This is a genomic window from Streptomyces sp. ISL-96, assembly GCF_018614035.1.
In the GTDB taxonomy this organism is placed as follows: Bacteria; Actinomycetota; Actinomycetes; order Streptomycetales; family Streptomycetaceae; genus Streptomyces.
Genome location: NZ_JAGGPA010000059.1, coordinates 55,451 through 96,586, shown reverse-complemented (window position 1 = coordinate 96,586; position 41,136 = coordinate 55,451). Strand labels below are relative to the sequence as shown.

Annotated in this window: 40 protein-coding genes, 1 tRNA gene and 1 pseudogene (1 of these 42 running past the window's edge); 25 read left to right on the top strand and 17 right to left on the bottom strand. The window is 68.1% G+C overall.

Features of this window, described 5'->3' with window-relative positions:
- Both J7E96_RS30405 and J7E96_RS30400 read left to right on the top strand, forming a co-directional pair.
- Nucleotides 1-713: aminotransferase class I/II-fold pyridoxal phosphate-dependent enzyme (locus J7E96_RS30405; protein WP_215135970.1), on the top strand; the 713-nt coding region annotated here is incomplete at its 5' end.
- Nucleotides 714-831: 118 nt separating this feature from the next.
- Nucleotides 832-2,025, top strand: a complete 1,194-nt coding sequence (locus tag J7E96_RS30400) for a glycosyltransferase family 39 protein (RefSeq protein ID WP_215135968.1) — start codon at nucleotides 832-834, stop codon at nucleotides 2,023-2,025.
- Between the two features lie 10 nt (nucleotides 2,026-2,035).
- On the opposite strand, the gene J7E96_RS30395 is transcribed toward J7E96_RS30400, so the two are convergent.
- Nucleotides 2,036-2,584, bottom strand: coding sequence for a YbjN domain-containing protein (locus J7E96_RS30395; RefSeq protein WP_215135966.1), 549 nt, complete (start codon nucleotides 2,582-2,584; stop codon nucleotides 2,036-2,038).
- Between the two features lie 104 nt (nucleotides 2,585-2,688).
- On the bottom strand, nucleotides 2,689-5,274 hold the full coding sequence (gene clpB, locus J7E96_RS30390) for an ATP-dependent chaperone ClpB (RefSeq protein WP_215135964.1): 2,586 nt from the start codon (nucleotides 5,272-5,274) through the stop codon (nucleotides 2,689-2,691).
- Between the two features lie 128 nt (nucleotides 5,275-5,402).
- Here clpB and J7E96_RS30385 point away from each other — a divergent pair, with 128 nt between their 5' ends.
- Nucleotides 5,403-5,825, top strand: a complete 423-nt coding sequence (locus tag J7E96_RS30385; RefSeq protein ID WP_215135962.1) for a pyridoxamine 5'-phosphate oxidase family protein — start codon at nucleotides 5,403-5,405, stop codon at nucleotides 5,823-5,825.
- Nucleotides 5,826-5,934: 109 nt separating this feature from the next.
- Here the strand turns inward: J7E96_RS30385 and J7E96_RS30380 are convergent, their stop codons facing one another.
- The gene (locus J7E96_RS30380) at nucleotides 5,935-6,255 is read right to left on the bottom strand and encodes a (2Fe-2S)-binding protein (RefSeq protein ID WP_215135961.1); all 321 of its coding nucleotides are present in this window, start codon (nucleotides 6,253-6,255) and stop codon (nucleotides 5,935-5,937) included.
- 342 nt (nucleotides 6,256-6,597) lie between these two features.
- On the opposite strand from J7E96_RS30380, the gene J7E96_RS30375 reads away from it, so the two are divergent.
- Entirely contained in the window at nucleotides 6,598-7,596 is a 999-nt protein-coding gene (locus tag J7E96_RS30375; RefSeq protein WP_374196732.1) for a helix-turn-helix transcriptional regulator, read from the top strand.
- Between the two features lie 1,285 nt (nucleotides 7,597-8,881).
- On the opposite strand, the gene J7E96_RS30370 is transcribed toward J7E96_RS30375, so the two are convergent.
- From J7E96_RS30370 to dnaK, 4 genes are read right to left on the bottom strand one after another with little or no spacing between them, the layout of a single operon-like run.
- Nucleotides 8,882-9,337, bottom strand: coding sequence for a heat shock protein transcriptional repressor HspR (locus tag J7E96_RS30370; RefSeq protein ID WP_215135958.1), 456 nt, complete (start codon nucleotides 9,335-9,337; stop codon nucleotides 8,882-8,884).
- Between the two features lies 1 nt (nucleotide 9,338).
- Entirely contained in the window at nucleotides 9,339-10,544 is a 1,206-nt protein-coding gene (dnaJ, locus tag J7E96_RS30365; RefSeq protein WP_215135956.1) for a molecular chaperone DnaJ, read from the bottom strand.
- Nucleotides 10,545-10,580: 36 nt separating this feature from the next.
- Complete coding sequence (gene grpE / locus J7E96_RS30360) at nucleotides 10,581-11,279, bottom strand: nucleotide exchange factor GrpE (protein ID WP_215135954.1); 699 nt, start codon at nucleotides 11,277-11,279, stop codon at nucleotides 10,581-10,583.
- The gene (gene dnaK / locus J7E96_RS30355; protein ID WP_215135952.1) at nucleotides 11,276-13,141 is read right to left on the bottom strand and encodes a molecular chaperone DnaK; all 1,866 of its coding nucleotides are present in this window, start codon (nucleotides 13,139-13,141) and stop codon (nucleotides 11,276-11,278) included. The genes grpE and dnaK overlap by 4 nt, the downstream gene beginning before the upstream one ends.
- Nucleotides 13,142-13,365: 224 nt before the next feature.
- Between dnaK and J7E96_RS30350 the strand changes: the two genes are divergently transcribed.
- The 4 genes from J7E96_RS30350 to J7E96_RS30335 all read left to right on the top strand — a co-directional run bounded on the left by J7E96_RS30350 (nucleotide 13,366) and on the right by J7E96_RS30335 (nucleotide 18,588).
- Nucleotides 13,366-13,857 (top strand): sugar transferase, encoded by a 492-nt coding sequence (locus tag J7E96_RS30350; RefSeq protein ID WP_215135950.1) that lies wholly within the window; start codon nucleotides 13,366-13,368, stop codon nucleotides 13,855-13,857.
- A 140-nt stretch (nucleotides 13,858-13,997) separates the two neighbouring features.
- Nucleotides 13,998-16,265, top strand: coding sequence for a (Fe-S)-binding protein (locus J7E96_RS30345; protein WP_215135948.1), 2,268 nt, complete (start codon nucleotides 13,998-14,000; stop codon nucleotides 16,263-16,265).
- Nucleotides 16,266-16,393: 128 nt separating this feature from the next.
- Entirely contained in the window at nucleotides 16,394-17,539 is a 1,146-nt protein-coding gene (locus J7E96_RS30340; RefSeq protein WP_215135946.1) for a VCBS repeat-containing protein, read from the top strand.
- A gap of 92 nt (nucleotides 17,540-17,631) precedes the next feature.
- Nucleotides 17,632-18,588 (top strand): Yip1 family protein, encoded by a 957-nt coding sequence (locus tag J7E96_RS30335; protein WP_215135944.1) that lies wholly within the window; start codon nucleotides 17,632-17,634, stop codon nucleotides 18,586-18,588.
- 90 nt (nucleotides 18,589-18,678) lie between these two features.
- Here J7E96_RS30335 and J7E96_RS30330 read toward each other — a convergent pair whose 3' ends face one another.
- Entirely contained in the window at nucleotides 18,679-19,176 is a 498-nt protein-coding gene (locus tag J7E96_RS30330; RefSeq protein ID WP_215135942.1) for a phosphoribosyltransferase, read from the bottom strand.
- Nucleotides 19,173-19,748: a dCTP deaminase gene (gene dcd, locus J7E96_RS30325; RefSeq protein WP_214970457.1), complete on the bottom strand. Its 576-nt coding sequence runs from the start codon at nucleotides 19,746-19,748 to the stop codon at nucleotides 19,173-19,175. Before dcd ends, J7E96_RS30330 begins: the two co-directional genes overlap by 4 nt.
- Before the next feature lie 400 nt (nucleotides 19,749-20,148).
- On the opposite strand from dcd, the gene J7E96_RS30320 reads away from it, so the two are divergent.
- Nucleotides 20,149-20,222 (top strand) — tRNA-Gly (locus J7E96_RS30320).
- 111 nt (nucleotides 20,223-20,333) lie between these two features.
- On the opposite strand, the gene J7E96_RS30315 is transcribed toward J7E96_RS30320, so the two are convergent.
- Nucleotides 20,334-20,903, bottom strand: coding sequence for a PIN domain-containing protein (locus tag J7E96_RS30315; RefSeq protein ID WP_215135940.1), 570 nt, complete (start codon nucleotides 20,901-20,903; stop codon nucleotides 20,334-20,336).
- Between the two features lie 42 nt (nucleotides 20,904-20,945).
- A complete protein-coding gene (locus J7E96_RS30310; protein WP_215135938.1) occupies nucleotides 20,946-21,395 on the bottom strand; it encodes a helix-turn-helix domain-containing protein in 450 nt (149 codons plus the stop codon).
- Between the two features lie 766 nt (nucleotides 21,396-22,161).
- Between J7E96_RS30310 and J7E96_RS30305 the strand changes: the two genes are divergently transcribed.
- From J7E96_RS30305 to J7E96_RS30275, 7 genes are all read left to right on the top strand, one after another.
- Nucleotides 22,162-22,434 carry a hypothetical protein gene (locus J7E96_RS30305; RefSeq protein WP_108150560.1) on the top strand — a complete coding sequence of 91 codons (273 nt, stop codon included), beginning with the start codon at nucleotides 22,162-22,164 and terminating at the stop codon, nucleotides 22,432-22,434.
- Nucleotides 22,435-22,907: 473 nt separating this feature from the next.
- Nucleotides 22,908-23,291 carry a PRC-barrel domain containing protein gene (locus tag J7E96_RS30300; protein WP_215135936.1) on the top strand — a complete coding sequence of 128 codons (384 nt, stop codon included), beginning with the start codon at nucleotides 22,908-22,910 and terminating at the stop codon, nucleotides 23,289-23,291.
- A gap of 45 nt (nucleotides 23,292-23,336) precedes the next feature.
- Nucleotides 23,337-23,507: a hypothetical protein gene (locus tag J7E96_RS30295; RefSeq protein ID WP_215135934.1), complete on the top strand. Its 171-nt coding sequence runs from the start codon at nucleotides 23,337-23,339 to the stop codon at nucleotides 23,505-23,507.
- 173 nt (nucleotides 23,508-23,680) lie between these two features.
- Nucleotides 23,681-24,277, top strand: coding sequence for a DUF5994 family protein (locus J7E96_RS30290; protein ID WP_215135932.1), 597 nt, complete (start codon nucleotides 23,681-23,683; stop codon nucleotides 24,275-24,277).
- A 5-nt stretch (nucleotides 24,278-24,282) separates the two neighbouring features.
- Nucleotides 24,283-24,543: a hypothetical protein gene (locus J7E96_RS30285; RefSeq protein WP_215135992.1), complete on the top strand. Its 261-nt coding sequence runs from the start codon at nucleotides 24,283-24,285 to the stop codon at nucleotides 24,541-24,543.
- A gap of 53 nt (nucleotides 24,544-24,596) precedes the next feature.
- The gene (locus tag J7E96_RS30280) at nucleotides 24,597-25,064 is read left to right on the top strand and encodes a DUF5994 family protein (protein WP_215135930.1); all 468 of its coding nucleotides are present in this window, start codon (nucleotides 24,597-24,599) and stop codon (nucleotides 25,062-25,064) included.
- Nucleotides 25,065-25,309: 245 nt separating this feature from the next.
- Nucleotides 25,310-25,690: a hypothetical protein gene (locus J7E96_RS30275; protein ID WP_215135928.1), complete on the top strand. Its 381-nt coding sequence runs from the start codon at nucleotides 25,310-25,312 to the stop codon at nucleotides 25,688-25,690.
- A gap of 58 nt (nucleotides 25,691-25,748) precedes the next feature.
- Here J7E96_RS30275 and J7E96_RS30270 read toward each other — a convergent pair whose 3' ends face one another.
- The 3 genes and pseudogenes from J7E96_RS30270 to J7E96_RS38920 form a co-directional block, all read right to left on the bottom strand.
- Complete coding sequence (locus J7E96_RS30270) at nucleotides 25,749-26,279, bottom strand: histidine phosphatase family protein (RefSeq protein WP_215135926.1); 531 nt, start codon at nucleotides 26,277-26,279, stop codon at nucleotides 25,749-25,751.
- On the bottom strand, nucleotides 26,276-27,106 hold the full coding sequence (locus J7E96_RS30265) for a hypothetical protein (RefSeq protein WP_215135924.1): 831 nt from the start codon (nucleotides 27,104-27,106) through the stop codon (nucleotides 26,276-26,278). The genes J7E96_RS30270 and J7E96_RS30265 overlap by 4 nt, the downstream gene beginning before the upstream one ends.
- Nucleotides 27,107-27,328: 222 nt before the next feature.
- Nucleotides 27,329-29,739, bottom strand: a pseudogene (locus J7E96_RS38920) (PA14 domain-containing protein).
- Between the two features lie 1,107 nt (nucleotides 29,740-30,846).
- Here J7E96_RS38920 and J7E96_RS30255 point away from each other — a divergent pair.
- Both J7E96_RS30255 and J7E96_RS30250 read left to right on the top strand, forming a co-directional pair.
- Nucleotides 30,847-31,503 carry a hypothetical protein gene (locus J7E96_RS30255; protein ID WP_215135923.1) on the top strand — a complete coding sequence of 219 codons (657 nt, stop codon included), beginning with the start codon at nucleotides 30,847-30,849 and terminating at the stop codon, nucleotides 31,501-31,503.
- Nucleotides 31,504-31,650: 147 nt separating this feature from the next.
- On the top strand, nucleotides 31,651-31,842 hold the full coding sequence (locus J7E96_RS30250; RefSeq protein WP_374196731.1) for a hypothetical protein: 192 nt from the start codon (nucleotides 31,651-31,653) through the stop codon (nucleotides 31,840-31,842).
- Nucleotides 31,843-32,496: 654 nt separating this feature from the next.
- On the opposite strand, the gene J7E96_RS30245 is transcribed toward J7E96_RS30250, so the two are convergent.
- Entirely contained in the window at nucleotides 32,497-32,841 is a 345-nt protein-coding gene (locus tag J7E96_RS30245; RefSeq protein ID WP_215135921.1) for a hypothetical protein, read from the bottom strand.
- A 243-nt stretch (nucleotides 32,842-33,084) separates the two neighbouring features.
- On the opposite strand from J7E96_RS30245, the gene J7E96_RS37830 reads away from it, so the two are divergent.
- The 3 genes from J7E96_RS37830 to J7E96_RS30230 all read left to right on the top strand — a co-directional run bounded on the left by J7E96_RS37830 (nucleotide 33,085) and on the right by J7E96_RS30230 (nucleotide 35,502).
- Entirely contained in the window at nucleotides 33,085-33,489 is a 405-nt protein-coding gene (locus J7E96_RS37830; RefSeq protein WP_308296200.1) for a DUF6507 family protein, read from the top strand.
- Nucleotides 33,490-33,674: 185 nt separating this feature from the next.
- On the top strand, nucleotides 33,675-34,085 hold the full coding sequence (locus tag J7E96_RS30235) for a hypothetical protein (protein WP_215135918.1): 411 nt from the start codon (nucleotides 33,675-33,677) through the stop codon (nucleotides 34,083-34,085).
- A 37-nt stretch (nucleotides 34,086-34,122) separates the two neighbouring features.
- Nucleotides 34,123-35,502: an IS1380 family transposase gene (locus tag J7E96_RS30230; protein WP_215135916.1), complete on the top strand. Its 1,380-nt coding sequence runs from the start codon at nucleotides 34,123-34,125 to the stop codon at nucleotides 35,500-35,502.
- A gap of 193 nt (nucleotides 35,503-35,695) precedes the next feature.
- On the opposite strand, the gene J7E96_RS30225 is transcribed toward J7E96_RS30230, so the two are convergent.
- Together J7E96_RS30225 and J7E96_RS30220 are read right to left on the bottom strand one after the other, a co-directional pair.
- Nucleotides 35,696-36,547, bottom strand: a complete 852-nt coding sequence (locus tag J7E96_RS30225) for an IS5 family transposase (RefSeq protein WP_215135914.1) — start codon at nucleotides 36,545-36,547, stop codon at nucleotides 35,696-35,698.
- 104 nt (nucleotides 36,548-36,651) lie between these two features.
- Complete coding sequence (locus J7E96_RS30220) at nucleotides 36,652-37,818, bottom strand: serine hydrolase domain-containing protein (protein WP_308296199.1); 1,167 nt, start codon at nucleotides 37,816-37,818, stop codon at nucleotides 36,652-36,654.
- A 313-nt stretch (nucleotides 37,819-38,131) separates the two neighbouring features.
- On the opposite strand from J7E96_RS30220, the gene J7E96_RS30215 reads away from it, so the two are divergent.
- From J7E96_RS30215 to J7E96_RS30200, 4 genes are all read left to right on the top strand, one after another.
- Complete coding sequence (locus J7E96_RS30215) at nucleotides 38,132-39,349, top strand: hypothetical protein (protein WP_215135912.1); 1,218 nt, start codon at nucleotides 38,132-38,134, stop codon at nucleotides 39,347-39,349.
- 8 nt (nucleotides 39,350-39,357) lie between these two features.
- The gene (locus J7E96_RS30210) at nucleotides 39,358-39,939 is read left to right on the top strand and encodes a hypothetical protein (RefSeq protein ID WP_215135910.1); all 582 of its coding nucleotides are present in this window, start codon (nucleotides 39,358-39,360) and stop codon (nucleotides 39,937-39,939) included.
- Entirely contained in the window at nucleotides 39,936-40,949 is a 1,014-nt protein-coding gene (locus J7E96_RS30205) for a hypothetical protein (RefSeq protein WP_215135908.1), read from the top strand. Before J7E96_RS30210 ends, J7E96_RS30205 begins: the two co-directional genes overlap by 4 nt.
- A gap of 162 nt (nucleotides 40,950-41,111) precedes the next feature.
- Nucleotides 41,112-41,136, top strand: partial view of a DUF6177 family protein gene (locus J7E96_RS30200; RefSeq protein ID WP_215135906.1) — the 5' end (the start) only. Its footprint extends 1,388 nt past the window's final position; only the first 25 of its 1,413 coding nucleotides appear in the window; the start codon lies at nucleotides 41,112-41,114; the stop codon falls past the right edge of the window.

Sequence of the window (41,136 nt, the reverse complement as noted above, 5' to 3'; positions counted from 1 at the left end):
TCGACGAACTGCGCGCCGCCGTCACCCCCCGCACCCGCCTCATCCTCCTCAACACCCCGCACAACCCCACGGGCACCGTCCTGACCCGCGAGGAGCTGGCGGAGATCGCCGCGCTCGCCGTCGAGCGTGACCTGCTCGTCGTCACCGACGAGGTCTACGAACACCTCGTCTTCGACGGCGAGCACATCCCGCTGGCGTCGTTCCCCGGCATGCGAGAGCGCACGGTCACCATCTCCTCGGCGGGCAAGACGTTTTCCTTCACGGGGTGGAAGGTCGGCTGGGTGACCGCGTCGCCCGCCCTCGTGACGGCCGTCAGGTCGGCCAAGCAGTTCCTGACGTACGTGTCGGCCGGGCCCTTCCAGTACGCCGTCGCGGAGGCGCTGCGGCTGCCGGACGCGTACTTCACCGGCCTGCGCGACGACTTGCGCGCGAAGCGGGATCTGCTGTGCGCGGGGCTCGCGGACGCTGGCTTCGAGGTCTACCGCCCCGCCGGAACGTACTTCGTCACCACCGACATCCGCCCCCTCGGCGAGACCGACGGCTTCGCCTTCTGCCGCGCTCTGCCGGAGCGGTGCGGGGTGGTCGCGATCCCGAACGCGGTCTTCTACGACCACCGGGAGGAGGGCGCCCCGTTCGTGCGATTCGCCTTCTGCAAGCGGACGGACGTACTCCAGGACGCGGTCGCCCGCCTGAAGGGCCTTGCAGCCGGCTAGAACAAGCCCCGCGCAGCGGTAGGCGCACCCTAGGCCGGTCGGGCGAGCAGCGGTCGCGGCGCGGCGGCGGGACGCTCATCGTCGGGGTCAACGACTCGCGCGCGCCCGGAGGTAGACCGTGTCCGTCGACGCAGCGGAGAGGGCCGCCGTACGGCCCGTACGCACATCCGCACCCGCCAGACGCGCCCTGCGCCGCGCAGCCCCCGCCCTCGCCCTCTTCGCCGCCGCCCGCCTCACCGGCGTACTCGCAGTCGCCCTCTGCTCCTGGTACGTCGGCAAGAACCCCCTCGCCCGCCTCGGCGACACCTGGGACTCCCTGTGGTACACGGGCATAGCCGCCCACGGCTACGGACACCGCACCCTCACCTTCCCCGACGGCGTGACCCAGAGCGACCTCGCCTTCTTCCCCCTCTACCCGGCCCTCATCAAAGCGGTCACCACCGTCGCCCCCCTCTCCGGCGGAGCAGCCGGGCTGCTCATCGCCTGGACCGCCGCCGCGGCCGCCGCCTGCGGCATCTACCTGATCGCCGACCGCCTCTACGGCCGCCGCACCGCCACCGCGCTCGTCGTCCTCTGGGCGCTGCTGCCGCACTCCGTCGTCCTGACCATGGCGTACACCGAGCCGGTGCTCATCGCCTTCGCCGCCTGGTCGCTGTACGCCGTCTTCGGCGGCCGGTGGCTCTGGGCCGGCGCCCTGGCCGCGCTCGCGGGGCTGGCCAGGCCCAACGGGATCGCGGTCGCCGCGGCGGTGGGCGCGGCAGCGGCGTACGCACTGTGGACCCACCGGAAACACAGCGCCCGCCTGCCCTGGCGGATCTGGGCGGGGGCCGCCCTCGCGCCGCTCGGCTGGGCCGGCTTCGTGCTGTGGGTGGGGGCCAGGGAGGGCGATCTGCTGGGCGGGTACTTCGCGGTGCAGGACCGGTGGAGTTCACGCTTCGACTTCGGCGCCGGGACCCTGCGCTTCACCAGGCACCTGCTCCTCGCACCCGAGGTCCTGCCGTTCCCCATGGTGCTGGTGATCGTCGCGGCGGCGCTCGTGCTCTTCGCCCTGCTGCTCCTGGACGACCGCGTCCGGCCGCCGCTGCCGCTGCTCGTCTACACGACCGTACTCGTCCTCATCACGGTCGGCGGCTCCGGCTTCTTCGAGTCCAAGGCCCGCTTCCTGCTCCCCGCCTTCCCGCTCCTCCTCCCCCTCGCGCACGCCATGACGAAAGCCCGGCCGAGGTCCGCGATCGTGGTGACCGCCGCCCTCGCCGGGCTCTCGCTGAGCTATGGGACGTATCTGGTGACGATTGGCCCGGTCCCGCTGTGAAGCGCGGTGCTCAGGCCTCGCCGGAGCCGTCGCCGGAGCCGTCGCCGTCGCCGTCGGCGGAATCGACGTCCTTCTCCAGGCCCAGCTGCTCGACGAGCCACTTGTCGAATTCGATCGAGGCGCGCACCCAGCCGACCGTCGACGACACGAAGTGCTCAAGGCTGACGCCGGTGCCGATCAGCATCTGCGCCTCACCGATGAGACGGACGGCGCCGTCGTCGTGGGTGTGGCTGTAGACCTTCGGCCACAGCGTGCGGCGGTTCCAGTCGTCGATCAGCTCAAGGAGCTGGATCTTCTCCTCGATCTGGTGCGGCCGGTCGTAGAAGGTCCGTACCGAGAAGACCTGCTGGTCGTCCTCGCCACGGAACATGAAGTACGTGCGGAATTCCTCCCACGGCGCGGCGAGGTCGCCCTCGTCGTCGACGACGTACTTCAGCTCCATCTGCTCCAGCAGCTGCTTGACGAGGTCCTGGTCCGGGACGACCGGGCCTGCGGGACCTTCGGGCTGCGGTTCGGGCTGGCCCCCGAAGTTCGGGATCGAGGACGGGTCGATAGACATGTTCAATACTCCTGGGGTCTCGCGTGTGGGGTCTTCGCGTGGCTGCCTGACATCGACCCTAGTCGCGAAAGCGGGCGAGGGTCCTTCGCCCTGGGCTGAAACCCCTACCGCGCCGGGCCCACCGTCAGGCCGTCCCCGACCCGGTCCACCCGTACCGTGTCGCCGTCGGTGATCTCGCCCGCGAGGATCTCCTTCGCGAGCCGGTCACCGATCGCCGTCTGGATGAGGCGGCGCAGCGGCCGGGCCCCGTAGGCAGGGTCGTTGCCCTCTTCCGCCAGCCAGGCCAGGGCGGCGGGGGTGACGTCGAGGGTGAGGCGGCGGTCGGCGAGGCGCTTGGCGAGGCGGCCGATCTGGAGCTCGGCGATGTGCGCCAGCTCGTCCCCGGACAGGGCGGAGAAGACCACCAGGTCGTCGAGCCGGTTGAGGAACTCCGGCTTGAAGGTGGCCCGTACGATCTCCAGGACCTGCTGCTTCTTCTCTTCGTCGCTGGTCAGCGGCTCGACGAGGTACTGGCTGCCGAGGTTCGACGTCAGCACGAGGATGGTGTTGCGGAAGTCGACCGTCCGCCCCTGCCCGTCGGTAAGCCGCCCGTCGTCGAGGACCTGCAACAGGATGTCGAAGACCTCCGGGTGCGCCTTCTCGACCTCGTCGAGGAGTACGACGCTGTACGGCCGTCGGCGCACCGCCTCCGTGAGCTGGCCGCCCTCCTCGTAGCCGACGTAACCGGGCGGCGCGCCCACCAGCCGCGCGACGCTGTGCTTCTCGCCGTACTCGCTCATGTCGATGCGGACCATGGCCCGCTCGTCGTCGAACAGGAAGTCCGCGAGCGCCTTGGCCAGCTCGGTCTTGCCGACACCGGTCGGGCCGAGGAAGAGGAACGATCCGGTCGGCCGGTCGGGGTCGGCGATGCCGGCACGGGTGCGGCGTACCGCGTCCGAGACCGCCCGCACCCCCTCGTGCTGGCCGATCAGCCGCTTGCCGAGCTCGTCCTCCATGCGCAGCAGCTTCTGCGTCTCGCCCTCCAGCAGGCGGCCGGCGGGGATGCCGGTCCAGGAACCCACCACATCGGCGATGTCGTCGGGTCCGACCTCCTCCTTGACCATGGTGTCGGTACGGACCTCCGCCTCGGCGGCCGCGGCCTCCTCGAGCTCGCGCTCCAGGCCGGGGATCTCGCCGTACAGCAGCTTGGAAGCGGTGTCGAAGTCGCCGTCGCGCTGGGCGCGTTCGGCCTGGCCGCGCAGGTCGTCGAGCTTCTCCTTCAGCTCACCGACCCGGTTGAGGCCCTGCTTCTCCTTCTCCCAGCGGGCGTTGAGGCCGCGCAGCTCCTCCTCCTTGTCGGCGAGGTCGCGCCGGAGCTTCTCCAGGCGCTGCTTGCTCGCCGGGTCGGACTCGTTCTTGAGCGCGAGCTCCTCCATCTTCAGCCGGTCGACGGCGCGCTGGAGTTCGTCGATCTCCAGCGGCGAGGAGTCGATCTCCATGCGCAGGCGCGAGGCGGCCTCGTCGACGAGGTCGATGGCCTTGTCGGGGAGGAACCGTGAGGTGATGTACCGGTCGGAGAGGGTCGCGGCCGCGACCAGCGCGGAGTCCGCGATCTGCACCTTGTGGTGCGCCTCGTACCGGCCCTTCAGCCCGCGCAGGATCGCGATGGTGTCCTCGACGCTCGGCTCGGCGACCAGCACCTGCTGGAAGCGGCGCTCCAGGGCGGGATCCTTCTCGATCCGCTCCCGGTACTCGTCGAGGGTCGTCGCACCGACCATGCGCAGCTCGCCACGGGCCAGCATCGGCTTGAGCATGTTGCCCGCGTCCATGGCGGAGTCGCCGCCGGCGCCGGTGCCGACGACGGTGTGCAGCTCGTCGATGAAGGTGATGATCTGGCCGTCGCTCTCCTTGATCTCGGAGAGGACGCTCTTCAGCCGCTCCTCGAACTCACCGCGGTACTTCGCCCCGGCGACCATCGCGCCCAGATCCAGTGCGACCAGCCGCTTGTTCTTGAGCGACTCGGGTACGTCGCCCTTGACGATGCGCTGGGCCAGTCCCTCCACGACGGCGGTCTTGCCCACGCCCGGCTCACCGATGAGCACGGGGTTGTTCTTCGTACGCCGCGACAGGACCTGCACGACGCGCCGGATCTCCTGGTCCCGCCCGATGACGGGGTCGAGCTTGCCTTCGCGCGCGGCCGCCGTGAAGTCGGTGCCGAACTTCTCCAGGGCCTTGTACTGGCCCTCCGGGTCGGGAGTGGTCACCCGGCGCCCTCCCCTGATCTTCTCGAACGTGTCCAGCAGCTTCTTGGCGCTCGCGCCCTCCTGGGACAGTACGTCCCCCGCCTTGCCGCCCTTGGCCGCGATGCCGATGAGCAGGTGCTCGGTGGAGAGGTAGTCGTCGCCCAGCTCCTTGGCCTGCTGCCCGGCCTCGGCGATGACCGCGAGCATCTCGCGGCTGGGCTGGGGCGGGGCGACGGTGGCCCCGGTCACGCTGGGCAGCGCGGCGAGCAGGCGCTCGGTTCCTGCCCGTACGGCCGCCTGGTCCACGTCGACGGTGGCCAGCAGGTCGATGATGTTCGCGTTGTCCTCACCCGCGAGCAGGGCCAGCAGCAGATGCGCGGGGGTGAGGTCCGCGTGTCCGTCCTGGACGGCGCGATTGCTCGCCGCCTGGATGGCGTCCCGGCTCTTGTTGGTCAGCTCTGCGTCCACTGCGCTCTTTCCTCCTCGGCGGGCGGTATCACCTGGCCGGCGGCTGCCAGCTATGACATCTCAAGGATACGCAAAGTTGAGTCTATTCCACTCAAGGCGGGGAAAGGCAGCCGACTACTCTTGGCGCCATGGCCAACGACCTCGACGTACGCAATCCCAGCCCCGAGTACCTCGCGTTCTGGCGCGAGTACCACCTGTGCACCCTGACAACCCTGCGCCCGGACGGTTCACCGCACGTAGTGCCGGTCGGCGTGACGTACGACCCCGACGCGGGGATCGCCCGCGTCATCACCAACAAGAGCAGCACGAAGGTGGCCAACGTGCTGGCCGCGGGACCGGCGGGCGCGCGGGTCGCCGTCTGCCAGGTGAAGGGCGGCCACTGGGCGACGCTGGAAGGGCGCGCGGTCGTCCGTACGGAACCGGACCTGATCGCGGATGCGGTACGCCGCTACGCCGAGCGGTACGAGCGCACGCCGGGGCCGAACCCCGACCGGGTACTGATCGAGATCACCCTGGACCGCGCGATGGGCCGCGCCCCGAGCACGGCCTGAGCGAATCAACCGTCCGGGCACAGCACAGCGGCGCCATCGTGTTCAGGTCCACGATGACGCCGCTGTGTGGGGGAGCGCCTGGGCGATTGTTGACGACGGGGGAATCGCTTCAGGCGCTGCGGGGGGTGGCGGTGCTGGTTACGGGCTCGATCAGCTGGTGGTCACGCTGGTCGAGGTTGACGAACACCATGCCGTACCGCACGGCACAGCGAACGGGTTGCGGAGCCCCCCGGGGCTTGCGAAGGCACCGGTAGGCACGGACGTCCTCATCCTCTTCACGCGCGACCAGGATCGGCTCACCGAAGAGGGTGACCATCAGCGAGTCGCCACGGTGGGGAATGGCCGTGACCAGGTCGATGAAGTGCCAGCCCGAGCGGTAGGCCGTGGCCATTTCACGTCTGAAGGTGCGGTCGTCCGGTGGAACGGTCATGCCTCTGTCTTGGCCGGCGTACTGGTCCAGCCCGAGTCTGGGGGTCCGGCCTGGACGCTGGTCCAGCCCGAGTCCGGGGGCCCGGCCTGAACGCGGGTCCAGCCCGAGTCCGCCGACAGCTCAGTCCCGGCATGGCCAGAACCGAGACCCGCGCCACTGATAGCCCCGAAGACAACAGCCGCGGAGAAAACAGTGGCAAGCACCGAGCGAAGCATTCTCTTGTACATAGTCGGCTTCGTCCTCACTTGATGGATTCCTCTCCCCCGCGTCACAAGACGATGGCTCATTCGGGCACGTCAAGGCCACAGGAACGATGCATCATGTTCCTGCACGTTCAGGACCCTGGGGGGTGGAGATTTGCCAGCAATAGAGTCAAAACCGGGCCATACCCATGCCGTCACTGAACTGTGTGACGAGGGGGCGAGACTTTACGCCAGCGCGCTGGGAACCGGTCGCATCCCACGCACGGAGGTGGATTCCGCTACCTGCCTCCTGGAGTTCGGGCTGCTGCACCCCGATCCGGACGACGCGAACTGGCTACGCCCAGTTCCGCCCTCCGCCGTACTGGCCCAGCGTCTCCACCCCCTGGAACGCGAGATTCAGGACCGCAGGCGTCTTTCCGTCGAACTGGCCGACGCTTTCGAGCCGTTCATGGCGCTCAGCGCCCAGAGCCCGGCGCCCACGCACGCCATCACCGTGCTGGAAGGGTTCGACCGCATCAACGCCGCCCTCGACCTGGCGAACGCCGAGTGCCGCAACGAGATGCTCACGGTCCAGCCCGGCGGCGGCCGCCCCGTGGACGCGCTCACCCAGGCCCTGGAACGCGACAGGCCCCTGATCGAACGCGGCGTAAGCATCCGCACCCTCTACCAGCACACCGTCCGGCACAGCCCGGGCACTCTCGCCTACGCGGAGCGCCTGGCCGACGGCAAGCTGGAGATACGCACACTCGAGGAGCTGTTCGGCCGACTGATCATCTTCGATCGTACGGTCGCGTTCATCCCCGCGAGCGAAGACCGTCGAGTCGCCCTGGAACTGCGCCACCCCGGCCTCGTCGAGTACCTCTCCGGCGTCTTCGAGCAGTTCTGGCAGCGAGCCGTCCCCCTCCAGGAACAGGTCTCCTACGAGCACACCCCCGACGGCATATCCGGCGTCCAGCGATCCATAGCCAAGCTGCTCGTCGAGGGGTACGTCGACGAGGCCATCGCCCGCCGGCTCGGCATGAACGTACGGACCGCCCGGGCGCACATAGCCAAGCTGGCCACCACGCTCGGCAGCGGCAGCCGCGCCCAACTCGGCTACCTGATCGCCCAGTCCGGCATCCTGGATCAGGATCACTGATCACGGCCAACACCGCGCCGGTGGCTACGATTTCGCCACCGTCATCACACGGGAGATCCACGAACGCGTACGGCTTACGACGGCGCTGACCGACTCCCTGGCACCACTGACAACCATCGCCAGCGAGGACCCGAACCTCGCCATCACGGTGCTCGAAGGAATGCCACTGATCGACTCCCCTCTCGCCCATGCCACCAGCAGCGCCACGAAGGAGTTTTCGGGCCGCTGGGTCTGCTGATCGGCGGGCGAAGTAAATGCCGGGGTTGTTGCCCTGCGATGAACCCAGCACATGACGCATACGGATCCCTTCCCAATGCACCAAAGCAGGGCAAATAGGCTGCCCACGTTCGTCTTCTACTGGGTTAGTCCCATCCCGCCCGACTGAGAGCCGGGAACGCCCCGCCAACTCCTGGACGCCCTTCCCCCCACCCACACCAGCAACCTGCTTGCGGCCCAACCGACCACCGGCCGGGGCGGACGCCACACCCACCCGAGTCACCCCATTCAACTGCCGCGCCCCACCCGCGCCGACACGAGTCCGCACGTCGACCCCGCAGACCATCCGGCCACCGGCGGGGGTGCTCGCGTGCGTGGGAACGTGGGAATGGGGATGTCGCACCAACGACCGTCCCCGCACCCGCCGAGCCAGGGGCCGCGCCGCCCCCTAAACAGACCGCGCCCCACCCACTCACCCGACAGCCACCAAACCGACCCGCGCTACTCCCCGAGCCCCCGTGCAGGGCGTTTTTCTTTGGGCCGTCCCCCTACAAGCGTTAGCGGTGGGCCGGGGTGGCGGGTCAAGGGTGGGCCGAAGGCACATCGCGCAGCGACGCGACGCAGGAGCGCCCTTGACGCGCCGCCCCGGCCCACCGACACTCGAGCTCCCGGGACGGCCCGAAACCCCCAGAAGCGATCTGTAGTTACCACCCCCGCCAGCGAGGCCGGAGCATGGCCGAACGCCTTGCCCCGCCGCCTGGGGCTGGCTGACGGACTGGCTGCGCAGTCTCTGCGCGGCATATGGATGCGAACGCGGAAGCCGCGCGGCACATGCGGTTCGGTGGCTCCGCTGTCCTTCGCAACCAGCTTCTGCGTCGGATCGACCCTGCCCGGCTGCCCAACGTGCACAGCCGAGGCGTACGCCGCGCGGCGGCCGGCAGGCAACTGCCTCTCCCGTGAGGCCACGCCCCAGAAAGGCCCGTCACTCCACAGACTCAGACTCGACTCTGGAGTGACGGGCCTCTCCCCGCAAAACTTGAACCGCGAACCGCGAACCGCGACCGCGAACCTACTCCGCCGGTCTCTTCGGCTTCGGCCGCCACACCACCAGTGCGCTCGCCTGCTGCACGTCCTCGTACCGGACAAGATCGCGCCGGTACGACGCGTGCACCTGCGCCTCGCGCTGCTGCAACGCCGCCGCCGCGCCGTCCACCGCCGCGGAGAGTTCGGCGACGCGCTGCTGGAGCGCGGCCACCTGGTTCTCCAGCTCGATGATGCGCTTGATGCCGGCCAGGTTGATGCCCTCGTCCTGTGACAGCTGCTGCACCTGCCGGAGCAGCTCGATGTCGCGGGCCGAGTAGCGCCGGCCGCGCCCGGCCGTGCGGTCGGGGGAGACCAGGCCGAGGCGGTCGTACTGCCGCAGCGTCTGCGGGTGCAGGCCGGAGAGCTGTGCCGCGACCGAGATGACGTACACCGGTGTCTCGTCGGTCAGCTGGTATGGATTACGTCGTATGCGCGGGTCCATCTCACGCTCCCTTCGCGGCCTGGAACAGCTCCGCCCGCGGGTCCTCCCCGGCGGTCGCCTCACGGTAGGACTCCAGTGCCTCACGGGCCTTGTCGTCAAGGTCCTTCGGCACTTCGACCTCCACGGTGACCAGCAGGTCGCCGCGGGTGCCGTCCTTGCGGACCGCGCCCTTGCCGCGAGCGCGCATCGTACGGCCGTTCGGCGTGCCGGGCGGCAGCTTGAGCGTGACCGGCGGTCCGCCCAGCGTCGGCACCTTCACCTCGCCGCCGAGCGCCGCCTCCACGAAGGTGACGGGCACGGTGACGGTGAGGTTGTCGCCCTTGCGGCCGAAGACCGGGTGGGCGTCCACGTGGACCAGCACATACAAATCGCCCGCCGGGCCGCCCCGTTCACCGGGACTGCCCTTGCCGCGCAGCCGGATCCGCTGGCCGTCGGAGACGCCCGCCGGAATACGGACCTGCATGGTCCGGGACGACTTGGCGCGCCCACTGCCCTTGCACACCTCGCAGGGGTCCTGGGCGATGAGCCCGCGGCCCCGGCAGTCGACGCACGGGTCGGTGAGCGAGAAGCCGCCACCGCCGCCGCGCGACACCTGTCCCGTACCGACGCAGGTCGGGCACACGCGCGGCGTGCCGTTCTTGTCGCCCGTACCCGAACAGGCCTTGCACGGTGCCTGGCTGGACATCCGCAGCGGGACCGTGGCCCCGTCAACCGCCTCGGTGAAGCTGAGCGTCACCTCGGACTCGATGTCCTGGCCTCGGCGCGGCTGCGTACCCGTACGCGCACCCGGACCGGCACCCCGGTTGAACAGGCCGCCGAACACGTCCCCGAGCCCGCCGCCGAACCCGCCGGCACCGCCGGTCTGCGCCCCGCCCGGGGCGCCTCCGAAGAGGTCGCCCAGGTCGAAGTTGAAAGAGCCGCCACCGGCGCCCGGGCCCGGACGACCCTGCCTGTTGAACAGGGCACCGTTCCCGAACAGAGCACGCGCTTCGTCGTACTCCTTGCGCCGCTTGGGGTCGCCGAGGACGTCGTTCGCCTCGGAGATCTCCTTGAAGCGGTCCTCCGCCTTGGCGTCGCCCTTGTTGGCGTCCGGGTGGAACTCGCGGGCGAGCTTCCGGTACGCCTTCTTGATCTCGGCCTCGGTGGCGTCCTTCGGGACGCCGAGAACCTTGTAGTAGTCCTTCTCGACGAAGTCCTTCGTGCTCATCCCCGACGTCCCTCCTTCCTGCTTTTCCCAGTCACGTCAGCCCTCGTCCGGGCCACCGCTCTCCTCGTCCGGAGCCTTCGCTTCCGGCTCGTCCGCCTTGGCGGCGGGCGTGGCGCCCGGCTGGGGCTCCGCGACCGCGACGCGCGCCGGGCGGATGGTCCGCTCGCCGATCCGGTAGCCGGGCTGCAGGATCGCGACGCACGTCGTCTCTTCGACATCCGGTGCGTACGAGTGCATCAGGGCCTCGTGGATCGTCGGGTCGAAGGGCTCGCCCTCCTTGCCGAACTGCTGCAGGCCCATCTTGGCGGCGACCGTCTCCAGCGATTCGGCAACCGACTTGAACCCGCCCACCAGCTCGCCGTGTTCACGCGCGCGGCCGATGTCGTCGAGGGTCGGGAGGAGCTCGGTCAGGAGGCTCGCGACAGCGATCTCCTTGACCGTGACCCGGTCCCGCTCCACCCGGCGACGGTAGTTCTGGTACTCAGCCTGCAGCCGCTGGAGGTCCGCAGTGCGCTCACTGAGCGCCATACGCACCTGGTCCAGCTGTGCGGTCAGAGCGACGTCCTGCAGATCTTGTACATCGTGTACGTCCCCGGCCGGGGCTGCCGGGCCCGACTCCTCGACGGAGTCGGTCCCTGCCGTTTCGGGCGCGGCAGCCTGCGGTTCGGCGTCTTCGGGAATGGCGCCGGAAGGGACGTCGGGCTTCTCCTCGAAGCCCGGAGTCTCCTCCGTCATGCGGCGCCTCCCTGACGTCCGGCACCGGCGTCGCGCTCGTCGTCGACGATCTCGGCGTCAACGACGTCGTCGTCCGCCTTGGCGTGCCCGTCCGCACCGGGAGCGTCGCCGCCCGCGGCCTGAGCGCCCTCGGCGTTGGCGTACATGGCCTGGCCCAGCTTCTGCGAGACGGCCGCGACCTTCTCCGTGGCCGTGCGGATCTCGGCCGTGTCCTCACCCTTGAGCTTTTCCTTCAGCTCGGTGATGGACGTCTCGACCTCTTCCTTCACGTCGCCCGGAACCTTGTCCTCGTTGTCCTTGAGGAACTTCTCCGTCTGGTAGACGAGCTGCTCGGCCTGGTTGCGGGTCTCGGCGGCCTCGCGGCGCTTGTGGTCCTCGTCCGCGTACTTCTCGGCCTCTTCGCGCATCCGGTTGACCTCGTCCTTCGGCAGCGAGGAGCCACCGGTGACGGTCATCTTCTGCTCCTTGCCGGTGCCGAGGTCCTTGGCTCCGACGTGCATGATGCCGTTGGCGTCGATGTCGAACGCGACCTCGATCTGCGGGACACCACGCGGGGCCGGCGGCAGACCGGTCAGCTCGAACATGCCGAGCTTCTTGTTGTACGCCGCGATCTCGCGCTCGCCCTGGTAGACCTGGATCTGGACGGACGGCTGGTTGTCCTCGGCCGTCGTGAAGATCTCGGAACGCTTGGTCGGGATCGTCGTGTTGCGCTCGATGAGCTTCGTCATGATGCCGCCCTTGGTCTCGATACCAAGCGACAGGGGCGTGACGTCGAGGAGCAGGACGTCCTTGACCTCACCCTTGAGGACACCGGCCTGGAGCGAGGCGCCGATGGCGACGACCTCGTCCGGGTTCACACCCTTGTTGGCGTCCTGACCGCCCGTGAGCTCCTTGACGAGCTCGGCGACGGCCGGCATACGGGTCGAGCCACCGACGAGAACGACGTGGTCGATCTCGGAGAGCTGGATGCCCGCGTCCTTGATGACGTTGTGGAACGGCGTCTTGCAGCGGTCCAGCAGGTCGGCGGTCAGCTGCTGGAACTGCGAGCGCGTGAGCTTCTCGTCCAGGTGCAGCGGGCCCTCGGCCGACGCCGTGATGTACGGCAGGTTGATCGAGGTCTCGGTGGAGGAGGACAGCTCGATCTTGGCCTTCTCGGCCGCCTCGCGCAGACGCTGGAGCGCCATCTTGTCCTTGGAGAGGTCCACGCCGTGACCGGAGTGGAACTGCTTCACGAGGTAGTCGACGACACGCTGGTCCCAGTCGTCACCACCGAGGTGGTTGTCACCATTGGTGGCCTTCACCTCGACGACGCCGTCGCCGATCTCCAGCAGCGATACGTCGAAGGTGCCGCCACCGAGGTCGAAGACGAGGATCGTCTGGTCGTCCTTGTCGAGGCCGTACGCCAGGGCGGCGGCCGTCGGCTCGTTGACGATACGCAGCACGTTGAGGCCCGCGATCTCGCCGGCCTCCTTCGTCGCCTGACGCTCCGAGTCGTTGAAGTACGCCGGGACGGTGATGACCGCGTCGGCCACCTTCTCGCCCAGGTACGCCTCGGCGTCGCGCTTCAGCTTCTGCAGGATGAAGGCGCTCATCTGCTGCGGGTTGAACTTCTTGCCGTCGAGCTCGATGTTCCAGTCGGTGCCCATGTGGCGCTTGACCGACCGGATCGTCCTGTCGACGTTGGTGACTGCCTGGCGCTTGGCAACCTCGCCTACCAGCACTTCACCGTTCTTCGCGAAAGCGACGACGGACGGCGTGGTCCTGGCGCCTTCGGCGTTGGTGATGACGGTGGGCTCGCCGCCCTCCAGAACGCTGACGACGGAGTTAGTGGTGCCCAGGTCGATGCCGACCGCACGTGCCATTTCGATTCCTCCAGCTGACTTGAGTGGAACAGACTCAAGGATGCATGACGGATCCAATCGCGTCAACAGACCTGAGTCGGGGGGACTCAACTCTTATGCGGCCCTTATGGGCATGAGCACGGCATAGGCGCAGCACAGGCGCTGCATAGGCGCGGCATCAGCACGGCACGCCGCCGCCCATCAGGGTGCCATGTGCGGGTAAAACGCATGAAAAGGTACGTCACATGCCCGCGAAGCGAATCTTCGACCTGGCGGCCACCACCGCCCTGCTGCTGATCGCCGCCCCCCTCCTGCTCCTCACCGCCACGGCCGCGGCCGTAACGTCGCGGGGCCCTCTCCTCGTACGGAACACCCGAGCCGGCCTGGGCGGCCGCCCCTTCGAGATGCTGACGCTCCGCACCGATCCCCGCACCCCGGCCGGCCGGCTGCTGCGCCGGTGGCGGCTCGACGTACTGCCGCGGCTGCTTCACGTACTGCGCGGCGAGATGTCCCTGGTCGGGCCGTGCCCGCTGCCGCCGGGCCATCGTTCGGCGACACGAGCGAGACTGGTGGTACGTCCGGGCATCACCGGACTGTGGCAGGTCAGCGCACGCTCCGAGCTGCCGTGGGAGGAGATGGACGTACTGGATCTGCACTACATCGAGCAGCACTGGCTCGGCCTCGACCTGGCCATCCTCACCCGCACGCTTCCCGCGGCCCTCGCCACCAGGGGCTGAGGGCAGCCTTACGCGACACAGATCACCGCCTGCGCAACTACAGTGCGGCGGCATATCTGGGTACGCTCAGCACGGACTGATTAAGTTACCGCTTAGTAATCCCTCTGATTCTCACCCTCGCAGGCCCGAGGAGCCCCGAAATGCAACTCGCCGCGATCATTGTGTCGTTGGTCCTGACCGTGGTCGGCGTTGCGCTCATCGCCCGAGCCGTCGCGCAGATCTACCGGTTCGTGAAGCTGGGCCAGCCCGTCCCCGCGGGCAGCCGCACCGGCAACCCGAAGCAGCGCACGATCACCCTCGCCAAGGAGTTCCTCCTCCACAGCCGGATGAACCGGTGGGGCATCGTCGGCGTGGCGCACTGGTTCGTCGCGATCGGCTTCCTGACGCTGCCGCCGACGCTCGCTCAGGCGTACGGCCAGCTCTTCCAGGCGGACTGGGTGCTGCCGGTCATCGGCGGCTTCCTGCCGTTCGAGATGTACATCGAGTTCATCGGTCTGATGACGGTGGTGGGCATCGTCGTCCTGATGGCGATCCGACTGCTCAACCTCCCCTCGCGGGCGGGTCGCAAGTCGCGCTTCGCGGGCTCCAAGGCCTGGCAGGCGTACTTCGTCGAGTACATCATCCTGACGATCGGCCTGGCGATCCTCGTGCTGCGCGGCCTCGAAGGCGCGATCCACCACGTCGACGGCTACAACGCCGCGTACTTCGTCTCGTACCCGCTCGTCCTCGCCTTCGACGGGCTGAGCGTCTCCACCCTCCAGACGCTGATCTACTTCACGGCGATGATCAAGATCTGCACCTCGCTGATCTGGATGATCACCGTCTCGCTGAACACCAACATGGGTATCGCGTGGCACCGGTTCCTCGGCTTCCCGAACATCTGGTTCAAGCGCGAGGCGGACGGCGGCACGGCGCTGGGCGCGCTCCAGCCGATGACCAGCGGTGGCAAGGAGATCGACTGGGAGGACCCGGCCGAGGACGCCGTCTTCGGCGTCTCGCAGGTCGAGCAGTTCTCCTGGAAGGGCATCCTCGACTTCTCCACGTGTACGGAGTGCGGCCGCTGCCAGTCGCAGTGCCCCGCCTGGAACACCGGTAAGCCGCTGTCCCCGAAGCTCCTCATCATGTCGCTGCGCGACCACGCGCACGCCAAGGCGCCGTACCTGCTCGCGGGCGGCGGCAAGGACATGGAGGGCAACGAGAAGGCTTCCGCCGAGCAGTTGGCGAACGTCCCGGCGTCCGCCCTCGCCGAGGCCGAGCGGCCGCTGATCGGCACGCTCGAAGAGAACGGCGTCATCGACCCGGACGTGCTGTGGTCCTGCACCAGCTGCGGCGCGTGCGTCGAGCAGTGCCCGGTCGACATCGAGCACATCGACCACATCGTCGACATGCGCCGCTACCAGGTGATGATCGAGAGCGCGTTCCCGTCGGAGGCGGGGACCATGCTCAAGAACCTGGAGAAGAAGGGCAACCCCTGGGGTCTGGCCAAGAAGCAGCGCGTCGAGTGGACGAAGGAAGTCGACTTCGAGGTGCCGATCGTCGGCAAGACGATCGAGGACCTGTCCGAGGTCGAGTACCTCTACTGGGTCGGCTGCGCGGGCGCCCTGGAGGACCGGGCGAAGAAGACCACGAAGGCCTTCGCCGAGCTGCTCCACATCGCGGGTGTGAAGTTCGCGATCATGGGCGGCGACGAGAAGTGCACGGGTGACTCCGCCCGCCGCCTGGGCAACGAGCCGCTGTTCCAGCAGCTCGGCCAGGAGAACGTGGCGATGCTGAACATGGCGTACGGCGAAGACGATGACGACCCGGCGACCCGCAAGCCGAAGTCGTCGAAGAAGATCGTCGCGACGTGCCCGCACTGCTTCAACACGATCGCGAACGAGTACCCGCAGCTGGGCGGCGAGTTCGAGGTCATCCACCACACGCAGCTGCTCCAGCACCTCATCGACGAGGGCAAGCTCATCCCCGTCACCCCGGTCGAGGGCCTCATCACGTACCACGACCCCTGCTACCTGGGCCGCCACAACAAGGTCTACACGCCCCCGCGCGAGATCATGTCGGCCGTCCCGGGCCTGCGTCAGCAGGAGATGCACCGCCACAAGGAGCGTGGCTTCTGCTGCGGCGCCGGTGGTGCGCGCATGTGGATGGAGGAGCGGATCGGCAAGCGCATCAACACCGAGCGCGTCGACGAGGCGCTGTCCCTCAACCCGGACATCGTGTCGACGGCCTGCCCGTTCTGCCTGGTGATGCTCACGGACTCGGTCAACGGCAAGAAGAACGATGGCGCCGCGAAGGAATCCCTCCAGGTCGTGGACGTGGCGCAGTTGCTCCTCGACTCGGTGCGGACGCCGACCGAGCCGGCGGACGAGCCGGAGTCCGAGGACGCGCCGGAGCCGGAACCGGCGAAGTAACAGCTGGTCGGAAGTAACAGCTGGTCAGTCGTAAAGAAAGCGGCCGGATCTGCCTCGGGGGCAGGTCCGGCCGCTTTCGTATGCCCCGCTTACCGAAGCGGTCAAAAAAGAGCATCATGTGCCGACTGATGACTGGCGATACGGACGAGGTGGTCGTGCGAAGAGGCATCGCAGTGGCAGCGGCGGCGAGCTGTGCGGTACTGCTGACAGCCACCGGCTGCGGCCCCTCCTCCGGCAGTGATTCCCCGGCCACCGGCGCCCAGGAGGACTCCCCCGCCGCCATGGCGAACAAGGCCGCCGCCCCCCTTCGCCCCGTACCGCACGGCAAGGGCAGCCGCGTCGCCGAGGACTTCAACGGTGACGGCCACCGCGACCTCGTGCTCAACGACCTGGTCAAGGGCCCGGAGGACCGTCTGGGCGACGACGCGGGCATCGGCATCGTGTACGGCGCCAAGCCCCCGCAGGCGGCCCTTGATCCTTCCGTACGCCAGCTCCTCACGCCCGCCCACAACGCGGCCCGCACCGAGGGCGTCCTCCCCGCGGCCTTCGACGCCGAGGCGGCCTGCGACCTCGACCAGGACGGCTACGCCGACCTGGTGGTCACCACGGACCCACCGTTCAACGGCACGGGCATGCCGCCCGTACCGCTCCAGATCCTCTTCGGCAGTGCGAACGGGCTCACCGGCAAGGCGGTCAAGCTCCGCATCCCGGACCGCGCCCGGTTCGGCAACGAGTGGCCGGACCACCCGGTCTGCGGCGACTTCGACGGCGACGGCAACAAGGATCTGGCCGTGACGGCCGGCGGCGGCCGCCTGAGCTTCCTGCGCGGCCCGTTCACCCGCGCCGGCGCCCCGCGCGCGGCCTCGGGCACCATCCCGGGCGTCGGCCCCGTCCTCGTCGCCCCCGACCTCGCACCCGACGTCAACGGCGACGGCTACGACGACCTGGTCTCCGCCACCCGCCCGCACGAACCCGGAACCGCGGCGCGCGCGAAGCTGCTGCTGGGCGGCCCGACCGGCCCCGGGCGAGCGGGCGGTACGTACACCTTCAAGGCGGTGAAGGCGCGGCCGGGCGATCTGCCGAGCGGCGAGGAAACGCCCATCACGGACGTCCTGCGCCACGCCGACTTCGACGGCGACAAGAAGCCGGACACGGTCGTACGGACGCACCGGGGCGAGACGACGGACGTCATCACGCTCCACTCCTCGCATGCTTCGACCGCCAAGAGGAGCATCACCTTCTCCACGGCGGTGTTCTCCGCCCAGCAGCGCTGACCCCCTAGGGGATGTCACAGCTCGGCAGCAAAGCCGGGCCTGTTGCGGCAGACCCGGCATACGGTGCATCAGGACCAGGTACGTTCGATTACGTGGCTGGATTCAGGATCGGACGCGGCCGGGACAACCGCACCCCGCAACAACAACCGCAGCGGCAACAGCAGCAGCAACGGCAGCAACAGCCGTACGGGCAGCAGGCTCCATCGCCTCAGCCCCCGTACGGCCAGCAGCAGTGGCCGCAGGCACCGCAGTACGGCGGACAGAACGGCGAGCCCGAATACTTCGGCGACCCCGACCCGCACCACCCGCCCCAGGGCCACGCCCAGGGCGGACGCAGCGGCCACGGCGGTCACGGAGCGCGCGGCGGCCATGGCGCGGCGGGGGGAGGTGACCCGTACGCCAACAGCAGCAACAACCCGGGCCACACGACGGCCTTCAGCATCGGCGAGGACCCGTACGGCGACGGCAACACCTACCGGGCGGGCAACACCCCCGCCCCGCCCGCCGGCCCGCGCCTCCACTGGAAGCAGTTGCTGAGCGGCATCGTGCTGCGGCCGGGCCCGACCTTCTGGCAGATGCGCGACTACCCGGTGTGGGGACCGGCCCTGGTGGTCACGTTCCTCTACGGCCTGCTCGCGATCTTCGGCTTCGACAAGGCCCGCGAAGAGGCCATCAACGCGACCCTGTCCAGTGCCATCCCGTACGTCCTCACGACCGGCATCGCGGTGATCATCTGCGGCCTGATCCTGGGCGCGGTGACGCACACGCTGGCCCGCCAGCTCGGCGGCGACGGCTCCTGGCAGCCGACCGTCGGCCTCTCGATGCTGATCATGTCGATGACGGACGCCCCGCGCCTGGTCTTCGCGATCTTCCTGGGCGGCGAGAACGCGCTGGTCCAGGTGCTCGGCTGGTTGACGTGGCTGGGAGCGGCGGCCCTGTTCACATCAATGGTGAGCAAGTCGCACGACCTGCCGTGGCAGAAGGCCCTGGGCGCATCCGCGATCCAGCTGGTGGCGCTGCTGTCCCTGATCAAGCTGGGCACGATCTGACGCAAGACAAGGCACGACGAACCGAAAAGGGCCCCGGCCGCGTACACCTACGCACCGGGGCCCACCCACATCCACCATCCACATACCCACTCAGGCGTCGAGAACCTGCCCGGTGCGCCGCACGACGGGCTTCTGCACGCTCCAGGGGAAGTTGATCCACTCGTCGGTGCGCTTCCACACGTACTCGCACTTCACGAGCGAGTGCGACTTCTCGTAGACGACCGCGCTGCGGACCTCCGCCACATGATCGAGGCAGAAGTCGTGCACGAGCTTGAGCGTGTTGCCGGTGTCGGCGACGTCGTCCGCGATCAGCACCTTCTTGTTGCTGAAGTCGATCGCGTTCGGGACGGGCGCCAGCATGACCGGCATCTCAAGCGTCGTCCCGACCCCGGTATAAAATTCAACATTTACCAGGTGGATGTTCTTCACATCAAGGGCGTAGGCCAGCCCACCGGCGACGAAGACCCCGCCACGGGCGATGCTCAGCACGATGTCGGGCTCGTACCCGTCGTCGGCGATGGTCTGCGCGAGCTCGCGCACGGCGCTGCCGAAGCCCTCGTACGTCAGATTTTCCCGCACAGCACTCACACCTGCGTCCGATGGAAATTGAGGAAGGACCGCGAGGCGGTCGGTCCGCGCTGACCCTGATAACGCGACCCGTACCGCTCGGAGCCGTACGGGAACTCCGTGGGCGAGCTCAGCTGGAACATGCACAGCTGCCCGATCTTCATGCCGGGCCAGAGCTTGATCGGCAGCGTAGCCAGATTCGACAGCTCAAGGGTGACATGCCCGGAGAACCCGGGATCAATGAATCCAGCGGTGGAATGCGTAACGAGCCCGAGCCGCCCGAGCGAGCTCTTCCCTTCCAGCCGGGAAGCAAGATTGTCCGGCAGCGTGATCGTCTCGTACGTCGACGCCAGCACGAACTCACCGGGGTGCAGGATGAACGCCTCGTCCCCCTCCGGCTCCACCTCGCGCGTCAGATCCGCCTGCTCAACGGCCGGATCGATATGCGGGTACCGGTGGTTCTCGAACACCCGGAAGTAGCGGTCGAGCCGCACGTCGATGCTCGAGGGCTGCACCATTGATTCGTCGTACGGATCAATACGCACGCGTCCGGCATCGATCTCGGCCCGGATGTCCTTGTCTGAGAGAAGCACGCCCCGAGGATACGCAGAACGCGCGGGCCCGCCCCAACCGGACCGGTCCCGCGCGCCTCTCACTCCGACCTCTAGCGCTGCCCCATCACCACGGGAACGGCATTCCGAAGCCGGGCACAGCGCGGACAGCGGATCAGCCGCCCCGGCCCGATCCGGCCGGCTCCGAGCTGCTGCAGCGGGAACGATGTGGTGCTGAACACGTGCCCCTCGGCACAACGGACGACGGTGGGCTCCATCAAGTCCCTTCCCCAAAGCGTGGACGAGAAGGCCACATTAGGGGATGAACAGGACGCCACTCCAGGCGGCACTCCGCCCGCCAAGATACGCCCACACCGCAAACACCGGGGCGAGGACTGGGGTACACTGACGGACAACGCGGTGCTGATCAACGGCCCGCTGCGCGGGTGTAGTTTAATGGTAGAACATGAGCTTCCCAAGCTCAGAGCGCGAGTTCGATTCTCGTCACCCGCTCCACGAGAAAGCCCCAGGTCAGCGACCTGGGGCTTGTTTGTCGTCCAGACCGATTCGGGAGCCGCGCACCACCTGCGCACCACCTCCGGCCCGACGTTGAACGGCACCTCACCCCTAGCAGTGCCCGAGATGCCCCGCCAGGAGGTCGGCGAAGCGTGGCACACCGGCCTTCGCAAGCCGGGTGATGGCATCGGCAATCGCGACCGGTGGATTCCGCTTCTCTGCGGCCAGCCTGACCACTGTCTGCACGACCTCAATTGGCAACTCGCCGTACAGTCCGCAGAGATACGCGTCCGGGTCGATCACATGCACCCCGCGCTTCGCCAAGTCGTCGGCAGGGAAGTCGCCGAGGTTCCACGTGATGAGCGCACCGGCGCCGGCGGCCACCGCTGCCGCCGCGTGGTGCCGGTCGTCGGGATCATCGCCCGGCATCTCGTCCACAAGGTGCGCATAGGCGGCTGCCGGGATCTTGCAGTCGGAGAAGAACCGCCGGATGGCGCGAGCCACTGCGGCAGCCGAGTCCGTAGAACGTCTGCCTTCCCGGACGATGACCCGTTCCCACTCCGCCAGGAGTCGTTCGGACCACACGATCTCATGGATGGAGTCCTCTGTGAGGGCCAGCATCACGTCCATCACTGAGAACGGAAACAGGACGTTGGTGTCCACGAAGACCCGCGCCGCCACGTTCGCCCTCCCTCCCCTTCGCCACTTACAGCGCCACCGAGATCAGTAGAGCAACCCGCCATCGTCGAGAGCATCGGCGATCTGACGCCGCCCCTCCCTACGGCGCTCGCGCCGCTGCTGGAAAGCCAGCACATCCGCGAGACTCACCACGCGGTGACTGCTGCCGGGCAGATTCATCGAGGGGATGTCACCGGCATCAAGCAGGCGTGCAACGAACGGCCGCGACAAGCCCAGAAGCTCAGCAGCCTCAGTAGGCGACAGCTGCACCTCGGACGCCAGGACCGTGACCGCATGCCCACGGGCCAGCTCGCCGGCCGAAGCGAGAAGAATCCGGACCAGTTCCGCCGGCAGCGCCAGCTCACCGCCATCCGGGGTACGCACCAACACCTCAACCTGCTCCGGCGCCATCCGGGCGGCCGCGGCGAGCGCACCCTGATGCGTGGGATTCGGTTCTACCTTCTCAGCACGGGCCAGAACACTCGTTCGAGCCATATCCGTCTCCCATTCACTGACCCAGCGAAGCAACCATCTGCAACAACTGTAACCGGACAGCCCCGGGGTGGACAACCGTAAAGAAGACGTGCCCCGAAAACCGTCGGCGTGGCCGCCTTGCCCCCGCGCAGGACCGCGCCATCCCCCGACATCGGCAGCGGCAGAGATGTGCGTCCCACCAGGCCCAGCTTTGCTGATGCACGCCAGCACGCCGGTCAACGCGATCATCCTCCCGGCCAGCACCTCGCCTGACGCCGCACGGGGGCCGTGCCACAACGTGCCAGTCGGGGCGGTAAACGGCGGTCAACAGAGGGCTCGACAAGGCTGCCCAGTAGAGGCCATCGGCGGACATTCTCGCAGGTCAGACGCTACACGCACGTCCAAGTGCCGGGTGATTCCCAAGCTCTGAGCGCGAGTTCGATTCTCGTCACCCGCTCCACGAGAAAGCCCCAGGTCAGCGACCTGGGGCTTGTTTGTTATCTAGACCTCTCAGGTGTCGCGTGCGACTCGCGCGATGCAAGGGGCCGATTACCGCGTCGAGTTGAGCGCCGCAACGCCTTGATCCGAGATTCAGCCGCCCGCGACCCCGCGCCCGCCGTGTGCCCGCACAGGACATTGGACACCGAGCGCGGAGTGGCTGACCGTGGCGTCCGCGAGTGAACGGGAGCAGGCTGGATAGGCGGAGGGTTACCGGTGCGAGTACGGCTGCGGCTGCCCCCGGGACGGCTGACGCCGGTCGTGCACCGCTCAGGAGGAAGAGAGCGTCATGGCATCACTAGCCGAGCGGAAGGCGTACCGCGAGAAGATCATGCAGGCTCTGTACGAGACCACGGAAGGTAACCGCCTTCTGGGTGTCACCGGGGCGCAGCTGCTTCTCGATCTCGGGATCCGCGAAGAGGATCTGGCTGCTGCCTGCACTTATCTGGTGGGCGAGGACCTGATCGTGGTCGACTGGGCCACGGGCAATACGCCCGCCATGGTCACGCTGACACACCAAGGCATTCGACGCATGGAGGCTCAAGAAGAAGAGCGCGGTTGATGCGGCGCCCGGGGCCGTGTCCGAGCCGCTCGAGGGCCACACTGCCCGTAAATCTCGTTACGCCGGAAATGGTGCAGTAGGACGGTAAAATTGGCTTTGGGTTGGTGCACTCTCACGTGCAACCGCCCGGAAGGGCGGCCCCGGCGTGTATACGCCGGGGCCGTTGTACAGCGGTCGGCGCGGCAACACAGCTGACGCCACGGCTCGCCTGCGGGGCGAGCTCGGATGGGGACTGAGGCCACAGGGGCGCTCTGCGGAGGCGATTGAGGAGCCCGGTCTTGCGGCAGCCCACGCCCGCCATGCAGTCGCACGGGACTGGGACACCCAGCACGGATCCGACTGGGTGAGTGGGCGTGGCGTCAGGGGCCGGCGGGGGCAGGCTAAAGGCGGAGGGCAACCGATCCAGGTGCTCGGCTGCGACATTCCGTGGGACGGCCGGCACCGACCGGTGCCCCGCTCAGGAGGGAGAGGGCATGATCCAGGCAGCCGACATCCGAGAGTGGCGCAACCACGATGACGTCGACCCGAAGCAGCGCAAGATCGGCCTGCTCGAAGCGATCTATGTGGACACCATCACCGACGAACCGGCCATGGCCACCATCACCGACGAACCGGCCATGGCCACCATCCGGACCGGTCTCCTCACCCGCCAGCGCCTGGTCTTCGTTCCCCTCGACGACGCCATCCTCGGGCCGGCCTACCTCAAGGTCTCCTACGCCAAGGGACTCGTGAAGAAGGCCCCTTCGATCGGCACGGACGACGTACTGCCCGCCGAGCAGGAGGAAGCGATCTTCCAGCACTACGGCCTGACCTACCAGCCGGGCGCCAAGGGCGAACGGCAACTCGCGCGCCGCTGACCGCCCGCGCTCAGTACAGCTCAGCACAAAGGAGGTGCTCGGGTGATGGCGCTCTTCCTGCTTCTCGTCCTGGTGTCCGTCGCACTTGGGCTCATCGGCGTCGCGGCAGATGGCCTGGGCTATCTGCTGATCATCGGCATCGTGCTCCTTGTGGCCGATGTCGCCTTCATCGGCGTGCGACGGTCCCGGCGCGCTCGGCGGCGTCCCATCCGCTGACGGGGCTCCCGCACACCGTTCAACCCATCGCTCCGCATCGGTCGGTCGGGCCCTGTCCAGAAGTATCCTGAAGTTACCGAGGACACTTCGCACACCAGCTTTCACGCTCGTGTCGTCTCCGGCGATTCACAACACCGGGCCGGCCTGCACCGGCCCGGGGCAGGGTCCGCGTCATGACCGCGACCATTTTGCATACGCCCGCGGTCGAAGACCGGACCTCTTCGCCGCCCCTCCGACTCGTGCTGGCGCCGGCCGGCACGGCTCCGGCTCTGATCGACGGTGCGTGGTGGCCCCGGTCCCGCGACCTCTCGGCGGAACTTCCCACGCTGACGGCCGTACTGGACCCCATGTGGGGGCGGATCACTCGCGTCACGGTGAACCCCACGTTCTGGCCAGTCATCCCACGCAAGGTGCCCGTCCACGGGCATGTGGTCCACGTGGGCTGGTTCAAGGCCGAGCAGGACCCGCACAAACTACTGCTGCTCTCCTACACCGCCGGCCGCTGGGACCTGCTCGTGATCCCACCCGAGGCCAGCCCCGGCACAGCAGCCCGCCTGATGGCCGCGGCCACTGATCCGTTGCGCAGTCTCACCGCGAGCGGCTTGATCCAGGAGGCCGAGCTCTACTGGATCGCCGCCGAGGCCGAGTGGGACGCGACCCGGGAGAGGGTCTGGGACTCCGAAGGCGGTCACGGAGCGCGCCAACCGACCTCACCTTTGCCTGCCCCGGCAGACATTGCTCAGGTACCGGATCCGACGGAAGGGATGTGACGATCATGGACACCTTCGTCACCGTGCTCGTGATCCTGGCGATGATAGCTCTGGGCACTCTCGCGATCCACATGCTCAACTCCCAGCACGACGAACGCATCGCGGCCTTCCCCTACGGCCGCGCCAAGTCGAACCTTCGCACCCGGCCCACGGCAGATCCGCCCGATTCCCGCGGACATGCGGCTTCGAGTACCACTGGCGTTCACCGCGACCATCGCATCGCAGGCTTCGGGCGGCTCTGGCCGCGCCGTCGCGCCCGGAAGTGAGACACCATGCGCAGTCCGCCCGTGCAGGAAAGTCCTCAGAGGGGCGGCAGATCATGACCGCCGACATCCCGGCTCCTCTCCTGCTCCTCGCGGACACAAGCGATCAGCCGGTTGTTCCCGGCGCGGCCGTTCTGAGGATAGAGACAACCTCCAGCCGTGTCGGGCTGTTCGACGGCGCGTGGTGGCCACGCACCCGTGACCTCAAAACCCAACTGCCGGGCCTGATCACCGCCCTGACCGCCCGGCTTGGCCCCGTCGCACGCGTCGGTCTGGACGCGAGCGCCTGGGACGACGCTCCGGGCCACCTGGTCATCGACGACCGCATGGTCCGCATCGACTGGTCCGCCGTCGACGACGGCACAATGATCATCACTCGCGGACCCCAGGACCACTTCTCCTTCCTGGTGATCCCGCCAGAGGCCCCCGCGTCGGCCGCGCGCGCCGCGATGACCATGGCCGTACAGGACGGCAACTGCACATCGGCAGAACAGATCCTCACTGACACCGGCATCAGGCCCTAGCGGACTCCGAACCTCGGGGCGGCCGACGCCCTTAAGCCCGTGCTGCCGGCAGATTCGCACTCGGATGCCCGCCAGGATCGCCGGGGTACGCCGGAAACAGCCAATGGCGCTGCCCCGTGCTCCGTTTGAGTGCCGTCGTCGGCGGCTGGAGTTGAGCAAAACCCCAGCTTGTAAGGTTTCTTCATCTGCTTCCGGTACCAGCCGTGCGTGCTCTGCCCCCGTGAGCAGTTCGGGATCATGCGGGCATGGCGTCGATGAAACGAAATGCGTACCCGCGGTTCAAGCCCCAGCAGGACACCAGGCCACCGCTGCTGACCGTCGCCGCCGTGAGCCCGGTGGGGCCCGGCCTGACGATCGCGATGTGGGCCGTCGTCGTACGCGAGCTCGGACCGGACTGGCTGCTGTGGCCGGTCAACCGGCTGTGGGCGGCGTTCCTGCGGCGCCTGGTCCGGCGCAACGCGGCATCCGACCTGGATGTCCTGCGGTGGAGGCGGCCTCTGGTCAAGGACCTGTGGTCAGCGGCTGACGGCCCCTCGGTCCGCGCGTACCGACGCTTCTACCGGCGCAACCTCCCTCCGGACGGAAGAGAACGCACCACTGCCCAGCCGCACCGAGATACAACGTGACTGCCACCGACTCGGGGTGCCAGGCGGTATCGCGTCATCAGCCGCGCGCAGGTGTGTCTCACGCCTGGCCCCCGCCTCCGCGAGGTACGACCATGTCGGTCAGCCGGGCAGCACCCGGTTCGAGGGACGACCAGGCCCCTGGCACGCCCAGCACGGCGATAGCGGACGTCGGGAACTTCGTACGGGCCTGATCCAGCGCGTAGCCTTCCGCCTCACCGGCAAGCAGCAGAACCAGCTCCTGCACGCCGGGGTTGTGCCCGATCACCATCAGCGTCCGCACCTGCGCGGGGATCTCCCGTACGACGCCGAGCAACTCCTCAGCGCTCGCCCCGTCGAGGCGTGCATCGTGGATCGCCGGCGTGGTGGTGCCGAACTCGGCCGCTACGAGGTCCCACGTCTGGCGGGTGCGACGGGCGGAGGAACACACGACGAGGTCGGGAACGCAGTCGGCCTCGCGCAGCCAGCGGCCGGCTGCCGGGGCGTCACGGCGGCCGCGCGGGGCGAGCGGCCGCTCGGAGTCGGGCACATCCGGCCAGGCGGACTTGGCGTGCCGCAGGACGACCAGGCGCCGGGGGTTGCCCGACGTCATGGCGTCGCCCAGGGCTGGTGGCCCACTTGGCGTGCGAGGTCCAGTCCGAGGACGCGGTCGAGAAAGGCGAACGTCTCGAACTTGGCACCGGCCGGCACGTCGGCGCGCGTCGCCATACGGTCCAGCATCTCCAGGACAGCGGGGACGCCGAGATCATCGGCGAGCGCGGCATGAGCCTGTCGCAGCACGTCTGCGGGGATCGGCCTGGACGGCTCCTGCGCCCAATCGGCCACCTGCTCCCGCCAGTGGCTCAGCATCCGCCGGGCCTCGGCGAGCGCGGTGCTGGTGACCGTGACCGGCGTGCGGAAGTCGTGGCCGAGCAACAGCATCCTCACAGCCAGCGGATCGGTTCCCGCTGGGGCGAATGCGTCAAGGAGACCCGAGGCGAGGAGGTGGCCACGGTCCGGGACACCCCCGTCCGGGGATGCTGGGCTGACCTGGCCCACGTCGATCCAGACCCCGCCGACGGCGTCCCGTCCGGGGGTGCCGTGAGCGAGCAGGTGCACATCGGCAGCGGCGCAAAGCGTCTCGGCCACATCGTGAACACCGACGGTGGCGGGCGGGTGGATGCCGAGAAGGGCCATGGCGCGATCGAGCGCCTGGGCTTGCTCATGCGGCAGGTCCGGCACGGTGAGGACCGTGAGGGACTGCAGGCCATGCAGCTCCGCGGTGCGCGCCAGTACGTCACCGGTCAAGGGCGCCCTCAGGTGCACCGCGCCGATCCCGGTGTCGATGACCGGCAGATGGACGCAGATGCGCAGCAGGTGGCGGTGTGCGGAAGGAATCTCCACGAAGCGGCCGGTGCGGTTGTCGGCGATACGCAGCATGATGCGGAGGCTAGTCGTGGAGATCTCCGGTACTGCGGAGGACCTGACCAGGATGCCAACGTGGTGGAATACCGCGCGTCGGGCGGTCGCGAGGCCCCCCTTTTCAGTCCAGCTCTATGCCTGCCAGCCAGCAGGCGCGTGCCCCATCCATGCCCTTAGTGGCGGTGAACAGCGGTCAATGAGAGGGGCCCGGAGAATCCTCCGGGCCCTTCTCACGTCCGGTCAGAGCCAGGAGTCCCAGATGCCGTACGCCGTCGATCGGCTCACGGCCTCGGCGCCCGAGGCGTCCAGGCGTACGACGCGGTAGTAGTACAGGCCGAGCCGGTCCTCGTGCACCGTGGTGTCCATGGAGAACGCGGCGTCACCCATCGTGCCCTCGGCCAGAGTGACGTAGGCGGCCGTGGCGGGGTCCCAGCGCTCCACACGATAGCTCGCGAACCGGGAGCAATCCCCGAGGCCGGAGCTCTCGGAGCAGCCGACGTACAGCTCCGGGTACTGGCCCTGACGGACCCCGGTCTCCGTCCATCCCGGCGGCCGGGTGTCGGGCAGGGTGACTGAGACCTCGGCGGGGTGGAGGACATCGAGTGGCTCGTCGTCGTGCTGAAGCCGGTCGTCCGTGGCGGCCACCTTGTAGACGTGGGTAGCGCCGTCGGGGACTGTCGGGCAGAAGATCTCGGTCGTGGCCAAGGAGCTGCCGGTCCAGCAGTTCTCCTTCCAGACCGTCTCGCCGCTGTCCGGGTCCGCGATGCCCTGCCACACGTGGTAGCCGGTGACGTCGGCATCGGCGGGCGGCGTCCAGGTCAGCCGGACGCCGAGCGGGACGCGTTCCGCGGTCAGGTTCTGCACCGGGGCGGGACGCTCGGTGTCCGGGGTGGTCTCCTTCGCTGCCGGGCCGGGCTGAGAGACATGCCCGTACCGGTCGGTCGTCACGACTCGGTACTCGTACGTCGTCTCCGACTTGCCCTGGACGTCCCAGCAGGTGCCGTTGACCTGCTTGCGAGCCGACAAGGGGGCGTTGTCGTCCGCCCAGGTCCAGTACGTCTCCGGGTCCTCCAGCGGCTCGTCCTGCGAAGTGAACGGCTTGCACTTGTCCACGACGCTGGTCTCGCCGGTCACGGTGTCGGTGCGGACGATCTTGTACGTGGGAAGGGGCGTTTCGTCGACGGTCCACGGGTCGACGCTGCTCCACTCCACCATCACCCCCTCATCGAACCTGTGGGCGGTGGTCTTGAAGGCGGGATCGCTTCCGGCCGGTCGGCCATCTTCAGCGTAATCTCCACCGGCGCGGCGGCGTTGCCCTTGGCGTCCACCGAGCGCACCGCGTACCGGTAGCTGTCGGCGACGGCGGCCAGCTGGCGCGGCACCACGTCGGTCTGCGTGGTGGTGCTCTCCTGGGGCCGGGCGTCGCCATAGCTGCCGGTCGCCGGGTCGTACTGGAGGACCTGGTACGAGGCGGCCCCGGTGACGGGTGACCACACCAGATGCGGAACGCCCGACCGGTACTCGACGCGGAGCTGCGCGACGGCGGCCGGCGGGGTGAGGTCGGGGGTGGTGAACGCCGTGGCGGCCGAGTAGGCCGACCAGTTCCCGGCGGCGTCCCGGGCCCGGCCCCGGTAGGTGACCTTGCTGCCGTCGGCCGGATAGCCGGTGTCGCAGATCGCGCCCTTGGCACCGGAGTAGACGGTGCTCCAGCGGTTCGTGGTGGCGTCGAGCCGCTGCATCTCGTACCAGGCGATGTCGGCGGCGTTCTTCGCGGTGGTGACCAGCTGTGGGGCCGCGTAGGGCTGGTCGGGCGAGCACGCGTCCCACTCCACGAAGGGCGCGGCGGGCGGCGTCCTGTCGACGGTGGCCACGAGCTGGTCGGGGCTGCCGCCGGAGATGTTGCCCGCCTTGTCGACGGCCCGCACCTCGTAGTAAAAGGCCGCGCCGGTCTTCGGCAGGGTGCTGTCGGTGTACGACGTGGCGGTGGTCGTAGCGAGCGGCTTGCTGACGTACGCCGTGCCCTTCGGCCGCCGGTAAACCCGGTAGTTCGCAAGGTCCATCTCGCTGTTCCTGGACCAGGTGAACTTGGCCGCTCCGGTGGTGGTGTCGTAGGAAACGGCCGCACCCGTCGGGGCGAGGGGCTTGACCTTGTCGACGTCGACGGAGGTGCGCGGCGTGTAGGCGTACTTGACGTTCGCGGTGCCCGTCCAGTTGGCAAAGTCGATGCGGAGCGCGTGCTTGCCATGGGGGATCGTCACGTTGACCGTCTTCTTGACGGTGGTGGAGACGTTCTTCCACAGGTCGATCTTGCGGACACCGTCGAGGTAGACCCGTATGCCGTCCTGGGCGGACACCGTGAACGTGAAGGGGCCACCCGAGCCGAAGTCGCGCGTCACCGACCAGCGCACGCCGAAGTTGTTGGACGGTACGCCGGAGACGGGAGCGCTCGTGCCCCAGTTCTGGTCGATCGCAGAGTCGCAGTCCGTCTTCTTCGGCGTGCCCGTGAACGTCGTGTTCGCGAAGAACTGCCGTTTGAAGACGGGGGAGGCGCAGCTCACCGCCGCGGAGGCGGGTACGGCGGTGGCGTAGAGCACTCCGCCTGCCGTGGCCAGAACCAAGGCGGTGGCGGTGGTGCGTCTGGCTGGGTTCATCAAGTCCTTCAGTCCTGTTCGGCGGCAGATGTCGATCAGACGACGCTGAACAGGACCCACAAGAGCGTCGGTTGGTTGTACGAGCCTCAGCCGGTCACCGCAGCGGTGACAGCCCCGTCGCTCGGGAGGCAAGGTCTCCAGTACCTCACCCCCGCCCAGCGCCGGCGCAGCGGGGCTCGCCGACGGCATGGAGCGATCCGCGGTTCGCCCGGCGAAGCCCACGTTCTGCGCCGTGAAGAACACCGAGTTCCAGGACCGAGAGGGCGTTGACATGACCAAGCTTTGCGGCAGTCGCGTCCGGATCATCTCCCCCTGACGCACCAGCCCCCGTCGAGAAGATGCGCCTCGGCGCCTCCTCATCAGGAGGGCCCGGGACGTGCACCCTTGGTGGACATTCACAGCACCCCGCTGCTCGTGCCCCATCCGTGCCCAGCCGAGCGATCAATAGCGGTGAACAGGGGCGCCGAGAGACCACGCCCGGAACATCTCCAGGGGGGCGTATCACCAGGTCAGGCATGTTCGGCCGCCGTAAGCACCGTTGCTTCCCAAGCTCAGAGCGCGAGTTCGATTCTCGTCACCCGCTCCAAAGAAAAAGGCCCAGGCCAGGGACATGATCCCCGACCTGGGCCATTGTGTTGTCTAGACCGATTCAGGCGTCGCCCACCACCTGAGCACCACTCCGCACCATCTAAGGCGGGTACCTGCTGTCAACAACGGTGAGACCCCCAGCGCTGCAGACGCCCACTGGTCGCATCGGTCCAGGACAGAGACCGGCAACATCCTTCTCAGGAGTCCAACGCCTTGAGCGCACAGCGGAGCGCGTTGCGGGCGACTCCATGCGTGTGCATGTGCGCAGCCCTCGGAAGGAAGATCCACCGCGAGCTCGCCCTCCTCAACCCCCCGCCGCAGCGCCTCCGCGATGGGTAGATACGTTCCGCGTGGACTGGCCTCCGACACTGGGGCTCCTATGGCGTCTCTGCATTGGCTCACTGCCAAGCGTCCCACGGTCGTTCGGCGAAGCGGGTCCGTTCCCCGCTTCTACCGCGGAGGGTGGGGCGTCGGGCCAGAAACTGGGCGCGACGACGCCGTCCAATAGACTGCCTGCCCATGCCAAATTCTCTTGCGGTTGGCCCCGCTGCCACGGCCATAGTCATCCGCGTCGCCACACAGCCCGCCCGGCGTTCGATGCAAGTCGGGGGAATCATCGCTGCGCTGAGCGCCGCCCTCGCCATTACGGTCGTGGGAATCTGCGCCCGGTCCGCGGTCGATTCGGCCGAGGCCTGGCCGTCCGTTCTGGGCGGCGCCATCTCGCTGACACTCCCTGCGATCGGTGTCCGCGCGGGCATCAGGACGTTCCGTGCGGGTCTGGACTGGCGCAGACTCTTCGTGGCCGCCGACGAAACCGGGCTTTGGGTCAGCAACGGCACAGGGCTGAAGGCCATCCGCTGGAACACTCTCGCTGCGACGGCCCTGCACTGGAGCAAGGCCGAGAACCCCACCGGTAAGGATTACTCGATCGAACTGTGCCCGACGGTAGCCGTCGACCCCGAGGACCCCGTCCTGGCAGGCTTCGTCCGTGATGACGAACCCTTTCGCCCGGGGCTGCCTCGACTGCGCTACCGCTTCAACGGCAACTACCCGTATAGAGAAGCCTTGGTCAAGGCGATCCGCCACCACGCTCCGCACTTGTGGGCCGGTGAACACGAACGCGAGCCGGGTTACATCGGCAGGCCCGTCAGCGAGCCGGAGCAGCAGCGGCGCTAGGTGCGGCGCTGCTGCTGAAACACTGTCCGGTGTGTCCGACTGTCCGGTTAGGCCGCTGACCTGGCGCCTTGCCCCGGACATGACTGGGTGTAAGGCCCGCAAGCCCCTCCTGGGCGCCAGCGGGGCGTACTCGACTTGGACGCCCTGGTGGCCAAGTACTGGCCGGAGTTCGCTGCGAGCGGCAAGGCGGACATTCCGGTGCGCCGGCTATGTCCCACCAGGCCGGCCTGGTGGCGCTGGACCAACCAGTACCGCTGCCAGAGGCGTTGGCCTGGCATCCGATGGCCAACGCACTGGCCGCGCAGCGCCCCCCTGTGGACTCCAGGCACGGCGCACTGATATCACGGCCGGACCTGGGGCTGGCTGGTCGGCGAGGTTAACCGCTGGGTGTCCGGCCGTGGCGCACCAGAAGGGCACCAGATGGCGCGGGGAACAACGGTCAACAGCGGTCCGTCTCTTGAGCATATGGCGGAGTCCTCGGACGTCATTCCGCCCGGTCAGATCACCGAAGTCTCCCGACCCGACGATTCCCAAGCGCAGAGCGCGAGTTCGGTTCTCGTCACCCGCTCCAGAAATGCCCAGGCCCAGCGGTCTGGGGCTTTCTTGTTGCTAGACCATTTTAGGGTGCGTGCCATTCGCGTGCCGTTCAACCGCCTCACCCAGCGGTCCGACCCCAGCGCCCGAGCCCCGTGCCGCCCAAGCCCGCACGGGCACGGGCACGCGTACGGCCCACGCTGTCCAGACGGAGCCGGTTCCCCGCCACCAGCCGGCCACGACAGAGCTGCAGGGTCGACGCCGCTGACGGCTGAAGACTGAGCAGCAGCAGGATCGAACGCGCGACCACGAGAGCACGGAGCCCCGGCTATCCGCGTAGGCGGATAGCCGGGGCTTTCCTCGTGACCAGGGCGACTCCGGCTGTCAGCCCGACGCTTCGCGCGGGTCAGTCGGCGGTGTGGATGCTGTTGTGATCGGCCGGGACAGACGTGTCACGTCTCACGCAGTGGGGCGGCCGCGAGACGACAGGGACGCCGGAAGCAGGCCGAGGGCGGCGAGTCCGGCCAGAACCAACAGGGTGGGGCCCGTCGCCGGGGCGGGCGGTGCCGGGGTCGCGATCGCGTCCAGGGGCCCAACGCTGGACGACCTTGGCAGCATCACGCTGGCAAACCCCGCGCCGGTGATTATCCATGTGCTGGACGGGTCGAGCCCGGACCGGGCCGCGATGCTGAGGACGACGAGGGCGATACCGGCGATCGCAGTCGGCGCGGTCCCGTATCCGCGGAGCGCGGCGCTGGCGACGGACTCGCCGAGGACCTCGCCGAGGACAATGAGCGCGGTCAATTGAATGCCGGGCGCGCGGCACGAGCCGGGTTGCGGCCTCGGCAATCGCCAGCTCAGGGGGCTACGGCAGGAGCATGCAGAGCGCGAAGGCGTCGTTGTGCAGGTCGCCACGTACTTTGGCCGGAAGAGCGTTGCTGCTGCAACCAGCGGGCTGATACTCATGAAGATCCTGTTGTCAGTGGTCTAAGCGATGCTGAGACCAGCTGCAGGGAGGTATCTACCACGAGATGCACGGGGGTTGCCGTGACGGGGTGGGACATCGCGCCCGCGGGGGTGCAGTCAGTGATCTCTCAGGTGAGAGAGGCTGCGGATGGTATGAGCGCCGGGATCCGGCTGTACGGGGCAAGTGTTCAGGGGGCGATGGAGTCGGCGGGCACACTGGCGTTCGGGGGAGAGAGCGCCGGAGGCGGTGGCCGGGCGACCGGGCTGGTTGCGGTGGCGTTGGGGCAGTTCGTCGAGGGGACCGAGACGGACGTGGCGTTCTTGCCGCTGCGTGCCAGGAACTCGGCGAACGGCGCCATCGAGGCGACCAATGCGTACCTCGCCGGGAGTCTGGAGCAGGCGTGGAACGCCCAGCGGCAGGCGACGCTGGCGCCTGACGTGACGGCGTTTCTGGAGGCAGCCCGCAGGCGGGCGGGCGAGAGCTGATCAGTCCGGAGAAGATACCCACCTTCACCGGTGACCTGGTCGCTCTGCAGCGGGAGATCACCGCTCTCCGGCGGGCCGCAAAGGCGATCAGCGAGCGGGGCAGCGATGTCCACACCCGCTTCCAGCATCTGAACGCCTCGTACAAGGCTCCTGAGGCGGGGCAGCTGCTTGCCACCACGCAGGCGGTGCAGGACACTTCGGGCACCTTCGCCGGCCGGCTGGAGACGGTGGCCGGGGCGCTGGAGACGTACGCGCTCGAAGTCGCCGGGCTCATCAAGCAGCTGGAGATGCTGCGCTGGCGGGCGGCGGTGTTCGTGGAGTCGGTCAAGGACGACGAGGGCCCGTTTGAGAGCTGGCGGAAGGACGAGGACAAGGTTGCCGAGCACCAGGCGATCTGGGACGGGGTGAACGCGGCGACCGCCGCGTTCCAGCAAGCCGAGGTGACCTGCGCCGACAAGATCACCGCATTGGTGGACGGCACTCAGTGGCACATCAACGACGGCAGCCCTAACCTCGGGCTTTCACCACGAGTGGTGTCCGGTAGGCGACCGGGAAAGCAGAAAGTGCTCCTGACCTGCAACGATAGGACTTGCTGAGGGTCCTGTACGTGGCGAGGAAAGAAGCACTTCCCAGGTGAAGAAGAGTATCGGGTCCTATCCGCCTGTCCGTGTCGAGGGCGGTGGCCGCTCGGTGGTCTCGCAGGCCGGGTCGGTGCTGCTGGTCGAGACGGTCCGCAAGTCCGGCCTGGGCAGCGCGATATCGGCGGCGCTGGCGCCGTGGCGCAAGCCGCGGGCCGTGCACGACCCCGGCAAGATCCTGCTGGATGTCGCGCTCGCGACAGCTCTCGGCGGAGACTGCCTGGCCGACGTCGGCCTGCTGCGGGCCGAACCGGGCGTGTTCGGGCCGGTGGCTTCTGATCCGACGGTCTCCCGCCTCATCGACGTCCTGGCCGCGGCCGGGCCGAAGGCTCTCACGGCAATCCGCACGGCACGAGGGGAAGTGCGGACTCGAGTCTGGGAGTTGGCCGGCGCCAACGCTCCGGCCGCCGACGGACAAGTGGTCGTGGACATCGACGGCGTGTTGGTGATCGCGCACTCCGAGAAGCAGGACGCCACCGCGACCTGGAAGAAGACCTTCGGCCATCATCCGCTGCTCGCGTTCGTCGACCACGGCCAGGACGGGTCCGGGGAGCCGGTTGCCGCGCTGCTGCGGCCCGGCAACGCGGGCTCCAACACCGCGAGCGATCACATCGAAGCCACCCAACTCGCCCTGGCCCAACTCCCCAAACACCTGCGGCGCGGACGGCAGACACTGATCCGTACCGACTCCGCCGGCGGCACCCATGCCTTCGTCGACTGGCTCTCCAAGCCGGGGCGGTGGCTGTCGTATTCCGTCGGGATGACCATCACCGAGGCCATCCACCAGGCCGTGCTGAAGATCCCGAAGCGGGCGTGGACGCCGGCCTATGACGCGGGCGGAACTGAGCGGCCCGGCGCCTGGGTCGCGGAGATCACCGACATGCCCGACCTGACAACGTGGCCGAAGGGGATGAGGCTGATCGTCCGCAAGGAACGGCCGCATCCCGGGGCCCAGTTGCGTTTTACCGATCTCGACGGACTGCGGCTGACCTGCTTCGCGACCAACACCAAGGGCGGCCAGCTCGCCGACTTGGAACTGCGTCACCGCCGCCGGGCCCGCTGCGAGGACCGGATCCGAAACGCCCGCGACACCGGCCTGCGCAACCTGCCCCTCCACGACACCGCCCAGAACCGGATCTGGCTCGAGATCGTCTCCATCGCGCTCGACCTGCTTGCCTGGATGCCGATGCTCGCCCTCACCGGTGACACCCGCCGCTGGGAACCCAAACGGCTCCGGCTCCGGCTGTTCTCGGCCGCCGCCCAACTCGTCCACACCGCCCGCCGCCGCTGGCTCCGCATGCCTGCCCGATGGCCCTGGACCGGCGTCCTCACCCAGGCGATCGACCGGCTCCAAGCCCTGCCGAACCCCGGCTGACCAGTCACTCCGGCCATCCCGACAACCGCACCACCACCCCGGAAAAGTGGAACCCGGCGCCCACCCGACGCGAGAGCCGGGCCCTCAACCTGCCCCGGCCCCGAAAAGACCGCACCACACAACCACAAAGTCCCCGTCAGCAGACTGACGGGGACTCATGAACGATCGAGGCTAAGACCGACCGGCAAATGGATCATTTGAGGCGCCGGGTGGTGGGGCGGCCGTCCCAGCGGTAGCGGCTCGTTGCTCGGCGGATGAGCATGCGGAGCGTGACGAGAGCGGCGGCGAGGTAGAGGTAGAAGTCCACGACCTCGCCGTTCCTCTCGGTGCAGCGCCGGAGCTTGCCGTAGTCGTTCATCCACGAGTGCGTGCGCTCGACCACCCAGCGCTTGCCTGCCTGGAGCGGGGCCGGCACGCCCTTGCGGGCGATCTCGGCCGTGAACCCCAACTCTGCTATCAGCGCACGGGACTTGGCGCTGTCGTAGCCGCGGTCGAGGTTGACGTTGACGGCGTCCGGCAGCGGGCCGACCTGCTCCTTGGCAGCTTCCAGGGTGGGTCCGAGCAGGGGTGAGTCGTGCCGGTTGGCTCTGTCGGAGACGATCCCGAGCGGGACACCGCAGGCGTCGGAGGCGACCGAGCGTTTCAGTCCCTGCTTGCCCCGGTCGACCGGGGATCGCCCCGCCTTGTCGCCGCCGGACGGGGCCTTGGTGATACAGCCGTCCACCGAGATCTCGCCCAGTCCGAGGCCGATCATCCGGTCGTACGCCTCAAGCGCCAAGGCGTGCACCTTCTCGGATATCCCCAGCCCGGCCCACTCCTTGACGCGGCGTCGGATCGTCCGGTCGGAGCATCCGGCTGTGGAGATGCGTTCGTAGCCGGAGCCGTGGACCAGTGCGAGCACGATGTGCTCGAAGACCGTCCGGTCGGCGATCCGGCGGCGGTGACAGCCCAGAGGGTGGTCCGCGACGAACTCTCCCCGGGCGGGCAGGAGTGCGGCGAACTGGTCCCAGAGGGGTTCGAGCAGGCAGGGTGGCACTGCGGGCACGGCCATCCTTCGTGATCACTGAGTGGGCGGTCATCGCGTCCCGCTTCCTGGCGGGTCCTGCGCCGCGCACGGTGCGACGTCACCCGCGATGACATGACGCCGCCTCAGTCGCACAGGGCTGCCATCTGTGCCTTCATCAGTCCCTTGCTTCGCGGGACGGGCGGCTCACCCTTCAGGTCCGCGCCGAGGTCGTAGACATTGACGGCCAGGACCAGCTGTCGCTCACTGTCGGCGGTGGTGAGGGACACGCTGGTGAAGCCGGGTCCGCCGCCGTCGGTCGCCCAGACACTGATCGGCTTGGTGTCCGGCTCCGAGCCGCATGGCACGTCCATGCGCTGCACGCCGAGTCCGTACGCCGGCGCGTCGGGGAACTGCACCGTGGTCAGGAGTTCGCGCTGCTGGGCGGGGCGCAGCAGCTTGCCGGTGAACAGGGCCCGGTGGAAACGGGCCAGGTCGTTGACCGTGGAGATCATGGCGCCGGCGGTCCAGTCGTACGACGGGCTGAATCGGGTCACATCGCGTCCCGTGAGGTCGTAACCGTGCAGATGAGGGCCGTGAATGGCCGGGTCGGTCAGCGGGAAGGAGGTGTCCTTCAGGCCGAGCGGGGCGAGAATCCGCCGATGAATTTCGGAGGGCGCGCTGTGACGTGTGACTGCCTCGATCACCAGACCGGCGAGTAGGTAGTTGGTATTCGAGTACGACCAGCCGCCGCCGGGCGCGAAGAGCGGCTTGTGCCGGACGGCTCGGGCGATCACCTCCCGAGGGGTGTAAACGTGGCCCCATTCGTGGCGCTCCAAGTAGGGGGCGAAGAACTCCGGCTCGGTGGTGGGGTCGTAGATGCCCGAGGTGTGGTTGAGCAGTTGCCGGATGGTGATGGCCCTGCCGGCGTTGCCGTTTCCCTGGACCACGCCGGGCAGCCATTTCTCCACGCTGTCGTCGAGCGAGAGCCGTCCTTCGCCCTCCAGCTGCAGAAGCACCGTCGACACAAATGACTTGGTGTTACTGGCAATTCGGAACCGCTGGTCCGGCCGGGCTCGCTCGCCGCTCGCCGTGTCCGCGAGCCCGGCCGCCATCCGTGACTCCCGCTCTCCGTGCCTGGCATACGCCACGACACCCGGGAATCCGTCCGCGACCGTCTGCTCGATGGCCTCCTTAAGGCCGGCGGGCGGCGAGGCCGACGCCCGCTCCGCCGCGGCCGCCGGGAAGACCCCTGATACCGCCAGCGCGCAAATCCCCGCCCACAGTGCTGCGGCCCCTGCACGTGCATTCACCGATTGCTCCTGTTTCTGTTGCCTGTGCCGTTCCTGCCCCAGCGTGCCGGGCCGCCGCACCAGTCGCCCATCCTGCTGACGCCCGGGTTGATACGGGGGCTGTCCCCACCCCCTCACCGTCCTGTCCCTCGCTAAGTCTGTGCATGGCGAGGTCCTGACCAACGTTGCCGAGACCCGGGCTGGGCTGATCAGGCCGCGCCATCCCGACGAACTGCAGGAAGGGCGACAAGGCGTCGACGGCGTGCCTGTACGAAGCGCGCCCGTGGCCGTAGTTGACGACTGAGCGTAGAGAACTCAATGATCACGCGGACCCATGCCCGCTGGTGCCCGCCCCACCTCTCCGACGCCTAATGCCGGTCGGTCTAAGCAGAAGAACCTTTACGGCTTCAGCGCCGAGCAGCTGGCCCAGGCCGATTCCCTTCCGTGGGGCAGTCCGGAGCACCACGAGATGCTGCCGTTCGGGATCGACTACCACCTGGAGCAGGTGGGGATCAGCGTGTGGGACAACGCTGCCGGCTCGGTCGAGGGACTGATCGATCTCTTCAGTCCCGGTGAGGAGGGAGGTGCTGCCCGCGAGGGACTGTTCCGGGTGATCGTCGGCGCTGAGGGCTATCTCCTCGACCCGCACGGCGATCGCGAGGACCTTTCGCCGTTCATGAAAAAGCTCATGGATGACAGCAAGTCGTTCGTCGCCTGGGACGACTGGGGCACCAACTCCGGCAAGGCAGTGGGCACGATCATCTTCAACGGTCTCACCCTGGGCGCCGGACCATTGGGGGCGGCCTCGAAGGTTGGCTCGGCGGCCGGCAAGGCGGGCGCGGCTTCCCGCGTGGCCGGCACTTTGGCCAAGGTGGGCGAGGTCCTGGACCCGATCGGCGCGGCAGCCAAGACGGTGGGCGTCGCCGCTCGCACCCTGCCCAGGGTCGCCGACCTCACCGCAGGGGTCCGCGCCGCCACCGCAACCGCGGGCAGGACGCACAGTTTCATCGAGTTCCCTGACGGTTCCCAGCTCCGCGTAGCAGACGGCCAGTTCACGCCCGGCAGGAAGGGCGTGCCCGACACCACCCCGGCACCCCACGAACCGGCCGCCGCCGCCCGCACGCCTTCGAGTGAGGCTCCCCGTCGGCACGAACTGGTCGGCGCGGGCGCGCGTGCACCCGAAGCCACCGGGCATACGGGCGACAACCTGCCACCCAACGCTAGCCATGATGTGTCCAGCGGGGCAGGTTCTCACGACAGCCCCTCGACCCACAGCGGTCACGCGGGCGTAGGTGACCAGCACGGACGTCACGAAACCGGGGCAGGGTCACCTTCCGGTGGCGGCCACGGAGCCGATACCCCGGATTCCGGCTCTTCGGCGCATGCAGACGCCACACCCCCTGCGGATGGCGGCGATGGCACCGGGAATGCCAATGACGGCCACGGCGGCGGCGAGAACCCTGGCCCTACGCCCTCAGCCCCATGGAGCGAGGGGGCGATGCCGAGCACCAGCTACGCGAGGGAATCCGCAGCATTCCCAAGAACACCATGAAGCCCAAAGTGATCGAGAAGATCGTGGAAAGGCTGGGGGAGTCCCCTTCGGGGCGTGAAATCGCTGACATCATCAGTTCCGGCCATCTGTCCCAGTCCCCCGGTTTTAGGGACACCGTCTCCATGTTGGGTTCCGGCCGCCCTGACCAGTTTCCTCGGGCCGTGGACCAGCTCCGGCTTGGCGACCAGTTCTACAGAAGCGGCCTGCACCACATCGAGTTCGAAGTCAAGAATGCCGCGATCAAGGCGGACATCGATGTGCGGGTGACAGATGACACAGGAAACAGCTTCGGCTACCAGATGAAGCGGCTCAACAATCCCAAGAACCCATTCGACTCGATCGCCAAGCCGGACAACTTGGGGCAATTGTCAAAGTCTGTGGCCGACCATAAAGTCATGCTCATCGACGGCCAGGGATCAGTCGCCGAGTGGGAGGCCCGAGGGATTCCGGAAGAACTCCTGCAAGTACACAAAGGCGAGCACCCGTTCAAGAGTGAGAAGGGGCGTGGCATCCTGTTCGTACTCCGGCTCGACGACGGTACGATCATTATCCCGCCGGGCTCCAAGGTCGACCCACGAGGTGTTCTGTGATTGCGACGACCCCTGTCGGAAGCTGGTCCTGGGAGACCAAAACGCAGATCTCCGACGATGACCTTGCGACACGGTGCACACAAGGGGTTCTCAACGCCTGGATGGTCCTGCGCGCACGCGGCCTCGCCGAAGGTAACGCGCGCGCCGACCTCACCGTCCGAGCCAAGGATGATGACACCGTCCTGCTCGGCCTGAAGAGAGTGCACGTAGACCTACAGAGCGCTCTCTCCGGGAATCAGTTCTTCAGCGACCTGCCGACCGTCGACTGGGATCGTGTTGGCGTGGTGACGATCGACCTCTCAACGCCTGGCGCCAGCCTCCGAGCCGGCCAGCCGCGTCACGTCGAAAAGCTCTTCACGATCTCTGTTGACGCGTGGGCGAGCGGTGCGGGAACTCTGACACTTCACACGTTTTCCGATGCCTGGATGTCCCACGACCTTCGCGGTCACAAGCAGCCCGAGGTGCAGGAGGAGAACGCTCCACGCCTTAAGTCCGCTCTCGCTGCGATCGAGCAGCTGACGGAGGCTGAGACCATTCCCTCGGACCCCACTTCGTACGGCATCCCAACCGAGGACGGTTTCGAAGACCTTCCGGACGAAGACCCGGACCTGCTGGATTCCTGGTACATGTTTGAGGTCCCGCGCCGAACTGAGCAGATTCAGGCGAAGCTTCCACGGACCGCGGTGTCATTCGGAATGGAGACCAACTCGCCAGTCGAGTTTTTCGAAGTGGCTGTCGGCGGTCGCGTTGTCGGTTACCTGTGGGCAGCTGACGGCGACGACGCCGCAGGGTACGAGCCGCGTACCCCAGCTGGCGATGAGGCGCTCGACACCGGATGCTCATGGCTGGCACGCCTGAGCGAGGCAAAGAAGCGCGGGCTCTCTCCGTCCCAGGCGTTGCGTGACCTGTCAGCGTGGCCCGGCGACTCACAGGCCGGGACCATCGTGTCCGCCTCACTGCGAGAAGCCTCCTCACTGGAGGATCTGCAGGAACTCTCGGGACGCGAGTGACCACCCGCCGAATGGCCAAAGCAGTGAGCGCGAAGAGCAGGACGTCATCGCCCTCCCCCCGGAGATGCCGGATGCCCGCAGTGTGCTTGCCGGGCTGTATGCCGGTGGTCCCGATCTTCGAGTAGCAGCAGCGCCGCAGTCGACCACCGCTGAAGGATCTTCGTGACACAGGACGTCATTGCCCTCA

What these genes read in the sequence shown, in the direction of transcription:
- J7E96_RS30395 (WP_215135966.1), bottom strand. Translation starts at nt 2,584, where the DNA reads ATGTCTATCGACCCGTCCTCGATCCCGAACTTCGGGGGCCAGCCCGAA.
- J7E96_RS30385 (WP_215135962.1), top strand. Translation starts at nt 5,403, where the DNA reads ATGGCCAACGACCTCGACGTACGCAATCCCAGCCCCGAGTACCTCGCG.
- J7E96_RS30380 (WP_215135961.1), bottom strand. Translation starts at nt 6,255, where the DNA reads ATGACCGTTCCACCGGACGACCGCACCTTCAGACGTGAAATGGCCACG.
- J7E96_RS30370 (WP_215135958.1), bottom strand. Translation starts at nt 9,337, where the DNA reads ATGGACCCGCGCATACGACGTAATCCATACCAGCTGACCGACGAGACA.
- dnaJ (WP_215135956.1), bottom strand. Translation starts at nt 10,544, where the DNA reads ATGAGCACGAAGGACTTCGTCGAGAAGGACTACTACAAGGTTCTCGGC.
- grpE (WP_215135954.1), bottom strand. Translation starts at nt 11,279, where the DNA reads ATGACGGAGGAGACTCCGGGCTTCGAGGAGAAGCCCGACGTCCCTTCC.
- dnaK (WP_215135952.1), bottom strand. Translation starts at nt 13,141, where the DNA reads ATGGCACGTGCGGTCGGCATCGACCTGGGCACCACTAACTCCGTCGTC.
- J7E96_RS30350 (WP_215135950.1), top strand. Translation starts at nt 13,366, where the DNA reads ATGCCCGCGAAGCGAATCTTCGACCTGGCGGCCACCACCGCCCTGCTG.
- J7E96_RS30345 (WP_215135948.1), top strand. Translation starts at nt 13,998, where the DNA reads ATGCAACTCGCCGCGATCATTGTGTCGTTGGTCCTGACCGTGGTCGGC.
- J7E96_RS30340 (WP_215135946.1), top strand. Translation starts at nt 16,394, where the DNA reads ATGACTGGCGATACGGACGAGGTGGTCGTGCGAAGAGGCATCGCAGTG.
- J7E96_RS30310 (WP_215135938.1), bottom strand. Translation starts at nt 21,395, where the DNA reads ATGGCTCGAACGAGTGTTCTGGCCCGTGCTGAGAAGGTAGAACCGAAT.
- J7E96_RS30305 (WP_108150560.1), top strand. Translation starts at nt 22,162, where the DNA reads ATGGCATCACTAGCCGAGCGGAAGGCGTACCGCGAGAAGATCATGCAG.
- J7E96_RS30300 (WP_215135936.1), top strand. Translation starts at nt 22,908, where the DNA reads ATGATCCAGGCAGCCGACATCCGAGAGTGGCGCAACCACGATGACGTC.
- J7E96_RS30295 (WP_215135934.1), top strand. Translation starts at nt 23,337, where the DNA reads ATGGCGCTCTTCCTGCTTCTCGTCCTGGTGTCCGTCGCACTTGGGCTC.
- J7E96_RS30290 (WP_215135932.1), top strand. Translation starts at nt 23,681, where the DNA reads ATGACCGCGACCATTTTGCATACGCCCGCGGTCGAAGACCGGACCTCT.
- J7E96_RS30285 (WP_215135992.1), top strand. Translation starts at nt 24,283, where the DNA reads ATGGACACCTTCGTCACCGTGCTCGTGATCCTGGCGATGATAGCTCTG.
- J7E96_RS30280 (WP_215135930.1), top strand. Translation starts at nt 24,597, where the DNA reads ATGACCGCCGACATCCCGGCTCCTCTCCTGCTCCTCGCGGACACAAGC.
- J7E96_RS30275 (WP_215135928.1), top strand. Translation starts at nt 25,310, where the DNA reads ATGGCGTCGATGAAACGAAATGCGTACCCGCGGTTCAAGCCCCAGCAG.
- J7E96_RS30270 (WP_215135926.1), bottom strand. Translation starts at nt 26,279, where the DNA reads ATGACGTCGGGCAACCCCCGGCGCCTGGTCGTCCTGCGGCACGCCAAG.
- J7E96_RS30265 (WP_215135924.1), bottom strand. Translation starts at nt 27,106, where the DNA reads ATGCTGCGTATCGCCGACAACCGCACCGGCCGCTTCGTGGAGATTCCT.
- J7E96_RS30255 (WP_215135923.1), top strand. Translation starts at nt 30,847, where the DNA reads ATGCCAAATTCTCTTGCGGTTGGCCCCGCTGCCACGGCCATAGTCATC.
- J7E96_RS30215 (WP_215135912.1), top strand. Translation starts at nt 38,132, where the DNA reads ATGCCCGCTGGTGCCCGCCCCACCTCTCCGACGCCTAATGCCGGTCGG.